Origin of the sequence: Actinoplanes sp. NPDC049548 (assembly GCF_040676695.1) — a bacterium.
In the GTDB taxonomy this organism is placed as follows: Bacteria; Actinomycetota; Actinomycetes; order Mycobacteriales; family Micromonosporaceae; genus Actinoplanes.
The window spans coordinates 57,042-114,457 of the sequence record NZ_JBFAPM010000008.1 but is presented as its reverse complement, the minus strand read 5'-3'; the positions used below and the strand labels follow the sequence as shown (position 1 = coordinate 114,457).

General features: G+C 70.0%; 51 protein-coding genes, 1 tRNA gene and 1 other RNA gene (2 of these 53 cut by a window edge). 14 read left to right on the top strand and 39 right to left on the bottom strand.

The window, feature by feature from the left end; translation table 11 throughout:
- The 4 genes from AB0J80_RS17915 to AB0J80_RS17900 form a co-directional block, all read left to right on the top strand.
- A protein-coding gene (locus tag AB0J80_RS17915) for a GGDEF domain-containing protein (RefSeq protein WP_364705820.1) crosses the window boundary here: on the top strand, nt 1–90 show its 3' portion. The gene continues 1,338 nt to the left of window position 1, outside the view; the window shows 90 of its 1,428 coding nt (coding positions 1,339–1,428); the start codon falls outside the window, past its left edge; it ends in the stop codon at nt 88–90.
- 212 nt (nt 91–302) lie between these two features.
- Nucleotides 303–1,994, top strand: a complete 1,692-nt coding sequence (locus tag AB0J80_RS17910; protein ID WP_364705819.1) for a S8 family serine peptidase — start codon at nt 303–305, stop codon at nt 1,992–1,994.
- Nucleotides 1,995–2,087: 93 nt separating this feature from the next.
- On the top strand, nt 2,088–4,550 hold the full coding sequence (locus tag AB0J80_RS17905; protein WP_364705817.1) for an EAL domain-containing protein: 2,463 nt from the start codon (nt 2,088–2,090) through the stop codon (nt 4,548–4,550).
- A gap of 151 nt (nt 4,551–4,701) precedes the next feature.
- Complete coding sequence (locus AB0J80_RS17900) at nt 4,702–6,093, top strand: PepSY domain-containing protein (protein ID WP_364705816.1); 1,392 nt, start codon at nt 4,702–4,704, stop codon at nt 6,091–6,093.
- On the opposite strand, the gene AB0J80_RS17895 is transcribed toward AB0J80_RS17900, so the two are convergent.
- The 3 genes from AB0J80_RS17895 to AB0J80_RS17885 are packed head-to-tail and all read right to left on the bottom strand — an operon-like array spanning nt 6,090 to nt 8,035.
- On the bottom strand, nt 6,090–6,893 hold the full coding sequence (locus AB0J80_RS17895) for a hypothetical protein (RefSeq protein ID WP_364705814.1): 804 nt from the start codon (nt 6,891–6,893) through the stop codon (nt 6,090–6,092). The genes AB0J80_RS17900 and AB0J80_RS17895 overlap by 4 nt on opposite strands.
- 1 nt (nt 6,894) lies before the next feature.
- The gene (locus AB0J80_RS17890) at nt 6,895–7,599 is read right to left on the bottom strand and encodes a hypothetical protein (protein WP_364705812.1); all 705 of its coding nucleotides are present in this window, start codon (nt 7,597–7,599) and stop codon (nt 6,895–6,897) included.
- On the bottom strand, nt 7,574–8,035 hold the full coding sequence (locus AB0J80_RS17885; protein WP_364706308.1) for a DUF4247 domain-containing protein: 462 nt from the start codon (nt 8,033–8,035) through the stop codon (nt 7,574–7,576). Before AB0J80_RS17885 ends, AB0J80_RS17890 begins: the two co-directional genes overlap by 26 nt.
- A 145-nt stretch (nt 8,036–8,180) precedes the next feature.
- Between AB0J80_RS17885 and AB0J80_RS17880 the strand changes: the two genes are divergently transcribed.
- The gene (locus AB0J80_RS17880) at nt 8,181–10,082 is read left to right on the top strand and encodes a WD40 repeat domain-containing protein (protein WP_364705810.1); all 1,902 of its coding nucleotides are present in this window, start codon (nt 8,181–8,183) and stop codon (nt 10,080–10,082) included.
- Here the strand turns inward: AB0J80_RS17880 and ngcE are convergent.
- From ngcE to AB0J80_RS17865, 3 genes are all read right to left on the bottom strand, one after another.
- On the bottom strand, nt 10,057–11,394 hold the full coding sequence (ngcE, locus tag AB0J80_RS17875; RefSeq protein WP_364705808.1) for an N-acetylglucosamine/diacetylchitobiose ABC transporter substrate-binding protein: 1,338 nt from the start codon (nt 11,392–11,394) through the stop codon (nt 10,057–10,059). The genes AB0J80_RS17880 and ngcE overlap by 26 nt on opposite strands.
- A 334-nt stretch (nt 11,395–11,728) precedes the next feature.
- Nucleotides 11,729–11,801: transfer RNA gene (locus tag AB0J80_RS17870), tRNA-Ala, on the bottom strand.
- Between the two features lie 71 nt (nt 11,802–11,872).
- Nucleotides 11,873–12,421, bottom strand: coding sequence for a YqgE/AlgH family protein (locus AB0J80_RS17865; RefSeq protein ID WP_364705807.1), 549 nt, complete (start codon nt 12,419–12,421; stop codon nt 11,873–11,875).
- Nucleotides 12,422–12,533: 112 nt separating this feature from the next.
- On the opposite strand from AB0J80_RS17865, the gene AB0J80_RS17860 reads away from it, so the two are divergent.
- A complete protein-coding gene (locus tag AB0J80_RS17860) occupies nt 12,534–13,340 on the top strand; it encodes an S-methyl-5'-thioadenosine phosphorylase (protein WP_364705805.1) in 807 nt (268 codons plus the stop codon).
- A gap of 9 nt (nt 13,341–13,349) precedes the next feature.
- Here AB0J80_RS17860 and AB0J80_RS17855 read toward each other — a convergent pair whose 3' ends face one another.
- Nucleotides 13,350–14,738 carry a sensor domain-containing diguanylate cyclase gene (locus AB0J80_RS17855; RefSeq protein ID WP_364705803.1) on the bottom strand — a complete coding sequence of 463 codons (1,389 nt, stop codon included), beginning with the start codon at nt 14,736–14,738 and terminating at the stop codon, nt 13,350–13,352.
- 59 nt (nt 14,739–14,797) lie between these two features.
- A complete protein-coding gene (locus tag AB0J80_RS17850; RefSeq protein WP_364705801.1) occupies nt 14,798–16,729 on the bottom strand; it encodes an MFS transporter in 1,932 nt (643 codons plus the stop codon).
- 181 nt (nt 16,730–16,910) lie between these two features.
- On the opposite strand from AB0J80_RS17850, the gene AB0J80_RS17845 reads away from it, so the two are divergent.
- Nucleotides 16,911–17,342 (top strand): universal stress protein, encoded by a 432-nt coding sequence (locus tag AB0J80_RS17845; protein ID WP_364705799.1) that lies wholly within the window; start codon nt 16,911–16,913, stop codon nt 17,340–17,342.
- Nucleotides 17,343–17,426: 84 nt separating this feature from the next.
- Nucleotides 17,427–17,906: a hypothetical protein gene (locus tag AB0J80_RS17840; protein WP_364705797.1), complete on the top strand. Its 480-nt coding sequence runs from the start codon at nt 17,427–17,429 to the stop codon at nt 17,904–17,906.
- Between the two features lie 110 nt (nt 17,907–18,016).
- On the opposite strand, the gene AB0J80_RS17835 is transcribed toward AB0J80_RS17840, so the two are convergent.
- The 15 genes from AB0J80_RS17835 to pruA form a co-directional block, all read right to left on the bottom strand.
- Nucleotides 18,017–18,694, bottom strand: coding sequence for an NADPH-dependent F420 reductase (locus AB0J80_RS17835; protein ID WP_364705796.1), 678 nt, complete (start codon nt 18,692–18,694; stop codon nt 18,017–18,019).
- A gap of 117 nt (nt 18,695–18,811) precedes the next feature.
- Nucleotides 18,812–19,243: a hypothetical protein gene (locus tag AB0J80_RS17830; RefSeq protein WP_364705794.1), complete on the bottom strand. Its 432-nt coding sequence runs from the start codon at nt 19,241–19,243 to the stop codon at nt 18,812–18,814.
- 1,059 nt (nt 19,244–20,302) lie between these two features.
- On the bottom strand, nt 20,303–21,382 hold the full coding sequence (locus AB0J80_RS17825) for a hypothetical protein (protein WP_364705792.1): 1,080 nt from the start codon (nt 21,380–21,382) through the stop codon (nt 20,303–20,305).
- A 23-nt stretch (nt 21,383–21,405) separates the two neighbouring features.
- Complete coding sequence (locus AB0J80_RS17820) at nt 21,406–21,819, bottom strand: hypothetical protein (protein WP_364705791.1); 414 nt, start codon at nt 21,817–21,819, stop codon at nt 21,406–21,408.
- Between the two features lie 28 nt (nt 21,820–21,847).
- Nucleotides 21,848–22,642 carry a hypothetical protein gene (locus AB0J80_RS17815; protein WP_364705789.1) on the bottom strand — a complete coding sequence of 265 codons (795 nt, stop codon included), beginning with the start codon at nt 22,640–22,642 and terminating at the stop codon, nt 21,848–21,850.
- An 8-nt stretch (nt 22,643–22,650) separates the two neighbouring features.
- Nucleotides 22,651–23,085, bottom strand: a complete 435-nt coding sequence (locus AB0J80_RS17810) for a hypothetical protein (RefSeq protein ID WP_364705788.1) — start codon at nt 23,083–23,085, stop codon at nt 22,651–22,653.
- A 477-nt stretch (nt 23,086–23,562) separates the two neighbouring features.
- Nucleotides 23,563–23,939: a transfer-messenger RNA gene (gene ssrA / locus AB0J80_RS17805) on the bottom strand.
- Nucleotides 23,940–24,008: 69 nt separating this feature from the next.
- Nucleotides 24,009–24,674, bottom strand: coding sequence for a cellulose binding domain-containing protein (locus AB0J80_RS17800; RefSeq protein ID WP_364705786.1), 666 nt, complete (start codon nt 24,672–24,674; stop codon nt 24,009–24,011).
- Nucleotides 24,675–24,720: 46 nt separating this feature from the next.
- A complete protein-coding gene (gene smpB / locus AB0J80_RS17795) occupies nt 24,721–25,197 on the bottom strand; it encodes an SsrA-binding protein SmpB (RefSeq protein WP_364705784.1) in 477 nt (158 codons plus the stop codon).
- A gap of 43 nt (nt 25,198–25,240) precedes the next feature.
- On the bottom strand, nt 25,241–26,506 hold the full coding sequence (locus AB0J80_RS17790) for a M23 family metallopeptidase (RefSeq protein WP_364705783.1): 1,266 nt from the start codon (nt 26,504–26,506) through the stop codon (nt 25,241–25,243).
- 109 nt (nt 26,507–26,615) lie between these two features.
- Nucleotides 26,616–27,491 (bottom strand): permease-like cell division protein FtsX, encoded by an 876-nt coding sequence (gene ftsX, locus AB0J80_RS17785; RefSeq protein ID WP_364705780.1) that lies wholly within the window; start codon nt 27,489–27,491, stop codon nt 26,616–26,618.
- Nucleotides 27,492–27,555: 64 nt separating this feature from the next.
- Entirely contained in the window at nt 27,556–28,236 is a 681-nt protein-coding gene (gene ftsE / locus AB0J80_RS17780; RefSeq protein ID WP_364705778.1) for a cell division ATP-binding protein FtsE, read from the bottom strand.
- Nucleotides 28,237–28,389: 153 nt separating this feature from the next.
- Nucleotides 28,390–29,502 (bottom strand): peptide chain release factor 2, encoded by a 1,113-nt coding sequence (prfB, locus tag AB0J80_RS17775; protein WP_364705776.1) that lies wholly within the window; start codon nt 29,500–29,502, stop codon nt 28,390–28,392.
- Nucleotides 29,503–29,569: 67 nt separating this feature from the next.
- The gene (locus AB0J80_RS17770; RefSeq protein ID WP_364705774.1) at nt 29,570–30,085 is read right to left on the bottom strand and encodes a PadR family transcriptional regulator; all 516 of its coding nucleotides are present in this window, start codon (nt 30,083–30,085) and stop codon (nt 29,570–29,572) included.
- A 266-nt stretch (nt 30,086–30,351) separates the two neighbouring features.
- Nucleotides 30,352–31,983, bottom strand: a complete 1,632-nt coding sequence (gene pruA / locus AB0J80_RS17765; RefSeq protein WP_364705772.1) for an L-glutamate gamma-semialdehyde dehydrogenase — start codon at nt 31,981–31,983, stop codon at nt 30,352–30,354.
- 124 nt (nt 31,984–32,107) lie between these two features.
- On the opposite strand from pruA, the gene AB0J80_RS17760 reads away from it, so the two are divergent.
- The gene (locus tag AB0J80_RS17760; RefSeq protein WP_364705771.1) at nt 32,108–33,082 is read left to right on the top strand and encodes a hypothetical protein; all 975 of its coding nucleotides are present in this window, start codon (nt 32,108–32,110) and stop codon (nt 33,080–33,082) included.
- Here AB0J80_RS17760 and AB0J80_RS17755 read toward each other — a convergent pair whose 3' ends face one another.
- Together AB0J80_RS17755 and AB0J80_RS17750 are read right to left on the bottom strand one after the other, a co-directional pair.
- Nucleotides 33,083–33,598 carry a hypothetical protein gene (locus AB0J80_RS17755; protein ID WP_364705769.1) on the bottom strand — a complete coding sequence of 172 codons (516 nt, stop codon included), beginning with the start codon at nt 33,596–33,598 and terminating at the stop codon, nt 33,083–33,085.
- Between the two features lie 88 nt (nt 33,599–33,686).
- Nucleotides 33,687–34,100 carry a rhodanese-like domain-containing protein gene (locus tag AB0J80_RS17750; RefSeq protein ID WP_364705767.1) on the bottom strand — a complete coding sequence of 138 codons (414 nt, stop codon included), beginning with the start codon at nt 34,098–34,100 and terminating at the stop codon, nt 33,687–33,689.
- A gap of 93 nt (nt 34,101–34,193) precedes the next feature.
- Between AB0J80_RS17750 and AB0J80_RS17745 the strand changes: the two genes are divergently transcribed.
- From AB0J80_RS17745 to AB0J80_RS17735, 3 genes are all read left to right on the top strand, one after another.
- A complete protein-coding gene (locus AB0J80_RS17745; RefSeq protein ID WP_364705765.1) occupies nt 34,194–34,649 on the top strand; it encodes an Lrp/AsnC family transcriptional regulator in 456 nt (151 codons plus the stop codon).
- Nucleotides 34,650–34,757: 108 nt separating this feature from the next.
- Nucleotides 34,758–34,967: a helix-turn-helix domain-containing protein gene (locus AB0J80_RS17740; protein ID WP_364706305.1), complete on the top strand. Its 210-nt coding sequence runs from the start codon at nt 34,758–34,760 to the stop codon at nt 34,965–34,967.
- Nucleotides 34,968–35,462: 495 nt separating this feature from the next.
- A complete protein-coding gene (locus tag AB0J80_RS17735; protein ID WP_364705764.1) occupies nt 35,463–35,837 on the top strand; it encodes an Rv3235 family protein in 375 nt (124 codons plus the stop codon).
- Between the two features lie 195 nt (nt 35,838–36,032).
- Here AB0J80_RS17735 and secA read toward each other — a convergent pair whose 3' ends face one another.
- Nucleotides 36,033–38,933: a preprotein translocase subunit SecA gene (secA, locus tag AB0J80_RS17730; protein WP_364705762.1), complete on the bottom strand. Its 2,901-nt coding sequence runs from the start codon at nt 38,931–38,933 to the stop codon at nt 36,033–36,035.
- Between the two features lie 446 nt (nt 38,934–39,379).
- Between secA and AB0J80_RS17725 the strand changes: the two genes are divergently transcribed.
- Together AB0J80_RS17725 and AB0J80_RS17720 are read left to right on the top strand one after the other, a co-directional pair.
- Entirely contained in the window at nt 39,380–40,486 is a 1,107-nt protein-coding gene (locus AB0J80_RS17725; RefSeq protein ID WP_364705760.1) for a GNAT family N-acetyltransferase, read from the top strand.
- Entirely contained in the window at nt 40,483–41,616 is a 1,134-nt protein-coding gene (locus tag AB0J80_RS17720) for a GNAT family N-acetyltransferase (protein ID WP_364705759.1), read from the top strand. Before AB0J80_RS17725 ends, AB0J80_RS17720 begins: the two co-directional genes overlap by 4 nt.
- A 370-nt stretch (nt 41,617–41,986) precedes the next feature.
- Here AB0J80_RS17720 and raiA read toward each other — a convergent pair whose 3' ends face one another.
- The 13 genes from raiA to manA all read right to left on the bottom strand — a co-directional run.
- Complete coding sequence (raiA, locus tag AB0J80_RS17715; RefSeq protein ID WP_364705758.1) at nt 41,987–42,607, bottom strand: ribosome-associated translation inhibitor RaiA; 621 nt, start codon at nt 42,605–42,607, stop codon at nt 41,987–41,989.
- 192 nt (nt 42,608–42,799) lie between these two features.
- Nucleotides 42,800–43,627: a phosphoribosyltransferase family protein gene (locus AB0J80_RS17710; protein WP_364705756.1), complete on the bottom strand. Its 828-nt coding sequence runs from the start codon at nt 43,625–43,627 to the stop codon at nt 42,800–42,802.
- Nucleotides 43,628–43,846: 219 nt separating this feature from the next.
- Nucleotides 43,847–45,697: an LpqB family beta-propeller domain-containing protein gene (locus tag AB0J80_RS17705; protein WP_364705754.1), complete on the bottom strand. Its 1,851-nt coding sequence runs from the start codon at nt 45,695–45,697 to the stop codon at nt 43,847–43,849.
- Nucleotides 45,694–47,676, bottom strand: a complete 1,983-nt coding sequence (gene mtrB, locus AB0J80_RS17700; RefSeq protein WP_364705752.1) for an MtrAB system histidine kinase MtrB — start codon at nt 47,674–47,676, stop codon at nt 45,694–45,696. Before mtrB ends, AB0J80_RS17705 begins: the two co-directional genes overlap by 4 nt.
- 108 nt (nt 47,677–47,784) lie before the next feature.
- Entirely contained in the window at nt 47,785–48,474 is a 690-nt protein-coding gene (gene mtrA, locus AB0J80_RS17695) for an MtrAB system response regulator MtrA (RefSeq protein ID WP_071802806.1), read from the bottom strand.
- Nucleotides 48,475–48,586: 112 nt separating this feature from the next.
- The gene (efeB, locus tag AB0J80_RS17690) at nt 48,587–49,834 is read right to left on the bottom strand and encodes an iron uptake transporter deferrochelatase/peroxidase subunit (protein WP_364705750.1); all 1,248 of its coding nucleotides are present in this window, start codon (nt 49,832–49,834) and stop codon (nt 48,587–48,589) included.
- A gap of 5 nt (nt 49,835–49,839) precedes the next feature.
- Complete coding sequence (gene efeO / locus AB0J80_RS17685; protein ID WP_364705748.1) at nt 49,840–50,985, bottom strand: iron uptake system protein EfeO; 1,146 nt, start codon at nt 50,983–50,985, stop codon at nt 49,840–49,842.
- A 12-nt stretch (nt 50,986–50,997) separates the two neighbouring features.
- Complete coding sequence (gene efeU / locus AB0J80_RS17680) at nt 50,998–51,858, bottom strand: iron uptake transporter permease EfeU (RefSeq protein ID WP_364705746.1); 861 nt, start codon at nt 51,856–51,858, stop codon at nt 50,998–51,000.
- A 139-nt stretch (nt 51,859–51,997) separates the two neighbouring features.
- Complete coding sequence (locus AB0J80_RS17675; RefSeq protein WP_364705744.1) at nt 51,998–52,198, bottom strand: DUF397 domain-containing protein; 201 nt, start codon at nt 52,196–52,198, stop codon at nt 51,998–52,000.
- 44 nt (nt 52,199–52,242) lie between these two features.
- Complete coding sequence (locus AB0J80_RS17670; RefSeq protein ID WP_364705742.1) at nt 52,243–53,085, bottom strand: helix-turn-helix transcriptional regulator; 843 nt, start codon at nt 53,083–53,085, stop codon at nt 52,243–52,245.
- A gap of 191 nt (nt 53,086–53,276) precedes the next feature.
- A complete protein-coding gene (gene ahcY / locus AB0J80_RS17665) occupies nt 53,277–54,743 on the bottom strand; it encodes an adenosylhomocysteinase (RefSeq protein ID WP_364705740.1) in 1,467 nt (488 codons plus the stop codon).
- A 588-nt stretch (nt 54,744–55,331) separates the two neighbouring features.
- Nucleotides 55,332–56,549: a DUF4352 domain-containing protein gene (locus tag AB0J80_RS17660; RefSeq protein ID WP_364705738.1), complete on the bottom strand. Its 1,218-nt coding sequence runs from the start codon at nt 56,547–56,549 to the stop codon at nt 55,332–55,334.
- A 274-nt stretch (nt 56,550–56,823) separates the two neighbouring features.
- Nucleotides 56,824–57,416, bottom strand: the 3' portion of a protein-coding gene (gene manA, locus AB0J80_RS17655) for a mannose-6-phosphate isomerase, class I (RefSeq protein WP_364705736.1). 571 nt of this gene lie beyond the right edge of the window; 593 of the gene's 1,164 nt are visible here — the last part of the coding sequence; its start codon lies off the right edge, out of view; it ends in the stop codon at nt 56,824–56,826.

Genomic DNA, 57,416 nt, shown 5'->3' with positions numbered 1-57,416 from the left:
TGCGGCTACCACGCCGACGCCCTGCTGCGCCACGCCGACCGGGCCATGTACGCCGACAAACGGGACAGCCGGGCCGCGGTCACCCGCTGACCGCGCCGGTCCCGGGACCCTCGTCAACGGTTCCTGCGGTTCGGCTCAAGAAGAACTCAATGAGGTGCCGTCCGGTCGTCGGCGGCCGATGGTGCCGGCGAGCCCGATCAGAGTTTCTTCGAAGGAGTGACATGGTGAGTCGAGCGCGCAGAGCGCCGTCCATACCGGGGAGGCGGCGTGCGGCCGCGGCAGTCATCGCGCCACTGACCGCCGTGGGCCTGTTCGGCGTCGGGACGCCGGCCCACGCGAGCTCCGAGGCCGCCGCGCCGGTCCCGGTCATCGTGCGTACCGGATCGGTGCAGGACTCGGCACGGGCGCAGGCGGCGGTCCGGGCCGCCGGGGGCACGGTGGACCGGCCCCTCGACCTGATCTCCGGCTTCGCCGGGCACGTCCCTCCGGCGGCGCTGACGCTGCTGCGCGCGACTCCGGGAGTGACGGCGGTGACCACCGACGCTTCCGTGCGCCTCAAGTCGGACAAGTGGCTCGACGACGGCGGCAAGAACGCGCCTGTCGCGGCCATCAAGAAGGCGGCGGGCGGCAAGGACAAGATCGTCGACGCGGCATCGCTGACCGGTGCCGGGATCGGCGTCGCGCTCATCGACTCGGGCATCGCGCCGGTCAAGGGCCTCAACCAGCCCGGCAAGGTCGTGAACGGGCCGGACCTCTCGTTCGAGTCCCAGGTGCCCGGCCTCGCCAACATCGACACGTACGGTCACGGCACCCACATGGCCGGCATCATCGCCGGCAGCGACCCGGCCACCCCGGCCGGGACGCCGCGCTACGACGGCATCGCACCCGGTGCCCACATCGTGAGCCTGAAGGTGGCGGCCGCCGACGGCGCCAGCGACGTCTCGCAGGTCATCGCGGCGATCGACTGGGTCGTCACCCACCGTAACGACCCCGGGCTGAACATGCGGGTGCTGAACCTGTCGTTCGGCACCGACTCCGTGCAGAGCGCGACGCTCGACCCGCTGTCCTACGCGGTCGAGGCGGCATGGCGCAAGGGCATCGTCGTCGTCGTATCGGTCGGCAACGACGGCACGACCGCGCCCCGGGTGACGATGCCGGCGGCCAACCCGTTCGTCATCGCGGTCGGTGCGGCCGACTCGGCCGGCACCGAGACCCGGCTCGACGACACGGTGGCGACGTTCAGCAGCCGCGGGAACGCCACCCGCCACGCCGACCTCCTGGCCACCGGACGGTCCGTGGTGTCGCTGCGCGACCCGGGTTCGTACATCGACAGCAACTACCCGGGCGCCCGCGTCGCCGACGCGACGGGTGAGGAGCGGTTCTTCCGCGGCAGCGGCACCTCCCAGGCGGCCGCGGTCGTGTCCGGATCGGTCGCCCTGCTGCTGCAGCAGCGTCCGTCCCTGACCCCGGACCAGGTCAAGAAGCTGCTCATGCAGACGGCGGACCCGCTGGTGCAAGCGGATCCGATCGGGGCGGGGTCCGGGCAGCTCGACATCGCGCGGGCGGTGAGCCTGCCGACGCCCGGCGACGCCGGGCAGAAGTTCCCCGCCGCCACGGGGCTGGGCACCCTCGAAGGCGCCCGCGGCACGAGCCACGTCATCGACGACACCACCGGGACCGTGCTGCGCGGTGAGGTCGACATCTTCGGCGTCGCCTGGAACGCCAAGCAGTGGGCGGCGGCGGCCAAGGACGGCAAGGCGTGGAACGGCGGCACCTGGAACGGAAGCGTGTGGACGGGCAGCTCCTTCACCGGCACCTCGTGGGCGTCCAGGACCTGGGCCGCGGGCACCTGGACCTCGCTCAACTGGGCGGGCCGGTCGTGGACCGGGCGCTCCTGGACCGGGCGCTCCTGGACCGGGCGCTCCTGGACCGGACGATCGTGGACGGGCGGGACCTGGTGCGGACGGTCGTGGACCGGCCGGAGCTGGACCTGACGGCCACACCCTTTCCTTGATTCACCCGGACGGCGGCCGATAGGTCGGAAGAGGCTGCGAAGGGGGGCGCACATGCGGCGACAATCGTTCCGCGTGGGCGCCCTCACGGCCTTTCTGGCCGTCGCCTGCCTGGCCGCTCAGGGGGCCTGGCTCGCCGGAGGACTCCCTCCGGCCGGGGACCGCCTGCTCACCATCGTGGCCTTCACCGTGCTCTTCGCGGTCACCGACAAGTTCGTGGTGACCTTTCCGGTCCGGCGCGGCGCCCACACCATCAGCCTCAGCGAGATTCCGCTGGTGGTGGGCCTGGTCATGGTGCACCCGGTGCTGCTGGTCGCCGCACGGTTCGTCGGCGGGCTGACGGGACTGGTGGTGTTCCGTCGCCAGCGCGGCGCGAAGCTCGCCTTCAACGCCTGCCTGTACGCCACCCAGGCCACCGTGGCCGGCGCTGTCTTCCACGTGGTGGTCAAGGGAGCGGACCCGCTGGGGCCGTTCGGATGGGCCGCCGCGTACGCCGCCGCGTTCGCCACGGATCTCGTCTCCATCGTCCTCATCACCGCCGTCATCGCCATCCAGGACGACAGCCGGCAGTGGCGGCAGCTGCTCCGTGCCGATCTCCGCGGACTGCTGCAGCTGGCCCTGGTCGCGGTCACGACGACGATGGGCCTGGTGACCGCGGTCGTCGTGCACGACCGCGTGCAGGCGGTGTTCCTGCTCGCCGTCCTCGCTTTCGCCGTCTACCGCGTCTTCCGCCGCTACGCGCAGCAGACCCAGGGGCACGCGCAGGTCGAAGCCCTGTACGAGTTCACCCAGGCGGTGACCGGCGCCCGGGACGCCACCGACGTGACCCGCGTGGCGCTCGGCCGGGTCCGCGACCTGATCCGGGCCGAGACGGCCGAGCTCCTGCTCGTCCAGGGCGACACCGCCGTACGCCTGCAGATGACCGGCCGGGACCGGTTCCGCACCGACACCGTCGCCCTCACCGAAGCCGACTGGTGGCGTCCCGCCCGCACGGGCAGCCCGGTCCTGCGCGACACCGGCTCCGCCCCGGACGCCATCGCCGTACCGCTGGACCTCGACGACGTCACCGCGGTGCTTCTCGTCGCCGGGCGCATGTCCGAGATCGCGGCCTTCACCGGAGACCATCTCCGGCTCCTGCAGGCATTGGCAGGGCACGCCGGGGTGGCGCTGCGCAACGCGCGGCTGGTGGAGATGCTGCGGCACACCGGGCTGACGGACCCGCTGACCGACCTGCCGAACCGGCGCCGGTTCGTCACCGAGCTGCAGGAGGAGCTCGAGTCGGCCCGCACCACGTCGCACCTGGTGGGCGTGCTGCTGCTGGCGCTGGACCGGTTCAAGGACATCAACGCCGGCCTCGGCCACGACGTCGGCGACCGGGTGCTCCGGGAGGTGGGTCGCCGCCTGCACAGCGAGCTGGGCGACCGGTACGCGCTCGCCCGCGTCGGCGGTGACGAGTTCGCCCTCCTGGTGGCGGACGCCAAGATCTCCGCGGACGTCCTGACCGCGGCGTACCACGTCCGCAGCGTCCTCGCGCGGCCCATCGCCATCGACGACGTCGCCATCACCGCGCAGGCCAGCATCGGTGTGGCGTACGCCCCCGACCACGGAAGCGACGCCGAACGCCTCCTGCAGCAGGCCGACATCGCGCTGCACGCCGCGAAGGACGCCCGCAGCGGCGTACGCGTCTACCGTCCGGAGGACGACCGCCACACGCCCCGGCGCCTGCGCATCATGGGCGAGCTCCGCACCGCCGTGGAGACCGGCGCGCTCGACGTCGTCTACCAGCCCAAGGTCTCCGCGGCCACCGGCGAGGTCGTCGGCGTCGAGGCGCTGAGCCGCTGGAACCACGCCGAGGGTCCCGTGGCACCGGACGAGTTCATCCAGCTCGCCGAGCGCTCCGGGCTCATCGGGGCGCTCACGCTCAACGTCCTGGACCAGGCCCTGGCCGCGTACGCGACCTGGCGCAGCGCCGGCCACGACGTCCCGGTGGCGGTCAACGTCTCACCGCTGTCCCTGGCGGAGCCCGACTTCGCCGGCGACCTGGAGCGGGCGCTCGGCCGGCACCGGGTACCGCCCGCGGCGCTGACCGTGGAGATCACCGAGGGCGCGGTCATGCAGGACCCGGCGCGCAGCCTGGCCACCCTGCAGGCACTGCACGGCCTCGGCGTCAAGCTCTCCATCGACGACTTCGGGACCGGGCACTCCTCGCTGGCCCGCCTCGCCGAGCTGCCCATCCAGGAAGTCAAGATCGACAAGAGCTTCGTCCACCACCTGACCAGCGACCGGAGCAAACGAGCTGTCACCGACGCCGCCCTGCACCTGGGCCGCGCGCTCGAGCTGACCGTCGTGGCCGAGGGCGTCGAGACCGAGAGCCAGTTCCATCACCTCCGCGAGCGCGGCTGCGACGTGATCCAGGGCTACTACGTCTCGCACCCGCTCCCGGCGCCGGAGCTGAGCTCCTGGCTGGCGGCGAGGTGCGTCCGTCCGGACCTCGCAAGCGACGCCGACCTCATCCCGGAGGCGACGGCGGGCCGCTGAGCCTCGGTCTGACTTCTTCCCGGCCGGGTCGAAGGCCGCCGGAACTCCTGGGAACTGGCCGCGTTCAGCCGACGACTATGAGCGTGAACGCCTGAACCGGAAGTGCCCGGCGCGTTGCCCCCACCACCGACACCCCCGATGAGGACAGCCGATGGCCATCACCCCGGACCTCGCGCCCGCCAGGACAGCGGCCGGACCCGATCGACCGGCCCGCCGTCCGTCCGCCGTCGGCGCGCTGCTGCTGCGGCTGCACTTCTACGCCGGGGTCCTGGTCGCACCGTTCCTCGTGGTCGCAGCCCTGACCGGCCTGCTCTACACCGCCACTCCCCAGCTCGACTCGATGTTGTACGGCGACCAGCTGACCGTCACCGAGACCAGGGCGACCGCGCTGCCCCTGTCCCAGCAGATCGAGGCCGCCCGCACGGCCCACCCGGACGGCACCGTGTCGGCGGTGCAGCCCGGCAGCGGCGCGGACACCACCAGGGTCGTCTTCTCGCTGCCCGACCTCGGCGAGAACCAGCACACGGTCTACGTGAACCCCTACGCCGGCGCCGTGCAGGGTCAGCTCACCACCTGGTACGGCTCCACCCCGGTCACCACCTGGCTCGACGACCTGCACCGCAACCTGCACCTCGGCGTGGCCGGGCGCTACTACTCCGAGCTCGCCGCCAGCTGGCTCTGGGTCCTCACGCTGGGCGGCATCGTCCTGTGGTGGCGGCGCCGCCGTACCGTCCGCGGGATGGTCACCGCGGACCTCGCGGCGAAGAAGGGCGTACGCCGCACCCGCGGCTGGCACGCGGCCACCGGCGTGTGGCTGAGCGTCGGCCTGCTCATCCTCGCCGCGACCGGCCTCACCTGGTCCCGTTACGCCGGCGGCAACTTCACCGCCGTGCTGGACACGTTCGACGCGCACACGCCGGAACTGGCCACGGGTGCGGCCGTACCGCCGGTCGGCGGACACCACGGCGGTGGAAGCGCGGAGGCGGCACCGGTCGACCTGGCGCAGGCCGACACGGTTCTCAAGGTGGCCCGCGACAACGGACTGAGCGGGGCCATCGAGCTGTCCGTACCGGAAACCAGCGGGCAGACCTGGACGGTCGCCGGCATCGACAACACCTGGCCGATCGACCTGGACCGCATCGCCGTCGACCCCGGGTCCGCCACGGTCACCGCCCGCAGCGACTTCGCGGACTGGCCGGTTCTCGCCAAGCTCAGCAAGCTCGGCGTCCAGGCTCACATGGGCCGCCTGTTCGGTGTCGCCAACCAGATCCTGCTCGCCGCGCTGGCCGTCGGCCTGCTCTGCGTCATCCTCTGGGGCTACCGCATGTGGTGGCAGCGCCGCCCGACCCGCGGCGACCGTCGCGCCCTCGTCGGCGCCACGCCGGCCCGAGGCGCCTGGCTGGGGCTTCCCGGCTGGGGCGTGGCCGTGGGCGTACCGGTCGTCTTCGCGATCGGCTGGGCCATGCCACTGTTCGGCATCCCGCTCGCCGCTTTCCTGGTCGTCGACGCCGTGATCGGCGGGTTCCGCCGGTCCCACGCCTAGCGGAGGCGGTGGCAGGTCGCTCGCACGGAGATCACCAGCTCGGGCGAGTGCCGGATGTCGACCTCGACGACATAGCTGTCCCGGGACGCCTCCAGCAGGCGGTCGTTCGGATGGTGCACCTTCCACCCGCGGGCCGTGAGGTCCGTCCCGAGCTTCGCCATCCGGTCGGCGGGGTCGGCGCCGGGGCGGGTGACGAGCCATCCGTCGGAGGACACCGAGCCGGGCGCGTTGCAGGACGCCGTGTGGAGGCGAAGCTCCTCGTCGATCGGCGGTGATCCGAGCAGGGCATGGACAATGTGGACCTGCTCGCGTGCGGCCGTGTCGTCGATCGCGGGAGCACGGGTCGCCGTGGCTCCGGCCGACTGCCGGCCCGGCGTGGGAAGCAGCCAGATGACGACCGCGATCAGCACCCCGCCGGCCACTGTCCCGGCTCGGATGAGAGCCGACCGCCGATCCGGGCCGGGCGCAGTCACCGCCCGGCTGTCGTCCGCCTTCAGCCGGCGCCGGATCAGCCAGAGCGGCAGTTCCAGCAACAGGACGAACGCGCCGCACACGAGCTCGAAGCGGAACGCCGCTATCGCCAGTGCCACGGTGACGGGAAGCCACGGTCCGAGCAGGTCGACGAGCGCGGTCGGGTCGCCCCAGGGATCGGGATCCCGGGCGACCAGGCGCGAATCCCACCACAGCATCAAGCCGAGCAACGCGAAGAGCGCGACGACGATCCGGGTCTGATGACGGTCGAGGAAGTCCTGCACCCGCGTCAGACGCCGCTCCCACCTCTGCAGCCGGCTCGAAGCCACCTCAGCTCCGCCGCCGCAGCACGCCGATCACCATCGCGAGCGACGCGAGGGACAGGAACATCATGGGGACGGCGACCTTCAACGATCCGCCGCGTCCCCGCAATATGTCGTATCCGACCGACGGCAACGCCCGCTCCTTCGCCGGATCCGGCCGCGCCTGCACCGGCGGTACCATGCCGTTCTCGGCCGCGATCAGAGGCAGCGCGCCGGCGGCCCGCAAGATGCCCGCGCCGGTGTCCGCGACGAACATCGTGTCGGTCATGCCCACGGACCCGGGCTCCATCACCGTCGACGACGACTCGTCCCGGGAGTCGACCACCTGCAGCACGAGCTTGTCGCGCTTCCTCGAAGCCGGGTGGACGGTCGCGACGACGACGAGCCAGCGGTCACAGCCGGGCGCCTTGCGAACCGAAACGCCCGCGCCGCCGTTCGAACCGAGGCTCAACGTGACCGGTTGCCCCCTCTCGAAGCTGTCCAGCTGCCAGCCGTAACAGAGATGCTGGGCCTGCGTCGCGCGGGCCAGCGCAGCCGCGGTGGCGTCGGCCGCCGCCGGCTCGGGAGGACCGATCCGGTCCGACGAGTCGAAGAACGGCATGTCGCCCACACAGAAGGCGAGCATCATCCCGCCGAAACCGATCGCGAGAAGGATGCCGAGCTTTCGCCCCCGCCGCTGCGGGGGATCACCGGTCCCAGTGACCTGCGACATGAGCCAGATACCTCGGGTAGGCGGTGGTGGTCTTCTCGACCAGGATTAGGGAACCGTTCTGCCGGCGCAGGATCACGATGCTGTCGTCGGCGTACCGCAGATAGACGCCGTCGGCGTCGGCGACGCCACGGCCGGGACGCCACCCGTCGGTGATTTCTGCGGCGACCCCGGTCGGTTTCAGCGGAGACGTGTACGCGACAGCGTCGCCCCCGATGTCGTCGGCGGGCGACCGCGCATAGGCGGCGTCCACGTGCCGCCGGACGCTCGGAGCATCGGGTATTCCATCCGACACGAGGAAGGCGACGGTCACCACGACCGAGAACGCCAAGGTACCGAGGGCCTGGCGGACGGTGAGGATCTCGCCTGCCAGGCTGCCGGCGTCGCCGGGCTCGGTGGCCACGTCCTGCCGATCCTCCGTACGCCATCGTTTGCGCACCAACGGCTTCTCCTTCCCGCCCGCAAGCCGCGCCGATCGTAAAGGACTCGATCAAATGCCGGAGATCGAGGTCGATGCGTGGATCCGGTACCGTGCCGGACGGCCCGGGAAGGGCAGGCACGCCTCGGCGAAGCGGAGAACAACGATGCCCATCAACCGCAACGGCATGTGGCCGGAAGTGCGGCCCTCCACCGGTGGCCGCACCTACTCGATCCTGTTCAGCCCCGACGGGCGTCATCTGATCAGTCACCTCGCCGGCGATCGGGTACGGGTGTGGGACCTCACGACCCGGACGCCCCTGTTCGAGTGGACCGACACCCACGACCCGGTCTTCGGCCCCGAGCCGTCCACCGTCGTCGACCTCGAGGTCGACTACCTGGGCAACGGAGTCCTGCTCTGTACCGACCTGCGGACAGGCCTCACGCAGTCGCGGAAGTGGCCGTACGAGGACGGATGGCCGCTGTCCGGTGTGGACGGAAGACTGGAGTTCCTGGTCACCACCGCCGAGGGGGAAAAGGCGATCGTCGACGCCGGGACCGGCGCCATCCGCTGCGTGCTGTCGGGAGCGACGGACGACGTGGGCCGGGGCGTGCCGTCGCCGGACGGACGCCTGCTGGCGGCACCCAGCTGGAAGACCCGGAGGCAGCCGATCCCGATCTGGAGCACGACGGACGGCGTCCAGCGCGCGGTGGTCCCCTCCGGCGGCTGGATCTCGAGCGTGGTGTTCCTGCCGGGCGGTGCCCGATGCCTCATCACCGGCGACGACACGACCAAGGTATGGGACTTCGCCACCGAGGCGGTGGTCCTGGAGATCGACGGTGACGAGGTCGCTGTCTCGCCCGACGGCAACCGGGTGGCCGTCACCGGCGACGACGCGGCCGTCGTCATCTACTCCACGGCGACCTGGGAGCCGCTCGTCACGCTGGAGGACGCCGGCTCGGTGAATACGATGGCGTTCAGCCCCGACGGCACATACCTCGCCACCGGCCACACCGACGACTCGGTCATCCGGATGTGGGACAGCTGGTCCGGCCGGTTCGATCACGACCTGAGCGGCGTGACGCGCGAGGTGCACGCGCTCGCGTTCAGCGCCGACGGACGACGGCTCACCACGGTCACCGACGACGAGGTGCGCATCTGGGAGATCGCCGGGGAACGGCCGGCGTACCGGCTGCCGGCGTCGGACTGCGCGGTCAACACGGTGGCGTACAGCCCGGGTGGAGGCGTGCTCGCCGTCGCCGACGACGAGACCGTACGGTTCTTCGACGCCACGACCGCATCGCCCGCCGGCGCCCTGGAGCCGACCGGTTCTCCCGTCCTGGCACTGGCGTTCGCGCCCGGCGGCGGGATGCTCGCGACCGCGTGCGAGGACGGCACGGTCCACCTGTGGGGCGCCGGGCGGGAACATGTCGGCGTGCTGGACGGCCATGGCAGGCCGGCCTGGTACGCGGCCTTCCACCTCGACGGCCGGCACCTGGTGGTCGCCGACGACGAGACCGTCTGCCTCTGGGACACCACCACCGGGCAGTTCGTGCTGCACCTCGCGGAGCCCGGGAACCGGGTGGACGCGGTCGCCCTCGCACCCGACGGACGCGGCTACGCGATCGGCACCGACCGCAGCGACAGCCTGGCCGTTTATCGAGCCGCCGGCACGGAACCGGCCACGCCGTTCTCGGACACGGTCAGCTGCATGGCGTACTCGCCGGACGGGGCGCTCGCCGTCGGCAGCGAGGAGAACACCGTGCACATCCTCAAGGACCCCGGCTCGGGTGACTGGAACGGGTTCCTCAACGGCCACGCCGGCCAGGTCCGCTCGCTGGCCTACTCCCCCGACGGCCGGCTGCTCGCCGTCGGGTGCGACAACGGGACCGTGCACCTGTGGGACGCCGCGTCCGAACGGCGGCTCGCCATGCTGATCGCGCTCGACGACGGCGGATCGGCGATCGTCCGCGACAGCGGGCAGCGCCTCGTCGACGGCTCACCGAACGGCGAGCTCCGGTTCTGGGACGGCGGTGCGGCCGCTACTTCTCCCGCCGGAACTTGGTGACCGACGGGTCGTTGGCGATCTGGTCCGCGGCCCATTCCATCCGGGTCGTGAACTCCTTCGGCTGCTTGATGCGACCGCGCATGAGGTCGTCGACGGCGGCCTGCCACTGCTTGTCCAGGTTCACGTACCAGTCGTTGAGCCGCCACTGGAGGACGTTCGTCCCGGCCCGGCTGAGGACCTGGCTCGCCGACGTCAGCGCGGTGGACCCGGTCACGGTGTCCGCCGAGCCCCGGACGCTGGCCAGCGACCGGGTGGACCGGGCGAAGGCGGCCGCGCCGGCCGTGGAGGTCATGATGCGCAGATACTCCAGCGCGCCCTCCTTGTTGGCGGCCTTCGCCGGTACGACGAACGACCCGACGGCGCCGGCCCGCACACTGCCGTGCGGCAGCACGTCGTCATCACCGACGCTCCACACCGGCAGCAGGGTCAGCTCCACACCGGGCCGCAGCGTCTTCTTCATCTCGTTCTCCAGCCAAGTGCCGCAAGGAACCAGCGCCGCCTTGCCGTCGATCAGCGCCTGCTGGCATTCCAAGTGACTGAGGTTCTCGCTGCCGGCGAGCACCCACCCCTTGGCCACCATCTCGATGACCATGCCGAGCGCCTCGGTGACGGCCTCCTGCCGCCACGCGCCCTGCTCGAGATTGTCGATCTTCATGGCCGCCGCGGTGCCGCCGATCTTCTGGATCCAGTCCGCCAGCGGCCAACCCATGTAGTACGGGTACTTGCCGGGGTGCGCCCATGGCGCCATGCCGGCGGCCTTGATCTTCGGCGCGAGGGCCCGGAACTCGTCCCAGGTCGTCGGCGCCTCCCAGCCCTTCGCCCGGAAGAGCGCGGCATCGTAGTAGACCCCGAACAGCGTGTACGCGTAGTTCAGGGAATACACCGTGTCGTTGAAGGTGCCGGACTCGGCCGTACCCGGAAGCAGAACGTCGCGGACCTTCACGCCCGGGTCGTCGATGGTGGGCGCGTTCAACAGCCCGTCCAGCTCCGCCAGCTGCCCGTCGTTCACGAGGGCGCCCAGCTGGAACTGCTTGGCCCCGTCGTTGAGCACCACGTCCGGCGGGTTGCCGGCCACCAGCCGCGGCTCCACCAGGCCCTCGATGTCCTTGGTCGGCACGTGCGTGACCTTGGCATCCGGGAACTTCGTCCGGTACATCGACTGATGCACCTTGGCGTACTCGTCGCCGTACCCGCCGTTGAAGATGACGACCTCGAGGGGCGCATCCGCCCGAACCCGGAAGGGGTCGTCACCGGCGTCCTCGTCGTGGCCGCAGGCGCTCAACCCCGCGGGCAGCAGCGTCAGAATCGGCACGGAAGCGAGCCCTCGCAGGACCGTTCGTCGACTGCCCGTCGGCTCCCCCACCATGAACGCCTCCGGATCCCCGCATCCAGTCCAGACGTCGTCTGAATGTACCGGCAGCCAGCCCCCCGCGAAGCGCGACAGAAGAAAACACCCCACCGCTGCTCAGGGCAAAGAAGAGACACCGCCTACCCGACCGCAGCGACACCGCGACCACCCGACACCGCGACCACGCGGACCACCGCGACCACCGCAACGCGGGGTCTCCGGGGGCTCGGCCCCCGGAGCCAACAAGACGAGGGGCCCCGGTCCGCGCTTTCCGCGGACACAGAGCCCCTGCCACTCGTGGAGCTGAGGGGACTCGAACCCCTGACCCCCACACTGCCAGTGTGGTGCGCTACCAGCTGCGCCACAGCCCCTTGCGATGTCCGGTCTCCCGGGCACTCACGAAATAGTACACACCCTCCGGGACCCCTCCGCAGGGAGGTCCTCAGTTCAATGACACGTCCGGGGGGAAGTGCGCCACCGCGGCCAGGATGTCGCCCTGGCGGCGCAGGACCATGGCCCAGAGGTCGTCCGGGCGGTTCACGAACGGGTCGCCGGGCAGGGCGTCGAACACGAACCAGGAGCCCGCGGCGATCTCGTCCTCGAGCTGCCCGGGGGACCACCCCGAGTAGCCCGCGAACACGCGGATGCCGGACACGCTCTCGCGCAGGCGGTCGGGGTCGGCGGAGAGGTCGACCGTGCCCAGCGCGCCCGCCACCTGGTGGAAGCCGGTGACCCGCTTCTTCACCTCCGGGCGGGTGCGGGCCAGGCAGATGGCGGACTCGGGCTGGACCGGGCCGCCCTCGAAGAGCACCGCCGGGTCGCCGGCCAGGCTGCCCCAGTCCCCCAGGACGTCGGCGACCGGGACCTCGGTCGCCCGGTTCAGCACCACGCCGAGCGCTCCGCCGGTCTCATGGGCCACGAGCAGCACGACCGTACGGTCGAAGTTGGGGTCTTTGAGCGTCGGCGTCGCGACCAGCAGTTGCCCGGTCATCGACTCCACCGACCGACCTCCGATGCGCTGCTCTTCACTGAACACGACAGCCCCGCCTTCCCGCCATGCTTGGACATTAGCTTGCGGTTCCGGCCACCGATAAGGTCTGCGCATGAACGAGCGACCCTCAGAGGCGGAGATCGGCGTCATCGGCGGATCGGGGCTCTACGCTCTGCTCGACGGAGCCACCGAGCACGAGGTGTCCACGCCGTACGGTGCGCCTTCGGACCCGGTCACGGTCGCCGAGGTGGGCGGCCGGCGGGTGGCGTTCCTGCCGCGGCACGGCCGCGACCACCGCTTCCCGCCGCACAAGATTCCCTACCGGGCCAATCTGTGGGCGTTGCGCTCCCTGGGGGTACGCCAGATCGTGGCGCCCTGTGCCGTCGGTGGACTGCGCCCTGAGCTGGGGCCGGGCACCTTCGTCGTGCCGGACCAGCTGATCGACCGGACCAGCGGACGCGAACAGACGTTCTACGACAGCGGGGCCGTGCACGTGTCGTTCGCGGACCCGTACTGCCCGGACGGCCGGCGCGCGGTGCTGACCGCCGCCGAGCGGGTGGATCCGGTCGACGGCGGGACGATGGTGGTCATCGAGGGGCCGCGGTTCTCGACCCGGGCGGAGTCGCGCTGGTTCGCCTCGATCGGGGGCACGATCGTCAATATGACAGGTCACCCGGAAGCGGTACTCGCCCGCGAGCTGGGGCTCTGCTACACGTCCATCGCGTTGGTGACGGATCTGGACGCCGGGGTGGAGGGTGACCACGGGGTCACCATGGAGGAGGTCTTCCAGGTCTTCTCCGCCAACACGGCGAGGCTGCGGGAGGTGCTGCTGGATGCCGTGACCCGCCTGCCCGCGGAGCGTACGTGCGCGTGCGGCAAGGCGCTGGACGGCATCAAGCTCCCGATCGAGCTGCCCTGACGGCGGGCCTCAGCGGTTGCTGCGGGGGCTCTCCGCCGTACGGATGCGCCGCTTGGCCGGCTTGGCCAGGTACATCGCGGTGTCCGCCCGCTCCATGACGTCCTCGGGGCTCTGACCGGGCTCGGCGACCGCCAGGCCGACCGTGCCCCGGCTGATGACGGGGCCGCAGGTGAGCTCGAGCGGGCGGGCGAACGTCTCCCGGACCGCCTCCGCGGCGGCGTCGGCCTGGGCGGGCGTGGCGTGCGGCAGCAGCACCGCGAACTCGTCGCCGCCGAGGCGCGCGACGGTGGCCTGCTCGTCCACGGCCGCGCGGATCCGCTCGGCAACGCCGGCCAGCAGCTCGTCGCCGATCTTGTGACCGCGGGTGTCGTTGACCGCCTTGAAGTCGTTCAGGTCGACCAGCAGGACCGCGTACGGCGCGCCCGCGCGGTGAGCCAGATGCAGCCGCTCGAACAACAGGCGGCGGTTCGGCAGCCCGGTCAGCATGTCGAAGTAGGCGGCCTGGTGCAGGTGCTGCTCGTACAGGCGCTGAGCGGTCACGTCGAGCAGGGCCAGGACGACGCCGGAGCCGCCCGCTCCCTTCGCGATCGGCACGGTCTGCACCTTGAGCTGCCGGGTGTCGCCGTCGGGGCGGACGAGCTGCACCTCGAGCTTGGCCCGGCCGGCGGCCGCCACGACCTCGCTCAGGTCCACCGGCCGGCCCTCGACGTCTTGCAGGCGCAGGTCGCTCAGCTGCAGGTCGCCGCTCTCCGACGAGCCGACGAGGTCGGCCACCGCCGGGTTGGCGAGCATGACGGTGCCCTCGGCGTCCGCGACCACGACGGGGAACGGCAGCTCCGTCAGCACGGCGCCGACGAGCGCGTTCTGGGCGCGCTGCTGTTCCTGGAGGCGGAGCATCATCGCGCGGGTCCCGTACACCAGGAAGCTGGTCGTGGGCAGTGAGATCATCGCGCCGGGCACCCCGATGATCGCCGGGAACAGTTCGATGGCGACGAACCAGGTGACCAGGTACCCGGCCTGGGAGACGACCAGCCGGGGAAGGCTGCCGATCGCGGCGCGGAACAGCAAAGCCATGAAGAACGTGCTGATGACGGGGTAAACGGCTGTCACCTGTGAAAGAAGCAGGAGAATGCCGCCGAACTCGATCGCGTCGACCCACAACGGCACGGGCCGCTGCCGCCGGAACTCCACCACGCGCAGGGCGAGGCCGAACGCCTGCACGGCGGCGCACAGCACCGTCGCACCGGCTCCGATGCCCATGTGGGCGACCTGAGCCGTCAGCCCCACGCAGCTGAGGGTCAGCGACAGCAAGAAGGTCAGGCGCAGGGCTCGGGACAGGTCCTGCCGCACGAATGACCGCACCCGGCCGTACCCGGTCCGCAGCGCTTCTCCCACCATGGGTACGACGATCGCCGCGGCCGGGCAGCGCCCGGGGCCCGCCCGGGTGCAATCGCGTATCAGCCGCTCGCGGGGGTCCCCTCGGGGTCCGCGGGGCGCGCACGGTCGCTGTCGGCGGTCGCGTCGGCCGGCCGGGCGGCGAACATCCGATCCTCGTCCAGCGCCGACGTCTGCACGACGAGCACGTCACAGACGGCGTTGCGCACCACGCCGGCCGGCACGGATCCGAGGAGCTGACCCTGGCTGGCGCCGAGACCACGGTTGCCGACCACGATCAGGTTCGCCGGGTTGACCCCGACGGTGTCCAGGAGCGCCTGCGCCGGGTCCCCGGCCACGAGCCGCTGCTCGATGTACCGCGCCCGCTCCCGGGTGAGCCCGGTGACGGACTTCTCGAGCGCTTCGCGAGCCGCTTCGACGCCTCGCAGGTCCCGGTGCATCCCTTCCGCATACTCGGGCCCCGGCCCGTCGTCGTCCCGGTACGCCGTGACGACGACCAGCTTGGCCTGGGCCGCCTGCGCCACCTCGGCCGCCCGGTCGACGGCGTACAGGCTGGTCGGGGTGCCGTCGGAACCCACCACGACCCGGTCGTAGACGGTGATGCTGCGCTTGCTGCCGAGCGGCACGATCGGCGACTCGTCCGCCTCGTCGGGCGGGTTCACCCACAGCATGGCGAGCGCGCCGATGCCGAGCAGGACGCCGGCCAGCGTCATCGCGTTGCTGCCCTTGCTGTCGAGCCAGTGGTTGAAGATCCAGCCGAACGTCACCGTCTCGATGAGCATCGGCACCACGATCATCATGTTCAGGATGCCCATGTACACCCCGGTGCGCTTGGCCGGCACCATGCTGGCGACCATCAGGTACGGCACACCCACGGCGCTGGCCCAGAAGATGCCGAGCCCGATCATGGGCACCAGCGCGACGTACTGGTTGTCGATCCGCGCCAGCCAGACCAGCGCGACCGCGGCGAGCCCGAGAGCGATCGCGTGCACCCGCTTGGCGCCGAGCCGCTGCGCGAAGCCCACCAGGAACAGCGCCGAGATCATCGTGACGAAGTTGTAGGCGGCGTTCTGCAGGCCGCTCCAGGCGATCGCGTCGTCCCAGGCGGGTCCGCCCTGCTCCGGGCTGGCATTGAAGACGGTCTCACCGAGGCTCACCGCCAGGAACTGCCAGTAGATGAACATGGCGTACCACTGGAAGAGGAACACCACACCGATCTTGTGCATGGCGATCGGCATCGCCTTGACGGCGTCCTTGATCTCGACGATCGCGTGGTGGAGACCCTTGGGCGCGGACCGGATCTCCGCGAGCTCCTCGTCCGAGGGGGTCAGTTCTTTGGTACGCGCCATCGCGGTGAGCACCGTCAGCAGGATGCACACCGTGCCGATCATGAAGCAGACGTACATCCAGTAGGGCACGCCGTTCCCGGCGGTCTTCTCCAGCGCCGTGACCTTCTGCAGCAGGAACAGCGACAGGTTCGCGAGCACCGCACCGGCGCCCGTGAACATGCTCTGGGTCAGGAACCCTCGCGCCAGCTGGGACTTCGGCAACCGGTCCGAGATGAACGCCCGGTACGGCTCCATCGAGGTGTTGTTACCGGCGTCGAGCAGCCAGAAGCAGATGACGGCCACCCACAGGATCCCGACGAACGGGAACACGAACAGGATGACCGCGCAGAGGATCGCGCCGGCGGTGATGAACGGCCTGCGGCGGCCCCACCGCGGGGACCAGGTGCGGTCGCTGATCGCCCCGATGAGCGGCTGGATGAGCAGCCCCGTGACCGGCCCGGCGAGGTTGAGGATGGGCAGCTGGTCGGGGTCGGCCCCGATCAGCAGGAACAGCGGGTTCACCGCGGACTGGGTGAGGCCGAAGCTGAACTGCACCCCGAAGAACCCGAGGTTCATCATCAGCAGCGCGGTGCCCGTCATGAGCGGCCTGCGCTCAGCCGGGCCGTCGCCACCAGTCGTCACGGTCTCCGATGTCGCAGCGGTCATGGCGACCTCCGGCCTATGTGATCCACGTCACTTGCGTCTCGACGCTAAGCCCGCCACCCGCAGCTCGCAACCGCTGTCGATGGACCCTCGACGATCGGCGCTCCCATGTAATAGCGTGCGAGAGAAGTGAGCTAGGTCACTACCTCAGCTCCGGTCGGTCGACGGTGGACAGGAGACGACGATGAGCGAATGGAAGACCATCGTGGTCGGCGTCGACGGATCACCCGGCAGCCGCAAAGCCCTCACCTGGGCAGCCGCCGAGGCCGCAGACCACAACGCGGACCTGGTGGTGGTCAACGTCTGGGAGCACACACTGCTCCCCCCGGCCGGCAACGTCACCGTGTCGGAGAGGTACGTCCCCGACCCGAGCCAGCGAACCGCCGACGACCTGGTCCAGGTCATCAAGGAGGAACTCGGCGACGACCCGGCGATCCTCGTCAAGCCCCAGGTGAAACAGGGTCGCGCAGCGAAGATCCTCATCGACGAGTCGGAGAACGCGGACCTGCTCGTGGTGGGCAAACGCGGCCACGGCGGCTTCGCAGGCCTGGTCCTCGGCTCAGTCAGCCAACACGTCGCCGCGTACGCCAAGTGCCCGGTCGCGGTGGTCCGCTGACCGACCGGCTACGGCTCGGACGACGTCGGCGTTCATCGCCGGCTCGAGTGCGACGGCCTTCCATTCTTCGAGTCGGCCTGCGGCATGGTGGCCAGCGGCCTCAATGCCGACGGTCTCGGGTTCGCCGGAAACCTCGTCGCCACCGGTCTGTCCGCCATCGGCGCGGTCATGGACCCGCTTCAGGCGGTGTTCGCGGCCGGCGTCGGATGGCTGATGGAGCACGTCTCCTGCCTACGGGAACCTCTCGACAGGTTGATGGGTGACCCGAAAGCCATCGAGGGTCATGCACAGAGCTGGAAGAACGTCGAGCAACGCATCTACGACGCCACCGGCTTCTTCGTGGCGGAAGTGAACCGCAGCACCGCGGCATGGGCAGCGGCATCGGCGGAGGCGTACCGGCGTCGCGCCCACGCCCACGCCGACGGCATCCAGGCCATGGGAAGGATCGCGGACGACATGAGCAAGGCCACGACCATCGTGGGCGCCTTGGTGGGCGTGGCGCGCAACACCATCCGCGACATCATCGCCGACAGCCACCAGCGGGTCGATGTCCTCATCGGCTGACCATCCCTTCAGTCCTCAGTGGCCGACGATGACGGCGCGACGCCGGCGGCGCACCCCTTGAGAGATCCCACAGCCTTTCGCCACTCGGCGAACCGGGACCGAGGAAGGCTTCAGCCCGCAGTCCGCTTCGCCACGGCGACCGCCTCACGTACGACCTGCGCGCTCGCCGGGGTGCCAGGAAGCTCGCCGAAAGCACCGTAGGGAGTCACGTACACCGGAGTATCCCGCTGGGTGCGCCAGTTCTCCGCGAGCGGGCCGGCGTCCACAGTGTCGAAGCCGAGGCTGTCGAAGAGCTCGGAGACCGCCTGCTTGGCGGCGGCGTCGTCACCGGCGATCGGCAGCGCGGACCGGTCAGCGCTGCCCGCCGGGCGCGCCAGGGACCGCAGGTGCTCGAACCAGATGTTGTTGAATCCCTTCACCACGCGGGCTTCCGGGAGATGCCGCTGCAGCAGCTCGCCGGTGGTGCTGGAGCCGTCCTCCAGCTCGGCGAAGACGCCGTCGCGCTCCGGGTAGTAGTTGTTGGTGTCGATGACCACCTTGCCCGCGAGCGGCGCCGCCGGAACGTCCCGGTACGCCCGCAGCGGCACGGTCACCACCACGATGTCGCCGGACGCGGCCGCCTCGGCGGGGCTTGCGGCACGCGCCTTCGGCCCCAGCTCCGACACCAGGTCCTGAAGAGTCTGAGGACCGCGCGAATTGCTCAGCACCACGTCGTGACCGGCGGCGACCGCCAGCCTCGCCACTGTGCTGCCGATATTGCCACTGCCGATGAGTCCGATGGTCGTCATGCCAGCGGCAACCTCGGCGCTCCCCGACCGATTCCGGTCAGCAGCACACCGTGACAGGCGGCACACCGGCACCAGCCGCACTCAGCGGACCACCGCCGCTGCGGCGCTCCCTCAGCCTCAGTCGGGCTGTTCCGGCAGGGACGTCGGTGGGTTGATCCACTCAGCGAGACTCTGCGCGCCGGTGCGGACGGTGGGATCCGGGTCCTTGGCCAATGCCGTGAGCGATTGCTGAAAGACGATTGGCTGGGCGACGGTGTGGACATGTTCCGCAATGGCTGCGGAGAGATGATCGAGGTGTTCGTCGTCGGCTGCGGCGACGGCGCGAGCCAGGAGGCGCACACCGGTGACGTCGCCGCGTTGCAGCACGGCCCCGGCAGTGGCGTCGGTGACGGCGGTGTCCTGAGCGTCGAGGAGCAGGGCCAGGAGCCGATCGGCGACGTCATCGCGGTCGGCATGACGAGCCAGGTCCTGGCCGGCTTGAGCACGCGCCCTCCAGTCGGGTGACGACGCGGCGCTGATTGCGGCGGCGAGATCGGTGGGCGGCTGCATAGGGATCAGGCTTGCACGTCGATCGCGCAAAGGGTGCGTCCGGGTAGCCAGGGCTTGCGGGTCACCAACCCCGGCCAAAACAGCGGGACTTGGCAGGCATCGGCCAAGGTCCGGTATCAGCGTGAGGACGCCTATCACACGAAGATCGTCCGCGCTTACGACACCGTGTAAGTGCAATCTTGAACAACGCGGTTCCAGCCGTAGGAGAATGGCTTCACCGGCGGCACCCACGCGGTGTGCGGCACCGACAACCGAGGCAAGGGCCAATTATCGTCAGTGCGGGCCCGATAGGAAGGTATAAGTGGCGCATCCGAGAAGTAGCGTCGCGGCGAACGCCGCCCCTCCGGCCAGGATGGCATTCGGAGGGTTCGATCCACCTACCCAGGAAAGAACGCCAGCGCCCGCAGAAACTATCGCAGCAGCTATCACGATAATTGCCAACCAAATCTCGCGCGCGGGTGGCTGCTTACTTGGTCGCGCCTGACTCGCCATGACTCGGACCTTTCAAGGTAGGTCGCGCCGCGGAATGCGACAGAGTAGCGAATGCGTCCGTCGACATGCCGATCGCATCGACGCCATCGCTCGAAAGTGGACGCTCGCCGAACGAGGGATGACACTTCGGCGATGGCATGAGCCTACCTATAGGGCAGGACTGGACAAGCCCTGATTCCCCAGTTAGCACTGTAGGCACCTCGGTCTGCAATTGCAAATAGCACAACGCAACTTGCGAGGCAGAAGTGAGATTGCATATCTGCAGGCCAGCGGCATCAGCGCGTCGACAAAGCGTCCGGGAGGGAAACTTCGCCAGTCCAGATGAATACCTATGTCGCAAATCGCAGGATGTGCCGGCGCGCCAGGGCAAGACGCATGAGGGACCCGCAGGGCACCCGTGTGAGGCTAGCGAACGACGTGATTGCGCGCGTGGGCTTGTTGTGGCCGGGCGAGTTGCAGTGCGCGGACCTGCAGAACTACCAGCTTGAACCCAACCGATGACTGCTACCCGTTTCCGCCATCGACCTCTGACAAGGGGTTGCAAGAGGTAGCGGAGCGAGTATCAGCTCAGCGTGCATAGAAGCCGCCCTCTGTACGCAGTGCGGCGCTGTTAGCCGTTCGCGCCGCGTTCAATTCATCGGGGCCGGGAATCAGCAACTTGTTCCAGTTTTTTCCGACGTCCTGCGCGAAAGTACTCAGGCTACTGGTCAGGTCGCACTGCAGAGCGTCGATCGACTTCGAGAGTTCGGTCATGGCGTTCTGCATGCCGGCGATGATCGGCGGGACGGTCATGCCGCCGATGTCGACCTTCTTGTTCTGCAGCGGTCCGGTGTTGGACAGGGTCGTGGCAAGGCTCTGCAGGCCCTCGACACCGACGGCGGCGGCGAACGCAGCTCCGCCGGCCCCGGCCGTGGCACCCGCGAAGATCACTGCGGCGATCGCGCCGGCGATGGTGAGCAGGGCCACGGACTTGGAGGCGTTCGCGCCCGGACACCAGGCGTCGAGGCCCTCGAGTGCCTTGTAGGTCTTCTGCCCGATCTCCCAGATGTCGGTGTTGATCCGCCTGTTGATCTCGAGTTGGACTTCCAGGCCGAGCGCCAAGGAGAGAGCGAACTCGCGCTGGAGCGCCGCGGCCCGGACGTTGTTCTTGAGGTACTGCTCGAAGGCCAGAGCAGCGCCGCCGGTCCATTGCTTCATGTGGCCGTTGATCAGATCGACGACTTCGCCGACCTGGGCAGTGCCGGTGATGGGACTGACCGCCTGCGGTGTGGCCACTGTGTTGTTGCGAGAGGTGAGCTGAAGGTCGACCTGGACGGTCGCGGCGACCGAGTACAGCGCGTCGAGCATCGACCGGCTGTCGTCCGGGTTCGGCAGGGCGAACCCGGCGAACATCGCCGGGATCTCGGCGTACGCCTGGGTCACGTACGCTCGCAGGTTGCCCTCGTCGTCCGGCCGGCCGCTGGTCGGGGTGGTGTAGCCGGGCACCTGGGTCTGCTGGCCGGTGTCCGACCGGGTGGCGTCGTTGTTGGCGGCCTGCTGCGCCTCACCGTACGACTCGGCTTGGTCCATCGTCACCTCGATGGCCTTCTTGCGGATCTTCTCGCCGAGAGCCTGCAGATCGGCTGGGCTGTGGTACGTGAATGCCATGGTTCCTCCCCGTTGTCGCCGAGCTAGGCGTCGGTGTCCTTGAGCACGACCGGCGGCGGCGCGCTGTACGAGAACTTTTCCTCAGCCTCTTGCAGGCCAGGCGTTTGCCCGTTCGCCCACGCCGATTCCAGACTCGTGCGCGCGCCCTCGTCGGTGGCTGTGTACGCCTCCACGATGTGTTCCATGACGACCCCGGCGTCGAGGAAGTTGTTCGCCGTCTTTCCGAGGATGTTCTGCAGCTCGTCACGCAACGAGGCCCAGACCGCATAGCTGGCAGCGGTTCCGCCGCCAGGCGAGGCAAAGGCGGCGGCCTCTCCGCCGGCCGTGCTGTTGACCGCCTGATTCATCGACGCGTACGTGGAACTCAACGTCGGCAGGTCGACCCGGCCGACGATCCGCAGCTGCGACAACTCGGCTGCGAACTGCCACCCTTCCATCGGAGCACCTCTCGTTGGGACGAATTGATCAGGAGCCGTTGCAGGACACACCAGAGCTGGGCGGCCGCACAGTACGCGGCGTCTGCGGCGCGTAGATCTTCGTCTTGGCGAAGTCCAGGCCGGGCAGAGGACCGACCGAGAATTTCGGCTTCAGCAGCGTCTGACCGACGATCAGGTCCGAATCGGCGTAGATGACCTTGTCGGTCCTGTCCCTCATGACCAGCACGAACTCGGCGACACATACCTGAGCCGACGACGGCTCAGCGGTGACGGTGCCGGTGACGTCATACCTGCCGAGTTCGTCTGGCTCGCCCCGAGTGGGATCTACCACCTCGGTGTGCGCCCAAGCGGAGAAGTCTTCCGGCGGGTAGACCCCGAAGCTGATCACCTGGACCTTGAGGCTGCCAACCTTCTGATCACGGCGCAGGTGCAGTGCGCCGGCCACGGCCAGTTCGCTGTCAGGGAACAGAACTCCGCCGGTCGCGGTCTCCTCACTTCCAGCGACTCCCTGGCCGGACGGGTCCAAGGCGGCTACCCGGAAGCGCAGCTCGCGGACCACCTGATCACACCGACTGCGATACACGAATCCGTACTTGAACTTGGCGGCGTCGGCCCAGGTCGCCGTAATCTCCGGCGAACAGTCCGGCCGGGGCGTCGCCGACGCGCTGGACACCGCCGACGGCGTCGGCCCGGCGACCGTCGGGTCCGCGTCGCCGCGTCGCACGATGATGGTCACTGCCGCCGCAATCAGCAGGACGACGATGCCGATCAGCAGCCAATGGCCCGGTTTCAGACGGCGTCCATCGGCCTGATCGTCGGTCATGTCACTCCCTATCCGGCGGTCCGCATCGAGCGGGGCAAACCGATGTCGTAGACCGCGTCCGTCAGCAACATCACCTTCGCCTGGTGGTCAGCGAGCAGGGCTACCACCGCGCTGCTCAGCTCCGCGAGGAACTCCTGCTCGGTCAGCGACCCTACCGGCTCGCCCGCGATCTCGACCTGCCACGACACCAGCGCCCGGCTGCGCAGGGTCACCCAGCCGTTCGCCGAGACACCGGCAATGTTCAGCTGCTCCAACTGCCGCTGAAATTTACGGTCCTCGTCGGTGGGCTCTGGCTCTTCATCCTGGTCGGCCCAGGACGTCGCGATCTCCAAGTATCGGCGCCGGTATTGAGCCCAGAGCAGGGTGGCCAGCGCCTCCAGCTGGTGGGCCAGGCCGGCGGCGCGATAGCTGCGGTACGTGTCCCAGGCAAACGTGACTCGCACGTCACCTCGGCCGCGAGCCGTCGCCGTCAACCTGCCGTCAGGTGATTGGGCCTCGACGTCAAGCAGGCTCAACCGTTCTGCCAACTCCCCCATGCAACCTCCCCGTCAGCCCACCAACGCTATCCGAGCCGGTCGATCGGCCGAAGATCGCCCGGACGATCGTACGCATCTACGCCGGGTGGCCCACTTCGCCGGCGCGAGCTGTCTTGGCAGGCCGGCATCCGTGCCACCGCGTCCTCAACCAGGCGTTTTCACGAAGATGCACCTCGACGCGGACGACGAGGGCCCCTTCGTGTCCTGGGCGGTGCCGCTGTGGGTTCGGATAAGCACCCTCTGGTGGAGTTGCTGTCCGCCTCTACTCGAACCCGACCAGCCGAGCGCAACCACCACACCGCGGGGCGTCCGGGGGCTCGGCCCCCGGAGCAGACATACGGAACGGCCCCCGGTTCGCGCAGTTGGCGAACAAGGGGCCGTCAGCCGTGGAGGTGCCGGGAATCGAACCCGGGTCCTTCGTTGTTTTGTCAGGGCTTCTCCGAGCGCAGCTCACTATGCCTCTACTCGGCCCCACCGATCACGTGAGCAAGTCGTGTGTGACGGGCCCAGTCGCTGATTGATCTCGCCGTGCGGCCCCCGCGACCGGGGCCGGTTGGCCAACCTCCTAGCTGATGCCGGAGATCTGAGCCGGAGGTGTGCTCAGTCCGACAACTCCGCTACTCGCCTCAGGCGGCGAGAGCGAAGTGCTTGCGCTGGTTATCGGCGCTTATTGGTTTCCGACGACCGATTCTCGAGACGACGTCGGCTTCCTCGGCTCGCTTCCCCTGTCTCCACGTACGAAGTCGAAACCAGTCACCCCCTCGTAGGGCCGCCACGGTTGCGGCAGCCGTACAAGCCTAACGTGTCCGGGGCCGGACTTCATTCCGGTATCAGCCCATGCGGCAGGGCGTGCCGTTCACCACGCACCCGGTCGGGTGTACGCGGTCGCGGGTGCGCTGGGTTGCCTGGAAGCCGAAGGTGGCGGTGGCGCCCGGGGCGAGGTCGGCGGCGGTGAAGGTCCAGGTGTTGCCCGAGTGGCTGACCTGGGCGTTCCAGGCGGTGGTGACCTCGACTCCGGCGCGCGACGGGTAGGTGATCCTGACGCGCCAGGCGTGGGCGGCCGGGCCGGTGTTGGTGACCTGGACGGCGCCGATGAAGCCCTGGTCCCAGGTTGCTCCGGTTCGGTAGTTGGCGGTGAAGGTGCCCGCCGGGGTCGGCTTCGGCTTCTTCGGCGTGGGCGCCGCAGAAGTGGGCGCCGTAGAAGTGGACGTCCCGGAAGTGGACGCCGCGGAAGTGGGCGCCGCGGTCGAGCGCTTGGGGCGGGGGGAGGGCGCGGCGACCGGGATCGTCGACGGCAGGACGGAGCCGGCGGCTGCCGGGGACGGGGACGCCGGGGACGAGGTCGACGGGATGACCATGATCGGCGTCTGCTGGTCGCTCGGGCCGGCTGCCCGGGCCGCTACCCAGGCGACCAGGATCACGAGCAGTGTTGCGGCGGCGGCGATGAAGGAGTAGCGGGGCAGGCCTAGCTGTCCTGTCGGGGGCTTGCCGGACAACGGCGATCCCTTCGCGCGGTGGAATGGGCCGCGGCGAGGTTACCCGTCAATCCATGCCCTTGCTCCGGCGGCCCATGGCGCGCTGGATTTCCTTGTTCGCGTCCCTGGTGGCGAGATCCTGGCGCTTGTCGTACGCCTTCTTACCCTTCGCCAGGCCGAGCTCGACTTTCGCGTACCCGTTGTGGAAGTAGACCTGGAGCGGCACGAGGGTGACGCCGTCGTCGCGGAGCTTGCCCATCAGCTTGTTGATCTCCTCGCGTTTGAGGAGCAGTTTGCGGGTGCGGCGCGGCTCGTGGTTGGTCCAGGTGCCCTGGGTGTATTCCGGGATGTGCATGCCGTGCAGGAAGATCTCGCCGCCGTTCTCGTGGCCGAATGCGTCGACCAGGGAGGCGCGGCCGGCGCGCAGCGACTTGACCTCGGTGCCCGTCAGTGCCATGCCCGCCTCGTAGGTGTCGAGGATGGCGTAGTCGTGCCGCGCTTTCCGGTTGGAGGCCACAACTTTGCGCCCCTGCTCGCGCGGCATCCGTGCACTCCTTACCCGAGAAAAAGACCATCCTACCGTCGGGTCAGCAGAAGCAGCTCGGCAGATAGTTCAGCGGGTTCTTCGGTACGCCGTCGAAGCGCGTCTCGAAGTGCAGGTGGTATCCCGTCGATGCGCCCGTGGTGCCGACCCGGCCGATGACCTCGCCGCGGCGGACGTACTCGCCGGGGTGGACGTTGATCTGAGACTGGTGGCCGTAGCAGGTGGAGAAGCTGCGGCCCTGTTTCTTGCCATGGGCGATGCACGTGTACTTGCCGTACCCGCCGTTCCAGCCGGCCCGGATGACCCGGCCGCCGGCCGCCGCGTGGATCGGTGTGCCGCCCGGGGCCGCGATGTCCGTGCCGGCGTGAAGCTGCCACACGTGGTAGTAGGGGTCGTAGCGCGTACCGAAGTTGCTGGTCTTCCAACCGTGGACCGGCATGAGCAGCGCGCCGCCGACGTAGGAGCCGCCGCCGTTCTTGTCGTCCCAGCCGCGCAGCGCGTCCTGGATGCGGGCCTCCTCGGCCTTCGCCTGCTCGTACTTGGCGAGGACCGCGGCGCGCTGGGACCGGGCGACCCGCAGCGCGGCCTTGCGGCTCTGGGCGAGCTTGATGACCGCGGCGCGGGCACGCTGGGCGGCGGCCTGGGCGTCGCGGGCCGCCGCGAGCTTGTCGGCGGCCTCACGCTCGGCGTCCTCGGCGGCGCGCTGGGCGAGACCCGCCCGGTCCTGTTCGACTCGCGCGAGCCGCTGCGCCACCATCAGGTCGTCGACGTCCTCCTGCTGGTTCTGCATGACCTGGTCGACCATGCCCAGCCGGTCCATGGCGTCCTGGGGTCCCCGGGCCCCGACCAGCACGTTGAGGGCGGCGAAGTTGCCGCCCATGTACGACGCGGCGGCGATGTCGTCGACCCGGTCGCGGGCGTCCTGCACCCGGCCGGCGGCGGCCTCGAACCGAGCGGCCGTCGTGTCGTACTTCTCGCGGGCGACGTCGGCCTTGCGGCGGGCGGTGGCGGCCTGCACGGAGGCCGCGGCGACGACACCGCGGGAGACGGCGACCTTGTTCTGCGCGGCCGGGAGCGCGGCGGTGGCGACCTCCAGCCGGCGGGCGGCGTTGCGCGCGGTCGCCGTGGCGTCCTCGAGGATCGCCTCGGCCCGGTCGGCGGCGCGGGCGGCCTTCTTCGCGTCGCTCTGGGACGGGTCCGCGAGGGTGGCGCCGGGTGCCGCCACGGCGAGCCCGGCACTGCAGAGCACGCTCAGGCAGACGGCCAGCGCGGCACGGGACCGGCGGTGTCGGCGTCGGTTGAACTCCACGAAGAGTCACCGTACTCCGACTTTCCGTCGCTATTCGGCGAAATCGCCCAGAACGGCAATCGCCGCGCAACCCGTACGGGATGCGCGGCGACCGGTGCCCCGAGGGCCGTCAGACCTTGAGGTAGAAGCGCAGGGTGATCCAGGCGGTGACCGCTGAGACGCCTGCGCCGACCGCGGCGAGCAGCGGCAGCATCAGCCAGACGTTACCGTCCGGAATCGGCGTGAGGACGTTCGTGAGCGCCTGCAGGCGGCCGTCGAGCAGCACCACCTTGCCGATGAAGATGAACACGAAGCCGAGGATGGCGCCGATCAGGCCGGCCACCACCGCCTCGAGGACGAACGGCGCCTGGATGAACCAGTTCGACGCGCCGACGAGCTTCATGACCGCGACCTCGCGGCGCTTGCTGTACGCGGCGACCTGGATCGTGTTGCCGACCAGCAACAACGCCGCCAGGGCCATGAAGCCGGCCACCACCAGGGCCATCACCTGGATCGCGTTGAAGATCTTGAACACCTTCTCGAGCAGCTCCCGCTGGTCGACGATGTCCTGGATGCCCTGCTGACCCTTGATCGCGTCGGCGAAGGTCTTGTACTGCTCCGGGTCCTTGAGCTTGACCCGGTACGACTCCGGGAGGCTGTCCGGCGTGACCGACTTGACGAAGTCGGGCGAGTCCCGCCAGAGCACCTTGAACTTCTCGAAGGCCTGCTCGCGCGTCTCGTACTCCTTGGACTGCACGAGCGGGCTCTGTTCGATGGCCTGGTTGATCGCGGCGCGCTGGGCCTCGGTGACGTCCTCACGGAGGAAGATCGAGACCTCGATCTCCCCGTAGTAGTAGTTCTTCATCTGGTCGACCTGCATGTACATCAGCACGCTGGCGCCGAGCATGGTGAGCGACACCGACATGGTGATGATCATGGCGATGGTCATCGTGACGTTGCGCCACAGGCCGACCAGCACCTCGTTGAGGACGTACTTGAAACGCATCGGGGGTTCCTTCCGGGACTCCGCGTTCGTAGATCAGGAAGCTGTGGGGGCGGGGCCCGGTTGCCTAGCCGTAGACGCCGCGCGCCTGGTCGCGGACGATGCGGCCGCTCTCGATCTCGATGACCCGGCGGCGCATCTGGTTGACGATGTTGGAGTCGTGGGTGACCATCACGACCGTCGTGCCGGTCCGGTTGATCCGGTCGAGCAGACGCATGATCTCGATGGACGTGTCCGGGTCCAGGTTGCCCGTGGGCTCGTCCGCCAGCAGGATCAGCGGCCGGTTGACGAACGCCCGGGCCACGGCGACACGCTGCTGCTCACCGCCGGAGAGCTCGTGCGGGTAACGGTGCTCCTTGCCACCGAGACCCACCAGCTCCAGCACCTCGGGCACGACCCGGCGCGCCACGGCCTTGGTCTTGCCGATGACCTCCAGGGCGAAGGCCACGTTCTCGTACGCGGTGCGGTTGGGCAGCAGCCGGAAGTCCTGGAACACACAGCCGATCGAGCGGCGGAAGTGCGGGATCTTCCACGACCGCATCGAGGTGACGTCCTTGCTGTTCACCACGACCTTGCCGCGGGTGGGCGCCACCTCGTGCAGGAGGAGCTTGATGATCGTCGACTTGCCGGAACCGGAGGGGCCGATGAAGAAGACGAACTCACCCTTCTCGATACCGACGCTGACATCGTCCAACGACGGCCGAGACGCCTTCGGATACGTCTTCGTCACGTTCTCGAGCTGAATCACGGGTGGAGAGTCTACGCGGTGTAACGAAAACGCCAACCCCAGCGGTGGCCGGTTTTCGCGTCCCGTGAGGCTGATCTTCGGACCGCCGGGCGGAACATGCACTCAAGGTGAACGCCGCCTGACTCTTCGTTCAGGCGGCGTGTCGCGGACGGCTCAGTCGCCCTTCTGGCTCTGTTTGCGCCACCGGATGCCCGCCTCGATGAAGTCGTCGAGCTCACCGTCGAAGACCGAGGACGGATTGCCCGTTTCCTGCTCAGTGCGCAGGTCCTTGACCATCTGGTACGGGTGCAGCACGTACGAACGCATCTGGTCGCCCCACGAACCGGTGGTGTCCTGCTTGAGGCCGGCCATCTTCGCCTCCTCCTCCTGGCGCTTGCGTTCGAGCAGTCGCGCCTGGAGGACCCGCATGGCGGAGGCCTTGTTCTGGAGCTGAGACTTCTCGTTCTGACACGTCACCACGATGCCCGTCGGGATGTGCGTCAGGCGCACAGCGGAGTCGGTCGTGTTAACGCTCTGTCCACCAGGACCCGACGAACGGTAGACGTCGACCCGAATCTCGTTCTCGGGGATGTCGATGTGGTCCGTCTGCTCCACGACCGGCATCACCTCGACGCCGGCGAAGCTCGTCTGACGCCGGCCCTGGTTGTCGAACGGGCTGATCCGGACCAGCCGGTGGGTGCCCGACTCGACGCTGAGCGTGCCGTACGCGTACGGCACCTTCACGGCGAACGTGGCCGACTTGAGGCCCGCCTCCTCCGCGTACGAGGTCTCGTACACCTCGGTGGGGTAACCGTGACGCTCCGCCCAGCGCAGATACATGCGCAGCAGCATCTCGGCGAAGTCCGCGGCGTCGACGCCGCCGGCACCGGCGCGGATGGCGACGACCGCCTCGCGGGAGTCGTACTCGCCGGAGAGGAGGGTGCGGACCTCCATCTCCTCGATGGCCTTGTGGAGCTTGACCAGCTCGTCGCCCACCTCGCTGACCGAGTCGGCGTCACCCTCGGCCTCGGCCATCTCCAGCAGGAGGGCGGCGTCGTCGAGGCGCGAGCGCAGCTTCTCCATCTTCGAGATCTCGCCGGCGACGTACGACAGCCGGGAGTTGACGTCCTGAGCGCGGGCCTGGTCGTCCCACAGGTCGGGGGCGGAGGCCTGCTCCTCGAGCTCCGCCCGGTCCCGGCGCAGCTTGTCGAGGTCGAGCACGTTCTCGATGTTGCGCAGGGTGGCGTCGAGGGCCTTGAGCTGTTCAGGAAAGTCGGCTGCACTCACGACTGTCAAGAATACGCCGCCCGGCCCGTGTCGCGGCCGGGCGGCCTGCCGTGCGTGGTTTCCTTCGTCACTCCGCGGGGGCGGCCTTGAGCCAGGTCAGCGCCGCCTTGTGGTACGCGACCGCGAACTCGAGCGCGGCGGCGCCGTACGCGTCACCCGCCTTCTTGGCCTCCTTGGCCTGCTCGCGCGCCATGGCGAGGGCCTCGGAGTGATACTCGTTGGCGCCGGTGTAGAGCGTCTTGAGCTGGCCACCGGCGTGCTGCTGGCCGAAGGCGACACGCAGAGCGACCGGGTTACGGAGCGCGTCGCGGCCGGGAGCCTCGGCGAGCCACCGGCTGAAGGCACGCTTGCCGGCGGCGGTGATGGCATAGGGCTGGCTGGACCGTGGTCCCGGCTTGCCGAGACGGACGAGGCCCATTTCGGCGAGGACGGGAAGTTCGCGGTAGACCTGGCTCCGCGTCATCGACCAGTAGGGCCCGAGGCGGCGTTCCGCAGCCGCCATCAGCTGTCCGCCGGTCATCGGCCCATCGTGGAGCAGGCCGAGCAGAGCGGCAGCCGTGGGGTTGATTTGAGAGTCGGGCATGCCTTCTAAGCTGCCACTTTGTCGCTCCGGCGTCCAGGATTTCGCCCGATCCGTCCAATTTGCGTCTCCACAAACGACTGTCCCGCACAGACAGTCCGACCACGAGGGTCCTGACCGGGCGTTTCGCCCTTGAGGACGGGTTTCGCACGGTAGAATGGAGCGCGGAAACGGTCAGACGGCGCTCGAAGTCCGGAAGCCCCCTAAAGGCCGCGGATCGCCGCCTGTTCTCCCGCGGAAGAAAAGACGACGACCCGCGAACCGGACAATCAGCCCATGTGGGGATACTGCCACGCCGTCGGTGGCTCGAACGTCTCCTTGATCGTCCGCGGGGAGACCCAGCGAAGCAGGTTGAGCATCGAGCCGGCCTTGTCGTTGGTGCCGCTGCCACGGGCCCCGCCGAAGGGCTGCTGGCCGACGACGGCGCCCGTCGGCTTGTCGTTGATGTAGAAGTTGCCCGCGGCGTTGCGCAGGGCCGTGGCCGCCCAGTCGACGACCGCGCGGTCCGTGGCGAAGATCGAGCCGGTCAACGCGTACGGGGAGACGGACTCGGCCTGGGCCACCGCCGCCTCGAAGTCACCGTCCTCGTAGACGTGTACGCCGAGGATCGGGCCGAAGTACTCGGTCGTGAAGACCTCGTGCGCCGGGTCGCTCGACTCCACGAGCGTCGGCGCGACGAACCAGCCCTCGCTGTCGTCGGCCGTACCGCCGGCCAGCACGGTGCAGGCGGCGCTGTTCTTGATCCGGTCCAGGGCCGCCGCGTGCTTCGCGAACGCCCTGCCGTCGATCACCGCGCCGCCGAAGGTCGACAGGTCGGTGACGTCGCCGTACTTGATGGAGGCCACCGTCGCCGCGAGCCGGTCACGCAGTCCGCCGCCCTCCCAGATCCCGCGCGGCACGTACGCCCGGGACGCCGCGGAGCACTTCTGCCCCTGGTACTCGTACGCGCCGCGGACCAGCGCGGTGTGCAGCGCGTCCACGTCGGCGCTGGGGTGCGCGAAGACGAAGTCCTTGCCACCCGTCTCCCCCACCAGCCGCGGGTACGCCCGGTAGCGGTCGATGTTCGACCCGACCTCGCGCCACAGGTGACGGAACGTGGCCGTCGAGCCGGTGAAGTGGATACCGGCCAGGTCGGGGTCGGCCAGGACCACGTCGGAGACCGCCAGGCCGTCACCGGTGACCATGTTGATGACGCCGGGCGGCAGGCCGGCCGCCTCGAACAACCGCATGGTGAAGTGCGCGGAGAACTGCTGGGTCGGCGACGGCTTCCAGACCACCGTGTTGCCCATCAGCGCGGGCGCGGACGGCAGGTTGCCCGCGATGGCGGTGAAGTTGAAGGGGGTGATCGCGTAGACGAACCCCTCGAGCGGCCGGTGGTCGAAGCGGTTCCAGAAGCCCGGCGCCGACTGCGGCTGCTCGGCGAGGATCTGCTCGCCGAAGGCCACGTTGAAGCGCAGGAAGTCGATGAGCTCACAGGCGGAGTCGATCTCGGCCTGGAGGGCCGACTTCGACTGGCCCAGGATCGTGGCCGCGTTCAGGGTGTCCCGCCAGCCCCCCGCCAGCATCTCGGCGGCACGCAGGAAGACCGCGGCCCGCTCGCTGTACGGCAGGGCCCGCCACCCCGGCGCGGCCCGCTTGGCGGCGGCCACGGCGGCAGCAGCGTCCTCGTGGGTCGAGTTGTAGGTCACGCCGAGGACGTGGTGCCGCTTGTGCGGCTGGACGACCTCGATGGCGTCACCCCCGGCACGCTTCTGCACGCCGTCGATCGTGTTCGTCAGCTCCAGGCGCTCGGCCGCGAGGGCCTCGACCCGCGCCTGCAGGGTGACCCGCTCGGGGCTGCCGGGCGCATAGCCGCGTACGGGCTCGTTCCGTGGCACCGGCACGGAAAACTGGGCGTCCATCACGTACTCCTCGACCTCTTGGGTTCCTCGTGTGCGACATCGTGTGTCGGCTCCATCCTCGCACGTGCGAGACCCCCTCCCCGGCGCTCGGAAAGCGTCGGTGGGCCCGCGTACGCTGAGCACCATGAGTGAGCCGGACAGCGGGCCCGACCAGGCCGAAGGAGCCCAGCAGGGGCCGGAACGGGCGTCCTCGCGCGGCATCGTCCTGGCGGTGGTGGCACTCGCCTGGGCGGCCGCGATGCTGTGGTCGGCCAGGGCCACGATCACCGGCCGCACCGACGCCGAGATGGAGGTCACCTCCACCGCGTATGCGATGCCCGGAGCGGTCTCGGCCGCCCTCGTCGCCGGGGCGGCCGCGGCGCTCGCGGTCGTCACGCTCCTGCCCCGCGCCGGCCGCACGGCCCGCTTCCTGGCCGCGATCGGGACCGGCCTCGCCGTCGGTCTCCTCGGCGGTCTCACCATCATCACCATCAACAGCGAAGGCTGGGTCTACGCCGTGGTCGGCGGCACCATCGCCGCGGCGGCGACCATCGGCGGCGCGCCGGCCGGCTTCGGCCACCCGCGGGTCACGGCGGCCGTCTGCTGGGGAGCGATCGCCGTGTTCCTGCTCGGGGTGGTGCTCAGCTTCCTGCAGCACGACCTGCTGCCGGTCTTCGGCGCCGGCGACACGTCGTCGTCGCGGGCCGACGCCGCGAGCTACTTCGGCTTCGCCCAGGGCGCGCTCGGCGGCCTGGCGGCCGGGCTGGTCACCTACCGCCTGCTGCGCCGCGCCCGGCACCGCACCGGCGCCGACGTGCGCTGGCCGCTCTACGCCCTGGCGGGCGCGGGACCGGGCCTGCTCCTGGTGGTCGGCGAGCTTCTGACGCGTACGGCGGGAGCACGGGTGCTGGAGCTGGCGGGCAAGATCAGCGAGCTGGAGCTGACGGTGCAGCAGATGCTCAGTGGCAGCCGGCTCAACAACGGCCTGATCGTGCTCTTCGTGGGCGCGTTCACGGCGATGGTGGCGGTCGGCCGGACCCTCGGCTCCCCCGCTCCTGCGCCCGACACCGCTCCCGCCGTCGCTGCACAGCCGGCAGATCTCTCGCGCGCGGGCGACTGATCAGGTCAGCTCGCCGAGCTCACTCACCGCGTACCATTCGAGCTCGTGATCCTCGGCCCCGTCGACGGTGAACTGGGCGTCGGGATCGCCTGCCAACGCCTCCTCCACCACGTCCGCGGCGGCGGCGACGGCTTCAGCGGCATCGGCGCCGTCCACGTGGATCGACGCGACGTCCTTGAGGGAGATCGGCTGCGGCACCCGCACGGTGCTCGAACCCAGCTCGACGTCCTCCCGCGCCAGCGAGCCGGCGGCCACGTCGGCCGAGACGACGACCCGCCGGCGCGGTGCCTGCGGGTCGTGCCGCAGCAGCTGCAGAGCGGCCTGGGCGGCGCGGGTGAAGGCGACGTACTCGAGCTCCTCCTCGTCGCCCTCGGCGTACCACTCGCGCAGCGCCGGGGTCACCGCGTGCGCGACGACCGGGCCGTCACCGAGCTGCCCGGACGCCTTGAGCCCGGCGAGCATCGGCACGGTGGCGGGCACGTAGACCCGGACCAGATCGGTGATCGGCACTTGCATCCCCCTGGGCGACTCGACCGTCCGTGTAGTACACCGCCGCGCACGCTACCGGAAGGCCGTTTCCCCCTGTCGCGCCTGGTTCGCCCCGTCAGCAGCCGCAGGCGGCTCGCGCGGGCGCGACAAGCGGGTCCGGGTCACGGGCGACCTCACCGCCGGCCGTCCGCAACGGGAACCCCTCGCGAACCCAGTACTCGACTCCGCCCAGCATCTCCTTGACCTCGTATCCCAGCCGCGCGAAGGCCAGTGCCGCCCGCGTCGCGCCGTTGCAGCCGGGACCCCAGCAGTAGGTGACCACGGGCGTCCCCGCGTCGATCAGCTCGGCGGCACGGGCCGGGATGTCGGCGGTGGGCAGGTGCACGGCGCCCGGGAGGTGGCCCTGGTCCCAGGCGGCCCGGGAGCGCGAGTCGACGAGGACGAACTCGCCGGCCGGCGCGCTGCGCACATCGGCGACGTCGGTCTGGGTGGCCAGTCGTTCGGCGAAGATCTCAACCGCTGTTCTCATGACGATCACGCTAGGGAGGTACGCGCTTCGGCCCCACCGGACGACCACGGCGATCAGTTGCTCCGGCCGTGGATTCGACGGTAGTTTGCGCGCGTGACCGTGGATGCTGCTCTGGACCGTACCGATTGGCGGCTTCTGGCGGAGCTCCAGCGCGACGGCCGCGCCAGTTACGCGGACCTGGCGCGGGTGGTGGCGATGTCGCCGAGCGCGGTCGCCGAACGGGTCCGCAAGCTGGAGGAGACCGGCGTGATCGCCGGCTACCGAGCGACCGTCGACCCGGAGCGGGTCGGCCTGAACGTCATGGCGTTCGTGCGCCTGCGCTATCCGACGGGCAACTACAAGCCGTTCCACGCGCTGCTGGACACCACCCCGGAGATCATCGAGGCGCACCACGTGACGGGCGAGGACTGCTTCGTCCTGAAGGTGCTGACCCGCTCGATGCGGCACCTGGAGGAGGTCACGGGGCGTATCTCCGGGCTCGGCTCGGTGACGACCAGTGTCGTGTATTCGAGCCCGCTCGCAGGCCGCGCGGTGCACGGGACCGGGTAGGACTTTGCACAGGCAGCCGACCGTTAACGCTGTCGCAGGCAAACGATGGCAAACTGATCCTCTACCAAGCCGTGCCGACGAGCGGAGGACCCCGTGGAGGCCAGGTTCATGCTGCTGTCCGAGGTGGCAGCCGAGCTGAACGTCTCCGACTCGCAGGTCTACCACATGGTCCGCAGCGGCGAGCTCCCCGCCATCAAGATCGGTGGTCGCGGTCAGTGGCGCGTGGAACGGGCGAAGCTCGAGGAGTACATCGAGCAGAAGTACGCGGAGACAGCAGCCTGGGTGCAGGACAACCCGCTGATCGACCGCGAGGACTGAACCTCCGTCCCGCGTTGTCCACAGGCTCCGAACCTGGCATTGACCCTTCGCGATAATAGCCGCCAAACTTCTGTCGTAGGCAAACGAAGGCAAACGCAAGGATTGAGGTGCGGTGTGTCGACGGCCGAGATGGAACGACAGCAGGCAGCGCGCGCGATCAAGCTGCGCAGGGCACCACGCTGCGAACCACCGTTTGACGACGAGCGCGAGCCGACCACGTGGGCATCACCGCACCAAATGATCTTCGAGTGGTCCCGCACCGCGCCGCACGGCAGGCCGGCAGCGGTCCGGAACCGAGCGGTCGCGCCGCAGGTGGGCCAGGACAACGCCGCCGAGGGCTCGGCCCGTCCGGGATGGTCGTCCGAGGGCGGCGCGCACGCAGACAGCCCGTCCGCCGTGGCGACGAGGGCCTGCAGCCGAGCCGGCACGTCCGGTTCGGGAGGCGTCTTTCCTGCCTTGGAAGCGATCCCGCCTGCCCGAGCCACCTGCAGATCGGTGGCGTCCGGCGCCTCGCCCGATGCCAAGCTTGCCGTTCGCAGGTTCGTCAGCTCCTGTGTCGAGGTGCTCAACGGCTACCGCCCGGCGGCGCACCTCCGCCGGCTCGCGCAGCCGCGGGAAGCCGGCATGGTGGTGGCGCAGGGGCTCGTCGGCGCCCAGCGCGTCGCGGAAGCCCGCCGCCGGTCGAAGCTCCCCGTCAAGGCGCGCCGCACGTCCCCGGTGGCAGTGGTGAGATCGAGCCTCTGCGAACCACGCCCGGGCGCGGTGGAGGCGGCCGTCGTGCTGATGGCCGGCGACCGGACGTGGGCGATGGCTCTACGCCTGGAACAACACGGCGAAGCCTGGCTGGCCACGACCATGCGCCTGATCTGATCCCGGGGGCACGCCCGTCTCGCCACGTAGTCACCCGGGGCGTCCGGTGAGCACCACAGGCGGCGGCCGTCCTGGGCCTCACGGTCAACGACCGTCATCGGCGGCGCCGTCGCGCCCCCGCGGCGGGAGCGGTGTGGCTCGATGCACAGCGGCCCCGCGAACGAGTCGCAGGGGCCGCTCAGCCACGCCCGAGGGTCAGACCGCTCCCGGAGCTCCGTGGCAGCGCTTGTACTTCTTGCCGGAGCCGCAGTAGCACGGCGCGTTGCGGGACGGGCCGTTGCCCGCCTCCGCCTGGCCCGAGCTGCGGCCGGGCGAGGCCCGGTGGGCGCCCGTGTGGGCGGGGCTGGCCGGGACGACCGGGGCCGAGCCGATGCCCAGCGCGGGTGCCTGCTGTTCCGGGGCCTGCTGGATCTGCGGGGCGCCGGCGCCGGCCTCGCCGTCGATGGCGGGGGCGGTGTACTGGAGGTTCTGGGGGCGGCGGCTGCCTCCGAGGCCCTTGGCACGGACCTCGACGTGCTGCTCCGGCTCCTCGGCCGTGGGCAGCGGGCGGGCCTCCGACGGGTCGACGGTGACCGTGGGGGCCTCCTCGACCTGGACCTCCAGGTTGAAGAGGAAGCCGACCGCCTCCTCCTTGATGCCCTCCATCATCTGGTTGAACATGTCGAAGCCCTCGCGCTGGTACTCGACCACCGGGTCGCGCTGGGCGTACGCCCGCAGGCTGATGCCTTCCTGCAGGTAGTCCATCTCGTAGAGGTGCTCGCGCCACTTGCGGTCGATCACCGCGAGCAGGACCTGGCGCTCGAGCTCGCGGACCGCCTCCTCGCCGAGCTCCTCCTCGCGGGCCTTGTACGCCCGCTGCGCGTCCTCCTGGATCTGCGCGACGAGGAACTCCTGGTCGAGGCTGCTGCGCTCGCCGCCGGCCTCGCCGACGACGTCCTCGATCGTGAGGGTCAGCGGGAACAGGCGCTTGAGGTTGGTCCAGAGCTGCTCGAGGTCCCAGTCCTCCGCGTAGCCCTCGGAGGTGGCCGCGTGCACGTAGTCGGCGACCACGTCGTCGATCATGTGCTGGGCCTGGTCGTGCATGTCCTCGCCGTCGAGCACGCGCTTGCGCTCGGCGTAGATGACCTGGCGCTGCTTGTTGAGCACCTCGTCGTACTTGAGGACGTTCTTGCGGATCTCCGCGTTCTGGCCCTCGATCTGGGTCTGGGCGCTGCGGATCTGCCGGGTCACCATCTTCGACTCGATGGGGACGTCCTCCGGGATGTTGAAGCGGTCCATGACCGCCTCGACCGCACCCGCGCGGAACCGCTTCATCAGGTCGTCCTGCAGCGACAGGTAGAACCGGGACTCGCCCGGGTCGCCCTGGCGGCCGGAGCGACCGCGCAGCTGGTTGTCGATGCGGCGGGAGTCGTGGCGCTCGGTGCCGAGGACGTACAGGCCGCCGGCGGCGATGACCTCGGCCGCCTCCTCCTCGCAGGCCTCCTTGACGAACGGCATGACCTCTTCGAGGGCCTTCGCGTACTCCTCCGGGCTCTCCACCGGGTCGAGGCCGCGCTGGTGGAGCTCGGCCGCCGCGAGGAACTCGGGGTTGCCGCCGAGGAGGATGTCGGTGCCGCGGCCGGCCATGTTGGTGGCGACGGTGACCGCGCCCTTGCGGCCGGCCTGCGCGATGATCTGCGCCTCCTGGGCGTGGAACTTCGCGTTGAGGACGCTGTGCGGGATGCCGCGGCGGCGCAGCAGCTGGGAGAGGATCTCGGAATTCTCGACCGAGACCGTGCCGACGAGCACCGGCTGGCCGGTGGCGTGCCGCTCGGCGATGTCCTCGATGACCGCGCTGAACTTGGCCTTCTCGGTCTTGTAGATGACGTCGGGGTGGTCGACGCGAATCATCGGCCGGTGCGTCGGGATGCTCACGACGCCGACCTTGTAGACCTGGTTGAACTCGCCGGCCTCGGTCTGCGCCGTACCGGTCATGCCGCCGAGCTTCTTGTAGAGGCGGAAGTAGTTCTGCAGCGTGATGGTCGCCAGGGTCTGGTTCTCCTGCTTGACCTCCACGCCCTCCTTCGCCTCGATGGCCTGGTGCATGCCCTCGTTGTAGCGGCGGCCGTGCAGGATGCGGCCGGTGAACTCGTCGACGATGAGGACCTCGCCGTTCTCGTCGACGATGTAGTCCTTGTCGCGCTTGTAGAGCTCCTTGGCCTTGATGGCGTTGTTCAGGTAGCCCACGAGCGGGGTGTTCACCGACTCGTACAGGTTGTCGATGCCGAGGCGGTCCTCGACCCGGGCGACGCCGCGCTCGGTGATGGCGACCGTGCGCTTGGCGTGGTCGACCTCGTAGTCGCCCTCCCCGTCCTTGCCGGGCTGCAGGCGGTTGACCAGGGCGGCGAACTCGCCGTACCAGCGGGCGGAGTGCTCGCCCGGGCCGGAGATGATCAGCGGCGTGCGCGCCTCGTCGATGAGGATGGAGTCGACCTCGTCCACGATCGCGAAGTTGTGCCCGCGCTGCACGAGCTCGGCCGCCGACCACGCCATGTTGTCGCGCAGGTAGTCGAAGCCGAACTCGTTGTTGGTGCCGTAGGTGATGTCGCACTGGTAAGCGGCGCGGTGCTCGGCGGCGGGCCGGTTCGGCAGGATGACGCCGACGGTGAGGCCGAGGAAGGTGTGCACCCGGCCGACCCACTCGGCGTCGCGCTGGGCGAGGTAGTCGTTCACCGTGATGATGTGCACGCCTTCGCCGCTGAGCGCGTTCAGGTACGCCGGGAAGACACCGGTGAGCGTCTTGCCCTCACCGGTCTTCATCTCGGGGATGTTCCCGAAGTGCAGCGCGGCGCCGCCCATCAGCTGCACGTCGTATGCCCGCTGGCCGAGCACGCGGCGCGCACCCTCGCGAGCGACGGCAAATGCCTCGACGAGCAGGTCGTCGAGCGACTCGCCGTCGGCGTAACGCTGTTTGAACTGCTCGGTCTGCTCCCGCAACTCGTCGTCGGTGAGGTCGGTGTACTCGTCCTCGATCGAGTTGACCGCATTGGCGATCGCCTTGAGGCGGCGCAGCATGCGGCCTTCACCGGCGCGAAGGACTTTTTCCAAAATCGACACGGGTCAACGCTCCCCTAGACGGTCTGCCGAACCATCGTAGGCGTCTTCGGGAGGGAGTCGTGACCCGAGCCTCCGAGTAACCTCGCAAAGAGGACGAATCAGGGCTGGGAATTCGCTGACAGCGCATCTTGGGGAGCGCTGCAACCCCACGGCCGGGCTTCGCGTTCCGATCTCCGGCCCCGGATACCACCCCGGGCGCGTCAAGATCCGACCCCGAGACAACGGTACGGGCAAGCGCACGTCCCACCCCACGGCAGTCCGGACGAGCCGCCCTACCGACCGAGCGCGAACGGGACGAGGCCGGTTCATCCCCGACCGCGCCGCGCCCGCGCCCCGAAGATCCGGGACAAGGGCCGCCCGCGCCCCGGGTCCGGGACAAGGCCCGCCCCGCCGGGCCGCTCGCAACCCGGTGGCGGCCCGCGCACGACCGAGGGCAGGATGGCCGCGTGCGCGCCCCCGATCTCCACGTCGACGAGTTGCACGTCCGCCCGTGGCGGCCCGACGACGCCGACGAGGTGTTCCGGGCGTGCCAGGACCCGGTCCTGCACCGCTGGGCGACGAGCCTGCCCTCGCCGTACCTGGAAGAACACGCCCGCGTCTTCGTCAGCGAGAACGCACCCGCCTGGCTGGAGGCCGGCAAGGCTCTGCACCTGGGCGTCTTCGACGATCGTGGCCTCGCCGCCAGCATCGCGCTCAACGGGGTCGACGCGACGGCGCGCACGGCGGAGCTCGGCTACTGGTCGGCGCCGTGGGCCCGCGGACGTCGAGTGACCGAGCGCGCCGGCCGGGCGTTACTCCGATGGGCGTTCGACGAGGAGGGCCTGACCAGGATCGACTGGAGGGCCACGGTGGGTAATCATGCCTCGCGCCTGACGGCACTCCGGCTGGGTTTCCGCATGATCGGCACGCGGCCCGCCCCGGACCGCTGGCTGGCCGCTCTGACCAGCGAGGATCTCACGCTTCCGGGCACCGAGGTCGCTGATTCCGTACGCCGGGCAGCGCACGTCTTCGGCGGTGAGCACCCGACGATCCCGGCCGGGCCGATCACTCTCCGCAAACCCATGGACAAGGACGTCCCGGCCGTCGTGGCGTGCCGCAACGACGCGGAGGTGGCGCGCTGGTTCGGGGTGCGGCTGCCCTACACCGAGGCGGACGCGCAGCACCATGTGGGTGTCAGCGTGCCGCGACTGTGGTCCGGAGGCGAAGAAGCCGTATTTGCGGTTGTGGACCGCGATGACGCGTACATGGGAAGTGTCGATCTGAGGCTGACCCCGACGGACCCGGCAGCGGGCGAGGTGGGTTTCTTCGTCGCGCCGGGGTCGCGCCGCCAGGGGTACGCGGTGACGGCCGTGCGGGCCCTCTGCGGATGGGCGTTCGGCGCGCTGGGCCTGACCCGCATCCAGTGGCGCGCGGAGACCGGCAACGAGGCCTCGCGGCGGGTGGCGGAGAAGGCGGGCTTCACGATGGAAGGCCTGCTCCGGCGGGCACTGGTGGTCAACGGCGAGCGGCGCGACTGCTGGACGGCATCGCTGCTGGAAGGTGAGACGGCATGATGATGCCCACGATCCCGGGCGACGGCGTCCGGCTGCGCAGCCTGCGCCCCGCGGACCTGGACGACCTCGTGACCGGCTACAACGACCCGGACATGCGCCGCTTCATGGCGATGCTGCCGGTGCCGTTCACGCGCGCCCACGCGGAGGAGTACGCGAACGACCTCACGCCCACACTGTTCGCCGCCGGCGGTGGCTACTACGCGGTGGCCGATGCCGTCAGCGACCGCATCCTGGGCGGCATCGGCATGGACCGGGTGCAGCCGGGCCGCGGTCAGGCGGAGCTCGGCTACTGGACGGGACCGTGGGCACGTGGCCGAGGGGTGGCCACCGCGGCCGTGCGCGCACTCTCCGAGCACGCGTTCCACACCGGCTTCGCGCGCCTCGAACTGCTCACCCACCGGGAGAACACGCCGAGCCAGCGGGTCGCGCTCGCCGCCGGGTTCCGCCCCGAAGGGGTACGCCGGGCCGCACTGCCGGGCCACGACGGCGAACGCGACGACGTGCTCGCGTACGCCCGGCTGGCCGCCGACCCGCCGGGCCCGGTCGACCGGCTCCTCCCCGACCTGCCCGGCGGCGAACTGACGGACGGCGTGGTGACCCTCCGCCCCCTCGCCGAGTCGGACGTCGAGTTCTACGCGGAACTGCACGCGCAGGAAGACGTGGTCGCGACCAGCGTGCCGCCGATCCCCCCGACCCCGGACGAGATGCGCCGGCGCTGCGCCTGGGCGCAGTCCCACTGGCTGGCCGGCGACCGCGCCGACCTGGTCATCGCCGACACCGCCACCGGTACGCCCACCGGCGAGATCGGGCTCTACTACCAGGAGCCCCGCACGGGCCAGGCCATGATCGGTTACAGCATGCTGCCGGGCTGGCGGGGACGGGGCTATCCCACCCGCGCGGCGCAGCTCGTGTCGTTGTGGGCGTTCGCGGAGACCGGGATCGCGCGCCTGATCGCGGGGGCGCTGCCGGAGAATGTGGGATCGCAGCGGGTTCTGGAGAAGGCGGGCTTCAAGCGGGAGGCGTATCTGCGGTCGCGGCTTCCCGGGGTGGAGGGCCGCCGTAACGATGATGTGCAGTTCGCGCTGCTCGCGGAGGATCTTCTGACGGAGGGCCCTCGGCTCGACGGGTGAGGTCCGCGCGCGGCCGGTCCGCGTCGTCTTTGCGTGATGCGAACCCGCAGTCCTCGGGCCGCATGTTGCCTTTGAGACGGCAGGCCGTCGCCTAGCGTCAGGCCGTGGTTCACAGCGCGAGCGCGCCGCCCGTAGCGCCGCCGCTCGTCCACACGGCCGCGGCTTCGCAGCGCTGGCCCGCCGCCCGCAACGTCTCTTGGACGTGGACCGCCATCGGGCTCGCCGGCCCGGCGCTCGCGGCCGGCCTTCTGCGGCCCGGCCGACCGGGCTGGTGTCCGCGGTGGCGAATGCCGGCCGCCGGGTCCGGACACCTGGCTCCTGGGTCCTCCCCGGGACGGGATCCCCGCCGTCCCGGAGGAGGAGAGGCCGTCTACGCGGTCGTTTCCAGGCTGAGAATGCCGTAGTCGTAGCCGCGCCGCCGGTAGACGACGCTGGGCCGGCCGCTCTCCTTGTCGTGGAAGAGATAGAAGTCGTGGCCGACGAGCTCCATCTGGAAGAGGGCGTCGTCGACGGTCATCGGGTCCGCGGGGTGCTCCTTCTCGCGCACGATGCGCCACGGCTGGTTGTCGTCGTGCTCGGCCAGGTCGGTCGTGGCGGAGGAGTCTTCGGCCTGCGGCGTAAGGCTCGGCAGGTCGGTCGGCAGCCCGGCGGTCGCGGCGGCCACGGAGACCGGCGCGTGGCGTCCACGGTGCACGCGCCGGCGGTCGGCGGCACGGCGCAGGCGCCCGTCAAGCTTGTTGATGGCGCAGTCGAGGGCGCCGTAGAAATCCTTCGCTGTGGCTTCGGCCCGGATCACGGGCCCACGGGTCACGACCGTGATCTCCACGCGCTGGCAGTTGTCGGACTGCCGCGGGTTCCGCTCGTGGAAGAGCTCCACGTCGACTCTGATCAGCTTCTGGTCGTAGCGTTCGACTTTTGCCAGCTTGTCGGCGACATGTTCCCGATAGTGATCAGGAACCTCTACGTTGCGGCCCTTGACGACAATGTCCACTCGTGACCTCCCCCAACGTTGGCACTTTGACGCGGTGTGCTGGTTTCGGTGACGACGGGGATCACGGAGCAATCCCGCGTACGTGACCGAATCGGCTTACGAGGACGCTCCTTTCCGGTGCGGCGGGTCAGAACCGATCGACTTCGCTCCGGTGGAAGGTAAGGCGAGTCGCTTACCCTCGTCACCAAGACGCTAACCTGCCGACGGCTGCCCGTCACCCCTCGTTCGGGGAATGGGAGCGAGGACTTTCGCCTCTGGCGGGACGGCACCCGCCCGGGCGTACCCTTCCGCCCCGCGAGCCTTCCGCAGCCGCGTCGCCGCCAGTACTGCAGCCCCCGCGACCTGCATATCCGCCTCCCGGAGCCGTGCCGTCACGGCGGCCAGCGTGGCCCCCGTCGTGACGATGTCGTCCACCACTATCAGGGTGCCCCCGATCCTCGGCCACCGTCGCGGAATGCGGATCCGAGCACCCTTGATTCGCAGCGAACTCTCAGCAGCCGTCGCCCGTTCGGCTACGTTCAGTGACGCGGAGTCAGCACGAGCGAGCGCCCGCAGCGGCCGCCTGAGCTCAGCCTGCCAGCCGGCCGCCCGCAACCGCCGTACGGCATGTGCGGCGAGCCGCGCCATGTGGTCGCCGTGCCGTTCCCGGGCAGCGCTCGCGGTCGACGGCACGGGAACGACGTGCAAGGGTCGGTCCGGTCCACCGCCGGCCCGCACCGCCATCTCGGCGACGGCCGAGGCGAGCAGCGCCCCGAGCGGCCGCGCGAGCCCATGCCGCCCCTTCTCCTTGTACGCCAGCAGCACCCCACGCAGCGGCCCCAGATAGCCGCCCAGAGCCACACAGGCCGGCATCCCGGGCGGCGGAGGGCTCGGCACGGTCGGGTACGGCCGCAGCGCCTCCAGCGCCTCCACACAGGCCCCGCAGGTGCCATGGCGCAGCGGGAGGTGCTCCCCGGCACAGGCGGCACAGGTGCTCGGCAGGACGAGATCGGCGAGGTCGGTCAGCAGATGACGGCTCACCGGCCAGCCACCCGGCTCGCGAGCAAGGCGCAAACAGTCGCAGCCGGCCGGTGCCGAGATGAACCCGAGCAGCGGACAGAGACTGACCCGAGCCGTGACAGGCGCCGACCCGAAGCCCACCCAGGTACGGCCCCGGCCGAAGCCGCGCCGACGTCCGGACCGACCGGGTACGCCACGCCCCGGGGTGGCTGTCTTGTGGCCGGGACTCTGGTCACCGGGTCAGCGGAGGAAGAACGGGGAGGTGGGGACCACACCGGCGGGCGGGTTGGGGACCGGGCCGGCCAGGTCGCCGACGCCGATGCGTACCGGGCCGGAGAGGACGTCGAATGCGGCTCCGTTGGCCGTGTACTGGACGACGTCCGGGGAGGGTTTGCCGGTGACCGGGCTGACCGGGTAGGCCGTCAGGTAGGTGACCGTCTCGGTGCCGATGTCCGGCAGGGGTTCGGTGGAGTCCGTGCCGTCGAGCGCGGTGTCGATGATGGCGACGCGGTCGCGGTCCGCGCGGGTGCCGGCGACGACCACGGAGGTCTCCGTGCCCCAGTCGACGGCTGAGATGGAACGCAGCGCCGGGACCTGGACCCGCCACGGTGGGGTGGACAGGTGAGGGCCGTCGCCGTCGGCTGTCAGCGCCGTCAGGTAGAGCTTGCCGCCGACGGCGATGGCGATGCGCCGCCCGTCCGGGGCGACGGCCACGGCCGAGATCCAGCCTGCCTGGCCTGGCCAGGTGACCGCGCGCAGCGGTGAGCCGTCCGCCGAGAAGCTGTAGAGCTTTCCTCCGACGATGATCAGGCCGATGGCGCCGGTCTGCGGGTCGTCGGAGGTGATGGTCCAGACGGGCTGGCCGGTGGTGCCGGCGGGCAGCGGGACCCGGAGCAGGTCGGTCTGTTGCCCCATGAGCGCGCCGCCGACCCGGAGCACCTGGTGGTTGCCTTCCGTGGTGACCAGGGCGGCGTAGCGGCGGTCGCTCGGGCTCTGCGCCAGGGCCGCCGCCTTCACGCCGCGGTTGGCGTCGGGATGGATCACCGGGATCGGGTCGGCGGCGCCCGGCGTCTGCGAGACTCGCCGGATCTGGCCGTTGTAGATCACGAAGCGCTCGGGCGAGGCGGCCAGCCGGGAGGACGGGTTGCTGGTGAGGTAGTCGTTGCTGTCGTAGTCGGTCTGTTCCTGGTTGCCGATCCTCAGCTCCAGGACACGCGACAGGTTGGGCTTCAGCGACCACATGAGCTGGCGCCGGAGCCAGTCGAGGGCCTTCGGGTCGTCGGGCGGCTGCACCGCCTGGGCGCTGAGGTTGATCTGCAGCTTGTCGTCGGCGACGGCCGGCACGTTCCCGAGCAGCGCGGTGCCTTCGGGCAGCGGCTCCACCGCGCCCTGCAGCCACTGCGAGGGGCCCAGGAGGAGCCATTTGATGATCTGCTGCGGCTCCTGCTCGGACGGCATGTCGGCGGGCAGGTAGCGCACGTCGGGCACCAGCGCGGTGTGGTCGGTGTTCCAGAAGTAGATGGTCCGGCGCTCGAAGAACGTCGTCAGCGCCTCGTCGCTGAGCAGCAGGACCGGCGGCGTCTTGGTGATGTACAGCCCTTGCTGACCGGTGATGGTGCCCACGTTCAGCTCGTACGTGAGGATGCCGGTGTCCGTCGGGGGCTTGAGAACGCCGTCATCGCGGCCGAGCACCCCGAGGGTCTGCACTTTGAGCGTGACCTTGTCGCTGCCCGGGTTGACCAGCGGAGTGTCGGCGAGGTGTACCACTTTGATGTCGTTGGGCGGCTTGAACGCGGCGGCGGCGGACGGGGAGAGGAACTTCTTCACCCGCTCGAGGGCACCCTCCGGATCGCCGCCGGCGGCCTCGAGGTAGTAGCGCACGAACTCGGCGGTGTCGTTGGTCGCGTTCCGCTCGTGCCGCCCCGGGACGTTCTCGTCCCCGGTGGCGAACCCGGGCGACGGGCCACGGCCGATCCTGGTGACCTCGGTGTTGTCCGGAATACCGCACCCGGCGAGCAGGACGGCTCCGCTGAGTGTCGCGGCGAGCAGAACCCCCGCGCGACGCCCTCGCATCGCCCGACGCAGCTTCATCGCCCCACCTCCGCAGGCTCACCGGCATCCCGCTCGCCCTGCTCGGGCGAGGGGCCGTCGGGCATCGCGCGGTCGCCCCGGGCCGCAGATCGGCGCCGCGGACGAGAAGAACGTGCCGGCCGCTCGCCGGCATCCGAGGCCGCCGCCGCAGAGCCGGCCGAAGCCGCCGAGCCAGCCGCCGCCGAGTCAGCCGACGCCGCAGAGTCAGCCGGTGCCGCGGGGCGGGTCACGGGTGATCCGCCCGGACCTTCGCTGGACAGCCCGGACTCGCTGGACGCGGAGCCGGTCGGCACGGAAGCGGGCGCTGTGGGAGCAGAAGCGGCGCCCGACGGAACGGCGTTGGGGGGCGCGGCGGCCGGGACCTCGTCGACGGCGCGGTCGCGGGGAATCAGGGGCAAGGGGGCGGCCACCAGGCGGTCGCCGGAGCGTACGGGGAGGGTGAGGCGGAACTGGGCACCTCCGCCCGGCTCGCCCCAGGCCTCCAGCCAGCCGCCGTGCAGGCGGGCGTCCTCGACCGAGATGGAGAGGCCGAGGCCGGTGCCCCCGGTCTGGCGCGCACGCGACGGATCCGCCCGCCAGAAGCGGTTGAAGACGAGGCGTTCCTCGCCGGGTTTGAGCCCGACGCCGTGGTCGCGGACCGTGATGGCGACCGCCGCCTCGTCCGTGGCCAGGGTGACCTCCACCGGCTTGCCCTCGCCGTGTTCGACTGCGTTGCCGACGAGGTTGCGCAGCACGCGCTCGACGCGGCGGGGGTCGACCTCCGCGATGACCGGCGTGTCCGGGAGGCGCAGCTCGATGCTGACGCCCACCCGTTCGGCCAGGCCGCCGAGGCGTTCGGCGACCCGCTCGACGATGGGCACCAGGTCGGTGTGCTCGGCGTCGAGGGCCGCGAAGCCGGCGTCGAAGCGGCTGATCTCGAGGAGGTCGGTGAGCAGGCTCTCGAAGCGGTCCAGCTCCGCCTGCAGCAGCTCGGCGCTGCGGGCGACGGCCGGCTCGAACTCGTCGCGCTCGGCGAAGATGAGGTCGGCGGCCATGCGTACGGTGGTCAGCGGCGTCCGCAGCTCGTGGGACACGTCCGAGGTGAACCGCCGCTGCAGCCGGGACATCTCCTCCAGGCGCACGATCTGGCGCTGCAGGTTGGCGGCCATCTGGTTGAAGGAGGCGGCGAGCAGCGCCAGGTCGTCCTCGCCGTCGACCTTCATGCGCTGGTCGAGCAGGCCCGCGGAGAGCCGCTGGGCCGTGCGGGCCGCGACCCGGACGGGCGTGACCACCATGCGGGTCACCAGGCCGGCGACGATGCCGAGGAGCATGACCAGCGCGATGCCCGTGACGAGCACGGTGGTGCGGATCTGGTTGGCGGCCCGGTCCTCGGTGGTCAGCGGCACCAGGTAGTAGAGCTCCACGTGGCCGAAGCTGGTCGGCACGGGTGACCCGTACACGAGGTACTTGGTCTGGACGCCGCCCACCTCGGCGGTGCGGATCTGCTGGGCGATCAGGCCGTCGGCGGCGACGTCGTGGACGAGCTCCCGGGTGATCAGCGAGGTGGTGTCGACCTTGGTGGAGGTGACCGGCTTGAGGTCGGGGAAGTTGTCGGCGCGCAGGGACACGATCGCGCCGCCGCTCTCCGCGGGGTCACCGTCGGCGAGCCTGGTGACGGTGTCGTTCATGGTGGTCGGCAGCTTCGGGTCGCGAACCTGCCGGTGCACGGTGAGCTGCCGCCGCGCGTAGTCGACCTTGCTCTGCATCTGCGAGCGGACCTCGTCCTCCGCCCGGTCGAGCAGGATGGTGGTGCTGCGGCCGGCGATGAACCAGCCGAAACCGCCCACGAGCAGGCTGGACGCGACGAGGGTCAGGGTGACGACGCGCAGGTGCAGCGAGCGCCGCCAGGCCCGGCGTGCCGGCGCCGAGACCTGCAGGCCGCGGCGCACGGCAGCGCGCCAATACCGCCGCACCACCCGGAGGGTGCGTCGGATCGGCATCGGAAGCCAGGCAGGTGCACGCATCGGGGGCAAGGTTAGCCCGTCCGGGGTCTCGAACCCGCTCCGCCGGCCTTACGAACTTCTGACGATCGCGTCAGAAGGGATTGCTCAGCCGGTGCCCGCCTTGTACCCCACCCCGCGCACGGTCAGGATGATCTCCGGCCGCTCCGGATCCGGCTCGATCTTGGCGCGCAGCCGTTGCACGTGGACGTTGACCAGCCGGGTGTCGGCGGCGTGCCGGTAGCCCCAGACCTGCTCCAGCAGCACCTCCCGGGTGAACACCTGACGCGGCTTGCGCGCCAGCGCCACCAGGAGGTCGAACTCCAGCGGGGTCAGCTTCACTTCTTCACCGTCACGGGTGACGGTGTGCGCCGGCACGTCGATCGTGATCTGGTTGCCGGGCGGCCCGATGGTGAGCAGCTCCGGCGCGGCGTCCTCGCCGCGGCGCAGGCGGGCGCGCATCCGCGCCACCAGCTCCTTGGGCTTGAACGGCTTGACCACGTAGTCGTCGGCCCCGGACTCGAGGCCGAGGACCACGTCGACCGTGTCGCTCTTGGCGGTGAGCATGACGATCGGGATCCCGGACTCGGTGCGGATGGCCCGCGCCACGTCGATGCCGCTCATGCCGGGGAGCATGAGGTCGAGCAGGACGATGTCGGGCCTGTTCTCCCGGAACGCGGCGAGGGCCCGCTCACCGTCGGCCACGAAGGAGGGCAGGAAGCCTTCGCTGCGCAGGACGATGCCGAGCATCTCCGCCAGCGCGGGGTCGTCGTCGACGACGAGTACGCGGGCTCTCATGCGATCCAATATTGCACTGTCCCTTTCCGGCCCGTGTGACCGCCCGTCGATCAAGCGCGGACGCCGCTGCTGATCATGTCCCGGCGAAAGCGGAAAATAAAGGGAACCGCGCTCAGGAGAACAGTGCCCGCCCCCAGAAGTCGTCCGGACCGGACACGCCCGGCGGGCAGGCGAACAACGCCTGGGACACCGGCTTCAGGTACTCGTTCATGTCGTCGTGGCGGGACAGGTTCCGCTGGATCGGCACGAACTGCTTGCGCGGGTCCCGCTGGTACGCCATGAAGAACAGCCCCGCGTTGAGCCGCCCCAGCCCGTCCGAGCCGTCCACGAAGTTGTAGCCGCGGCGCAGCAGCCGCGCGCCCCCGTTGACATCCGGGTGGGCGAGCCGCACGTGCGACGTCGTCGGCAGCGCTTGCACGTCGGGCTCGTCGAACTCCTTGGCCATGCCCAGCGGCGCGCCGGTGCCCTTGTGCCGGCCGACGATCGTCTCCTGCTCGGACAGCGAGGTGCGGTCCCACGTCTCGACGATCATGCGGATCTTGCGGGTGACCAGGTAGGAGCCCCCGGTCATCCATGCGGGGCCGTCGGCCGGCTGCACCCAGAGGTGCTGCTTGAGCAGGTCGGGCTCCTCCTGCTTCAGGTTGGCCGTACCGTCCTTGAACCCGAAGAGGTTGCGGGGCGTCGCCTGGGTCTGGGACGTCGAGGACGTACGCCCGAAGCCCAGCTGGGACCACTTCACGCTGACGACGCCCATGCCGATCCGGGCGAGGTTGCGGATGGCGTGGACCGCCACCTGGGGGTCGTTGGCGCACGCCTGCACGCACAGGTCGCCGCCGGACAGGGACGCCTCGAGGACGTCGCCCGGGAAGTGCGGAAGGTCGTCGAGCGCCGGCGGGCGCTTCGCGGCGATGCCGAAGCGGTCCTTGCCGTCGGCGTCGCGGAACAGCGTCGGGCCGAAGCCGACCGTGATGGTGAGGCCGGAGGGCGGCAGGCCGAGCGCCTCGCCGGTGTCGTCCGGCGGAGCCTCGGGTACGCCGTTGACCGCGCCGATCTCGCCGGCGTCGTGGCCCGCGGTCATCCGGGCGGCGGCCGTCGTCCAGTCCTTGAGCATCGTGACGAGGCGCTCGCGGTCCTTGGTGATGACGTCGAACGCGACGAAGTGCAGGCGGTCCTGGGCGGGCGTGACGATGCCGGCCTGGTGCTCGCCGGTGAAGGGCACAGCGCCGTGCGCGGCGGCGCTGTCGTCGTCGCTCCCGCCGCGGACCATGGCGCCGCCGACCGCGGCCGCTCCGGCGATTCCGGCTACGCCGACGCCGGCGAGCGCGATGGCTCGCCGGCGGCTGACGGTGCTCTCACTCATCTGACCTACTTCTTCGAGACGACTGCGGCGACCTTGGAGATGGGCTCGGCCAGCGCGTTGATCGCGTCGGACAGGCCCTTCAGCTCGGCCTCGCTGAGCTGGTTGTGCAGCTTCCAGCCGTCGCCCGCGCGGTGCTTGGCCAGCGCGGCGTCGACGTTGGCGAACTCGCTGTCGAGCGTCTTGACGAGGGCGGGGTCGCGCTCCTCCAGCACCGGGCGCAGCGCGGCGATGGCCGCCTTGGAGCCCTCGACGTTGGCGTTGAAGTCCCACAGGTCGGTGTGCGAGTAGCGGTCCTCCTCGCCGGTGATCTTTCCGGTGGCGACCTCGTCGAGCAGTTCCTTCGCGCCGTTGGCGAGCTGCAGCGGGGAGAGCTTCTCGGCGTTGGCCTTCGCGACGATCTCCCTGACGTCGGTCAGCAGCTGGTCGGCGATCGGCCCGTCCTTGGCGAGGTTCGGCTTGGCCGCCCACAGGTCCTTCTCGAGGCGGTGGAAGCCGGTGAACGGCATGCCCTCCTCGATGACCTCCTCGCGCCCGTCGATCTTCGGGTCGAGGTCGCCGAAGATCTCCGCGACCGGCTCGATGCGCTCCCAGTACGTGCGGGCGACCGGGAACAGCGCCTTGGCCTTCTCGACGTCCTTCGCCTTGACCGCGGCCACGAACTCCTCGGTCTTGGGCAGCAGCGCGGCGGTCTGGCTCTTCACGTACCGCGAGTAGCTGCTGGTCGCCTCGGCGAGCTTGGCGTCGGCGGTCAGCGGGGCGGCCGAGCCGGAGACGGTGAAGGCGGCGCGGATGCCCTTGCCGCTCATGCCGGGCTTGCAGGCGGTCTCGTACGTGCCGGCGGGCAGTTCGACGTGCAGCTCACGGGAGAGGCCGGGGGCGATGTTCTCGACCTCACCCATGATCCGGTCGCCGGGGGCGTACACGTAGAACTCGGTGACCTTGTTGCCGCCGTTGGTGATGGAGAAGACGCTGGTGCCCGCGTCGACCGTGCTCTTGGCGATGTCGCAGGCGGTGTCCGACGCCTTGACGGCGATGGGACCACCCGCCGCCGAGCCGGCCGTCTTGTCGTCGGTGTCGCCGCTGCTGCAGGCCGCGAGGGTGCCGCCGAGGAGGCCGGCAGCCGCCAGCGCGAGCAAGGGGGTGGGACGCATGGAACGGTTCTCCTATTGCTGAGGCGCGGGCGCCGGGGCGGGGGTTTCACGGGCGGGCACCGGCGCCGCCTTGCGCGCGGGCCAGAGGAAGACGGCGAGGACGGGGATCCCGTACGCGGCCCAGGCGATGGTCTCCAGCACCGACGCCGTCGGGGTGATGTTGAACATGCCGGTGAGCAGCGCGGTGTACCAGGCGTCGGGGTTGAGCACGCCGCTGACGTCGTACGCCAGGCTGTTGAGCCCGGGCAGCACGTTCCCCTCCTGGAAGTCGTGCACGCCGTACTTGAGGATGCCGGCCGCCACCAGGATGAGCAGCGCACCCGTCCACGTGAAGAAGACCGACAGGTTGATCCGCACGGCGGTGGCGAACATGAGCCAGCCGATGACGACGGCCGAGGCGATGCCGGCGAGCAGGGAGAGCAGCGGTCCGGTGTTGGACGACGCGCCCTGCACGGCGGAGTAGAAGATCAGCGAGGTCTCGAGGCCCTCGCGGACGACCGCGAGGAAGGCCATCACGGCGACGGCGAGGGAGCCGACCGCGAGCGCGTCCTGGAGCTTGCTGCGCAGCTCACCCGCGATGGAGCGGGCGGCCTGGCGCATCCAGAAGATCATCCAGGTGACGAAGCAGACGGCGAGGACCGACGTGACCGCCTCGAAGAGCTCGCGGTGCTCGCCCTTCTGCAGCAGCGTGGTGGAGGTGTAGGTGAGCAGCCATCCGAAGAAGACGGACAGCGCCACGGCGAGCCCGACGCCGGCCCACACCTGCACGAGGCGGTCCTTGCGCTGGGCCTTCACCAGGAACGCGATGAGGATGCTCACCACAAGCGTGGCTTCCAACCCCTCGCGCAGACCGATGAGGTAGGTGGCGAGCATGGCACTCCGTTTGCTAAGGCAGTCCTAAGTAAGGCTCGGCATACCTTAGCTGCCGACGAGGCCGTTTCGTCAAGCTGGGTCGGCTATCCGCCAGGTCACAGGCGACGCGGGCGGCCAGGCGACCGCCCGCACGGGAGGATCAGCGATCGAACTCGCCGGCGCGGACCCCGGCGATGAAGTCCGCCCACCCCGGCATCGCGAACTCGAGGACCGGGCCGGAGACGTCTTTGGAATCCCGGACGAAGATCGAGGTAGCCGCCGTGGCGACCTCCACGCAGTGCCCCGCCGCCCCGCTGCGGGAGCTCTTCCGCCAGGTGAGAGCCAGATTTTGCAAGATCATGCCCTTTCACGAATGGTTACTCGTGCGCTTCAACGATGATCTAATCAATCGAGTTCTTCGCCTGTTCGAGCGATGAGCTCCCGCGTCTCCCCCGGCGACAGGGCGCGCTGCCGAAGGTCCGCGAAAGCCTTCCGGTACACCTCGACGTCGGCCTCCTTCGTCCGCAACTGGCCGCCGATGAGGTCCTCGCTGTGCACGACGGGCGGCCGGTCATCGAACTCGAAGATGACGAACGCCTCGGTCAGCGCGGCGTGCGAGCCGGCGGAGAAGGGCAACACGTGCAGCTCGACGCCGGGGCGCCGGCTGGCGTCGTACAGGCGCTGCAGCTGACGCCGGAGCACCTGCGGGCCCCCGACCTGGCGGCGCAGCACGGCCTCGTCGAGAACGACGCACAGCCGGGGCGCCGGATCCCGGGACAGGACGCTCTGCCTGGCCATCCGCAACGCCGTGCGCCGCTCCAGCGTCTCCTCGTCGCGCACGTCGGCACCGGCCCCGATCACCGCGTGGGCGTACTCGTCGGTCTGCAGGAGGCCGGGCACGAGCTGGGCTTCCCACTCGCACATCAGTGTGGCCTCGGCCTCGAAGGCGACGTACTCGTCATAGCGCTCGGCGACCGACGACCGGTACGGGGCCCACCAGACCCGGGCGCGTCCGCGGCCGGCGAGCTCCCGCAACCGCGCCCGCTCCGCGGGCGACGCGCCCAGCTCGCGCGAGAGCCGTTCCAGGTCTGTGTCACTGATCCCGGTACGCGCCGTCTCGATGCGGCTGAGCTTGGACTCGGACCAGCCGAGCGCACCCGCGACGTCGGCGCCCCGGCGCTCACCGCGCAGCCGGCGAAGCTCGTCACCCAGCTCCCGGCGCGCGGCCATCGATGTCGGTCTCGCCACGCGCCCACGGTACCGGTCACTCAGTGCAACTTGCATGGCACTTTATGCACTTGCACATCTGGCGGGACCGTGTGCTAATGGGAGAAGAGGTACGAACTTGGTGCATGCGCATCGCCTGCGGGGGCGGCGCGCGGACAGAAAAGCGAACCGGCGGCGGCAACCACCGGTTCGCTTTTCCACGCGTCGGCCGATCAGTAGCGGTAGTGATCCGGCTTGTACGGTCCCTCGACGGCAACGCCCAGATAGGACGCCTGCTCCTTGGTCAGCTCGGTCAGCTTCACGCCGAGCGCGGCCAGGTGCAGCCGCGCGACCTTCTCGTCCAGGTGCTTCGGCAGCACGTAGACCCCGACCGGGTAGTCCTCGATCCTCGTGAACAGCTCGATCTGCGCGATCGTCTGGTTCGAGAAGCTGTTGCTCATCACGAACGACGGGTGGCCCGTGGCGTTGCCCAGGTTCAGCAGGCGGCCCTCGGAGAGCACGATCACCGAGTGGCCGTCGTCGAACTTCCACTCGTCGACCTGCGGCTTGACGGTCACCCGCGTGACGTCGCCCCGACGAGCCAGCCCGGCCATGTCGATCTCGTTGTCGAAGTGGCCGATGTTGCCGACGATCGCCTGGTGCTTCATCCGCGCCATGTGCTCGTTCGTGATCACGTTGAAGCAGCCGGTGGCGGTGACGAAGATGTCCGCCGTCTCGACGACGTCCTCCATCGTCGCGACCTGGTAGCCGTCCATCGCCGCCTGCAGCGCGCAGATCGGGTCGACCTCGGTCACGATGACCCGCGCACCCTGACCCCGCAGCGACTCCGCGCACCCCTTGCCGACGTCGCCGTACCCGAAGACGACCGCCACCTTGCCGCCGATGAGCACGTCGGTGGCCCGGTTGATGCCGTCGATCAGCGAGTGCCGGCAGCCGTACTTGTTGTCGAACTTGCTCTTGGTCACCGAGTCGTTGACGTTGATGGCGGGGAACAGCAGCGTGCCGTTCTGCTGCATCTCGTAGAGCCGGTGCACGCCGGTGGTGGTCTCCTCGGTGACGCCCTTGACGCCGGCCGCGAGCCGGGTCCAGCGGCGGTCGTCCTCCTTGAGGGACCGGGCGAGCAGCTTGAGGATGACCGCGTACTCCTCGGAGTCGGCGGTGTCGGCCGCCGGCACGGCGCCCAGCTTCTCGAACTCGGCACCCTTGTGCACGAGCAGCGTGGCGTCACCGCCGTCGTCGAGGATCATGTTGGGGCCCTCGCCGTCCGGCCAGAGCAGCACCTGCTCGGTGCACCACCAGTACTCCTCCAGCGTCTCGCCCTTCCAGGCGTAGACGGGGACGCCCGCGGGGCTCTCCGGCGTACCGTCGCGGCCGACGACGATCGCGGCGGCAGCGTGGTCCTGCGTCGAGAAGATGTTGCAGCTGGCCCACCGCACCTGCGCGCCGAGGGCGGTGAGCGTCTCGATCAGGACGGCGGTCTGGATGGTCATGTGCAGCGAGCCGGTGATCCGCGCTCCGCGCAACGGCTGACTCGGGCCGTACTCCTTGCGCAGCGACATCAGGCCGGGCATCTCATGCTCGGCGAGCTCGATCTCCTTGCGGCCGAACGCGGCGAGCGACAGGTCGGCGACCTTGTAGTCACCGTCGGCCACGGACATGGGACGCGTGCTGGTCATCATGCTCCTGAGATACGGGGAACGGCAGCGATCCACTCTACGCGCGGCATTTGTCCGGGTGGGGGGTGGCTGGGCTCCTTTTTCGGTACGGGCACAGAGTCCCCGACCGCAACACCGTGCCGGACTGCTCCACGGGTCGGCACCCCGCACCGCCGGCACGGAACAACTGGTCCACGGGGTCAACACCGATCGCCCGCAGCACCCAAACAACTGCCCCACGGCGTCAACACAAGCACCCGCGGCACCCAAACAACCGCCCCACGGGGTCAACACCAAGCACCGCGGCACCCCAAACAACTGCCCCACGGGTTCGATACCAGGCACCCGCGGCACCGAACAGCGGGTTCACCGGGCCGGACGCCGGGCACACCGGGCCCGAACAGCGAACGAGGCGACGGGTCAAAGACCCGCCGCCCCGTTCATCCCCCCGGTTTGGTACCGCGCGCGTCCGTGGGACCCCCCGATCACCATTGACGCTGCGTGTTGATAGCTTCACACTCAGCAGTCATCGGTGTCAAGCAAATCCTGATATTTCCTATTTCCTCGTCTTGGGCTGGGCCGACGACCCGCGGCGTCAGGCCACCGTGCGGCTCAGAACTGCCAGATGGCAGCTGCCTCACCGCTGAACGAACTCACCTTCAGCACCACCTTGACGTGCTTGCTCAGGTCACGCGGCACGTCGAAGTAGACCTTGCCGGAGGTCTTCTCACCGGGGTTCAGGCCATCAGCGTCGAACTCATCGTCCGCGGAGTACACGCGCTGCGACTCGTACACCGTCCCGTCGTCCGCCACGAGTTTGAAGGCGTCGGTGTCGAGCTCGGTGACGCCCTTCTTCCCGGTCACCGCGACGACGACACTGACGAACATGCCCTTCTTGGCAGTCTGGTACTCGCTGGGCTTCTGATTGCGGCGCAACTTCGTCACCGAGAGCGCGTACTTGTTCTCGCCGTTGTGACTGGTCATGAGGATCTCGGTGCCCGCCGCATCGGGAGTCACCTGCGGAGAAGAGGTCTCTGAAGGCTCCGGCTCTTCCGAGTCCGTCGGCTCTGCCGGCTCCGTCGGCGGAGCACTGGGCTCGGTGTCGGCAGCCGGCGCCTCGGTGTCAGCAACGGGTACCGTCCCGGCGGCGGCCGGCGCCTTGTCGCCGAACACTCCGGTGACGGGCAGGTCGCAAGCCTTCTGCGCCTCGCGCACGTGCGTGTTCACCGAAGCGATCGCCGTCATCATCTCCGCGAATCCGGGGTCGTCGGTGCGCAGCAGGTCGATATCGGCGACCAGACCGTCGACAGCATCTCTCAGGTCCGGCTTCATCACGAGCATGCGGGATGCCGTGCGGAGCTCCGACTGGGTCTCAGCGAGCGCGTCTTGGGCCCCGTCCGACGCGCCGCCCTCGTTCTTGGACGTCGAGGAGGCTTTCTCGCTCAGCTTGCCGATCGTCGTGCACACCTTGTCGGACGCGTACGCGGTGGAGGCGAATGCCGTGCCGGTGCCCAGCAGGAGAAGCGCGCCCACGGCTCCGGCTATGATCATCGGCCGTCGCCGGAGCGGCGTGGCCGGAGCCGAACTCGACGGAATCACCATGTACGGGGGCGGCGAGCCGTTGACGTAACCAGCCGTGACCGGACTCCAGCTCGGAGCGGGTTCCTGTCCGGGATGGTGATTGGCGTGTGTCCCAGGGCCGCCTGTTCCGGGCAGGCCATAGCTCGGCGCCGAAGCAGCCGATGAGCCGGGCTGTGCCGAGGGCGTCCCCGCGGAGCTGTGGGGCTCATGGCCGGATGGGTCGGGATAGCGCCAGTCACCGCTTGTCATGACAGCCTTCCTGATGCACGTTCGCGGGGTCCGCCGGGTCGATGGACGCGATACCTGTCGACCCCGTGCGCGCCCGACCTGAGCGTTCAGGTCGGCCCTGGACCTTGCGATGACGACATTGCACCGGCGCTGCTACGGATGCACATCCCACGGCAGAAGCGGACGCAGGGCCAGGCACTCCCCCACCGGCCCTGAAAGGGTTCCGGCCGCGCCAGGGCCGCCGACCTCATCCGCTGCCAGCGGCCCCATCCACGATCGCGGCTGACTGCGCGCCTTACCTGGCGACGGTCGCTACGTACACCTCTCCGAGGCCCGCCACCGTCGCCGGCCCCGTCTCCGCCGGCACGTAGGCCGCCGTGCCCGGCGTGACCTCGACCGGCGTACCGTCCACCGCTTCCGCCACGAAGACATCCCCGGCGGTGCCGAGCACGATGCGCGGCCCCTCCCCCGGCAGCGGCTGCGGAGGGGTCGACGGGCCGAGGGTCACCCGGTACAGCGCGAACTCGCGCACCGGCACCCGCCACGTCTGCACGCCCGGTCCCACCTCGGTCGCGGGCAGGATCGGGTCGTCCAGGACCTCGAAGCGCAGCACGCGCAGCAGCTCGTCCACGTCCACGCGCTTCGGGGTCAGGCCGCCTCGCAGGACGTTGTCGCTGGCCGCCATGATCTCGACGCCCGTGCCGTTCAGGTACGCGTGCAGGTTGCCCGCCGGCATCCAGATCGCCTCGCCGGGCGCCAGCCGTACGTGGTGGAGCAGGAGCGCCACCAGCACACCCGGGTCCCCCGGATAGTGCCCGGCGAGGTCGGTCGCGAGCGGGGACGTGCCGGCCGCCACCACCTCGTCGACCAGCGCGGCGCGGTCGTCGG

What these genes read in the sequence shown, in the direction of transcription:
- AB0J80_RS17900 (WP_364705816.1), top strand. Translation starts at nt 4,702, where the DNA reads ATGGCCATCACCCCGGACCTCGCGCCCGCCAGGACAGCGGCCGGACCC.
- AB0J80_RS17890 (WP_364705812.1), bottom strand. Translation starts at nt 7,599, where the DNA reads ATGTCGCAGGTCACTGGGACCGGTGATCCCCCGCAGCGGCGGGGGCGA.
- AB0J80_RS17880 (WP_364705810.1), top strand. Translation starts at nt 8,181, where the DNA reads ATGCCCATCAACCGCAACGGCATGTGGCCGGAAGTGCGGCCCTCCACC.
- AB0J80_RS17865 (WP_364705807.1), bottom strand. Translation starts at nt 12,421, where the DNA reads ATGACCGGGCAACTGCTGGTCGCGACGCCGACGCTCAAAGACCCCAAC.
- AB0J80_RS17860 (WP_364705805.1), top strand. Translation starts at nt 12,534, where the DNA reads ATGAACGAGCGACCCTCAGAGGCGGAGATCGGCGTCATCGGCGGATCG.
- AB0J80_RS17855 (WP_364705803.1), bottom strand. Translation starts at nt 14,738, where the DNA reads ATGGTGGGAGAAGCGCTGCGGACCGGGTACGGCCGGGTGCGGTCATTC.
- AB0J80_RS17850 (WP_364705801.1), bottom strand. Translation starts at nt 16,729, where the DNA reads ATGACCGCTGCGACATCGGAGACCGTGACGACTGGTGGCGACGGCCCG.
- AB0J80_RS17845 (WP_364705799.1), top strand. Translation starts at nt 16,911, where the DNA reads ATGAGCGAATGGAAGACCATCGTGGTCGGCGTCGACGGATCACCCGGC.
- AB0J80_RS17840 (WP_364705797.1), top strand. Translation starts at nt 17,427, where the DNA reads ATGGTGGCCAGCGGCCTCAATGCCGACGGTCTCGGGTTCGCCGGAAAC.
- AB0J80_RS17835 (WP_364705796.1), bottom strand. Translation starts at nt 18,694, where the DNA reads ATGACGACCATCGGACTCATCGGCAGTGGCAATATCGGCAGCACAGTG.
- AB0J80_RS17830 (WP_364705794.1), bottom strand. Translation starts at nt 19,243, where the DNA reads ATGCAGCCGCCCACCGATCTCGCCGCCGCAATCAGCGCCGCGTCGTCA.
- AB0J80_RS17825 (WP_364705792.1), bottom strand. Translation starts at nt 21,382, where the DNA reads ATGGCATTCACGTACCACAGCCCAGCCGATCTGCAGGCTCTCGGCGAG.
- AB0J80_RS17820 (WP_364705791.1), bottom strand. Translation starts at nt 21,819, where the DNA reads ATGGAAGGGTGGCAGTTCGCAGCCGAGTTGTCGCAGCTGCGGATCGTC.
- AB0J80_RS17815 (WP_364705789.1), bottom strand. Translation starts at nt 22,642, where the DNA reads ATGACCGACGATCAGGCCGATGGACGCCGTCTGAAACCGGGCCATTGG.
- smpB (WP_364705784.1), bottom strand. Translation starts at nt 25,197, where the DNA reads ATGCCGCGCGAGCAGGGGCGCAAAGTTGTGGCCTCCAACCGGAAAGCG.
- ftsX (WP_364705780.1), bottom strand. Translation starts at nt 27,491, where the DNA reads ATGCGTTTCAAGTACGTCCTCAACGAGGTGCTGGTCGGCCTGTGGCGC.
- AB0J80_RS17770 (WP_364705774.1), bottom strand. Translation starts at nt 30,085, where the DNA reads ATGCCCGACTCTCAAATCAACCCCACGGCTGCCGCTCTGCTCGGCCTG.
- pruA (WP_364705772.1), bottom strand. Translation starts at nt 31,983, where the DNA reads ATGGACGCCCAGTTTTCCGTGCCGGTGCCACGGAACGAGCCCGTACGC.
- AB0J80_RS17760 (WP_364705771.1), top strand. Translation starts at nt 32,108, where the DNA reads ATGAGTGAGCCGGACAGCGGGCCCGACCAGGCCGAAGGAGCCCAGCAG.
- AB0J80_RS17755 (WP_364705769.1), bottom strand. Translation starts at nt 33,598, where the DNA reads ATGCAAGTGCCGATCACCGATCTGGTCCGGGTCTACGTGCCCGCCACC.
- AB0J80_RS17750 (WP_364705767.1), bottom strand. Translation starts at nt 34,100, where the DNA reads ATGAGAACAGCGGTTGAGATCTTCGCCGAACGACTGGCCACCCAGACC.
- AB0J80_RS17740 (WP_364706305.1), top strand. Translation starts at nt 34,758, where the DNA reads ATGCTGCTGTCCGAGGTGGCAGCCGAGCTGAACGTCTCCGACTCGCAG.
- AB0J80_RS17720 (WP_364705759.1), top strand. Translation starts at nt 40,483, where the DNA reads ATGATGATGCCCACGATCCCGGGCGACGGCGTCCGGCTGCGCAGCCTG.
- AB0J80_RS17705 (WP_364705754.1), bottom strand. Translation starts at nt 45,697, where the DNA reads ATGAAGCTGCGTCGGGCGATGCGAGGGCGTCGCGCGGGGGTTCTGCTC.
- mtrB (WP_364705752.1), bottom strand. Translation starts at nt 47,676, where the DNA reads ATGCCGATCCGACGCACCCTCCGGGTGGTGCGGCGGTATTGGCGCGCT.
- mtrA (WP_071802806.1), bottom strand. Translation starts at nt 48,474, where the DNA reads ATGAGAGCCCGCGTACTCGTCGTCGACGACGACCCCGCGCTGGCGGAG.
- efeB (WP_364705750.1), bottom strand. Translation starts at nt 49,834, where the DNA reads ATGAGTGAGAGCACCGTCAGCCGCCGGCGAGCCATCGCGCTCGCCGGC.
- efeO (WP_364705748.1), bottom strand. Translation starts at nt 50,985, where the DNA reads ATGCGTCCCACCCCCTTGCTCGCGCTGGCGGCTGCCGGCCTCCTCGGC.
- efeU (WP_364705746.1), bottom strand. Translation starts at nt 51,858, where the DNA reads ATGCTCGCCACCTACCTCATCGGTCTGCGCGAGGGGTTGGAAGCCACG.
- AB0J80_RS17675 (WP_364705744.1), bottom strand. Translation starts at nt 52,198, where the DNA reads ATGATCTTGCAAAATCTGGCTCTCACCTGGCGGAAGAGCTCCCGCAGC.
- ahcY (WP_364705740.1), bottom strand. Translation starts at nt 54,743, where the DNA reads ATGATGACCAGCACGCGTCCCATGTCCGTGGCCGACGGTGACTACAAG.
- AB0J80_RS17660 (WP_364705738.1), bottom strand. Translation starts at nt 56,549, where the DNA reads ATGACAAGCGGTGACTGGCGCTATCCCGACCCATCCGGCCATGAGCCC.